The sequence below is a fragment of the Streptomyces sp. ISL-36 genome (genome assembly GCF_018614205.1).
In the GTDB taxonomy this organism is placed as follows: domain Bacteria; phylum Actinomycetota; class Actinomycetes; order Streptomycetales; family Streptomycetaceae; genus Streptomyces.
Genome location: NZ_JAGGOS010000081.1, coordinates 1 through 57,671, shown reverse-complemented (window position 1 = coordinate 57,671; position 57,671 = coordinate 1). Strand labels below are relative to the sequence as shown.

Below are 57,671 nucleotides of genomic sequence, written 5' to 3'. Positions count from 1 at the left end.
TGGGGCCGAAGGAGACCAGTGAGGCGATCTTCCCCTCACCGGCGCGGGCGCTGGCGTTGGCCTTGAGCGCGGGGTCGGAGACGCGCGGCCGCAGGGGGACGCGGGAGCGGTTGAACCGCGCGTCGGGATCCGTGGCCGGGTCCCAGGTCAGGAGGGTGTTCGGGTGCCAGTACGAGGCGTAGGGCTGGTCGCCCGCGGCCTGGGGACCGGCATGGGGGAGGGTTCGGGGGCCGTCATGGGGCCCGACTTGGGGGTGGCTTCGGGGGCCGTCATGGGGGCCGACTTGGCGGTGGGCGGCCTGGGCGGGGGCGATGCCGAGGAGGGCGGCGACCAGCGCCGCCATCGGCAGAAGGGCAAGGTGTCGTCTCATCCGATGCTCCGGTCCAGCAGGAAGGGTGGGGGTGCTGGGCGTACGGGAGGTGCGGCGGTACGGGAACGGCGGCGGCGCGGGAAGTGCCGGGGCGGCCGGAAGGAGCTGCGGCCGGCTCGCGGCACGGAGGAAAGGCGTGGTGCCCGTCTCGCCCCGGGAGGCTAAACGGCTTTAGTTGGCCGGGTCAAGACCGGGTGGCGCGGTGGACTCGCGGACCGTCAGGCGGGGCGTGGGGTTCTTGACGTCGCGCGCCGCCGCCGGGTCGTCGACGACCGCGAGCAGTTCCCGCCCGACCTGCTCACCGAGGGCGAAGGTGTCGCGGGAGAGCGCGGTGAGCGAGGGGTGGACGATCCGGGCGAGCGCGGAGTCGTCGAAGGAGACGATGGACAGCTCGCCGGGGACGGCCACCCCCATCTCGGTGGCCACGCCGAGACCGGCCACCGCCATCACGTCGCTGTCGTAGATGATCGCGGTCGGCCGCTGCGGCCGGGCGAGCAGCGTCCGGGTGGTGGCCGCGCCCTCGGCGTCGCTGAAGTCGGTCGGCAGCGAGACCGCCTCGGTGAGGCCGAGGCGCTTGGCGCTGTCGCGCACGGCGCGGATCCGGCGCTGGGTGTGCTGGAAGGCAGGAAGTCCGGCCAGGTGGGCGATCCGGCGGTGGCCGAGGGCCGCGAGGTAGTCGACGATCGACACCATCGCCTCCCGGTCGTCCGCCCAGACGCTGGGCAGGCCACCGTGCCGGCCGGGCCCGCCGATCACCGTCGTGGGCACGCCGAGCTCTTCGAGTACCGGGATCCGCGGGTCGCGCACCTGCAGATCGACCAGGACGAAGCCGTCGACCCGGTGCTCGGAGGTCCAGCGCCGGTAGACCTCGATCTCGGCCGCCGTGTCCTCGACGACGAGCAGGTGGAGCGCGGTGCCGCGGACGGAGAGACCGGCCTGCAGACCGCTCAGAAGCTGACTGAAGAAGGGTTCGAGGCCGATGGTCCGCGCCGGGCGGGCCAGGACGAGGCCGACCGCACCCGCCCGGGCCCCGCCGAGGGCGCGCGCGGCGCTGTGCGGGCGCCAGTTCATCTCCTCCGCGACCCGCAGGATGCGCTCGCGGGTCGCCTCGCTGACGCCGGGCCGCCCGTTGAGCGCGAAGGAGACCGCGCCCTTGGACACCCCCGCCCGTCGGGCGATGTCGGCGATCGTCGGTCTGCCCACGGAGCGCCCCTTCCGTCCTCCTGGAGTCCTTGCGCACTCCCTTGACAGCGGAGTCTAGCCGGAGCATAGTCCCCCATCGCTAGACCGGTTTAGTAGCCCTGCTCGCCTCCGTCGGACCCCTCCGTCAGAACAGACCGGGAGACCTCTCACATGCGTACAAGCCACTGGATGCGGCTGGCCGTGGCCGCGGTCGCCGCGGCGACGCTCGCCGGCTGCGGCCTCGGCGACCCGAACGGCTCCGACGGCGAGAACGCCGACAACGCTGCCGCCGCCGGCGAGGTGAAGGGCAGGGTCTCCCTGCAGACCTGGGCCCTGAAGCCGAAGTTCACCGCGTACATGGAGGGCGTGATCGACGCCTTCGAGAAGAAGCACCCCGGCGTCCAGGTGGAGTGGCTCGACCAGCCCGGCGAGGGCTACTCGGAGAAGGTGCTCAGCCAGGCGGCCGGCGGCAGCCTTCCCGATGTGGTCAACCTCCCGCCCGACTTCGCCCTCCCGCTGGTGAAGCAGGGCATGCTGCTCGATGTGGCGAAGGCGGACCCGAAGCTGGAATCCGACTACGTCGAGGGCGGCACCGCCGCCTACCGCTTCGCCGGCCAGGACGGTACGTACGGCTACCCGTGGTACCTCAACACCGATGTGAACTACTGGAACTCGACGCTTCTGACCCGGTACGGCCTGGACCCGAAGAAGCCCCCGGCCACCCTGGACGAGCTGATCTCGGCGGCCAGGACCGTCAAGGAGAAGTCCAACGGTTCCGTCTATCTGATGAGCCGCAAGCCGGGCCTCATGGACTTCGCCAACGCCGGCGTGAAGCTCATGTCCGACGACGGCACGACGTTCACCTTCAACACCCCCGAGGCCGCCGCCCTCCTCGACACCTACCGGGGCGCCTTCAAGGAGGGCCTGCTGCCCAAGGACGTGCTGACCGAGAAGTACGCCGGCAACACCCAGCTCTTCACCTCCGGTACGGCAGCCTGGACCACCGCCGGCGGCAACTACATCACCTCGCTCGCCACCGACAACCCGAGCCTGGCGCCCCAGGTGGTCGCCTCCCCCGCCATGGGCACCCCGCCGCTCTACGTCCAGGGGCTGTCCGTCTCCAAGGGGACGAAGAACCGGGCCACCGCCCTAGCGCTCGCACGGTGGGTGACCAACGCCGAGAACCAGGCCGCCTTCGCCCATCTCACCAGCATCTTCCCCTCGACCAAGGCCTCGGCCTCGGACGCCTTCTTCAGCAAGAGCGACGGCACGAACGCGGGCGACGCCAAGGTCATGGCGTTCACCTCGCTCGGCAAGGCCAAGATGCTGGAGCCGGTCCAGGCCAACGACGCGATCAAGACGGTGATCAACCAGCAGATCGCCCTCGCCCTCAACGGACAGACCGGTTCCAAGGAGGCGCTGGACACGGCGGTCGCCCGCGGCAACCAGATGCTCAAGGACTGAACGCCCGGGGCGGCGCCGCCCTCCCCGGCGCCGCTCCCCCTCCCGGAAGGCTCCCATGACATACCGGCTGACGCACCGGCGCTGGTTCACCCCGTGGCTGCTCACCGGGCCGGCCGTGGTCTGGCTCGCCGTCTTCAACCTGTGGCCCGCCGTCAACACGGTGATCCTGTCGTTCACCAACGCCAAACCCCTGGGCGGCGGACACTTCACCGGCCTCGCCAACTACGAACGGGCCCTGACCGACGAGCAGTTGATCGACGCTCTCGTCAACAGCATCGTCTATCTGCTCGTCTGTCTGCCGCTGCTCACCCTGCTGCCGCTGCTGCTCGCGCTCCTCGTGGAGAAGAAGCTGCCCGGCATCACGTTCTTCCGTACCGCGTTCTACACCCCGGTGGTCGCCTCCGCCGTCGTCGTCGCGCTGATCTGGGGCTGGGTGCTCGACGACCGCGGCCTGGTCAACGGTCTGCTCGGGCAGCTCGGTCTCGCCGAGCAGCCGGTCTCCTTCCTCACCGACCGCTGGCTGCTGCTGTTCAGCGCCATCGGACTGACGGTGTGGAAGGGCCTCGGCTACTACATGGTCATCTACCTGTCCGCGCTCGGGAACGTCGGCCGAGAGCTCCACGAGGCCGCCGCCGTCGACGGGGCCTCGGCCGCCCGCCGGTTCTGGCACGTCACCCTGCCCGGTGTCCGGACCGCGATGATGCTGATCTCCGTACTGATATCGGTCTCCGCCCTACGGGTCTTCTCGGAGCTGTACGTCCTGTCCAACGGCACCGGCGGCCCGGGCGGCCGGGACATGTCGGTGGTCATGCTCATCCAGATGTACAGCCGCGGCTTCACCGGGCACATCGGCTACGCCTCCGCCCTGAGCCTGCTCCTCTTCGTGATCACCGTCGGCCCGATGCTGCTGCTCGCCCGGCTCAACCGGAAGGCGGCCTGACCCATGCCCGCACGGGGATTCGGCACACCCACGCCCGCCGGGAAGACCGCGCGCTATCTGCTTCTGGCCCTGGTGCTGCTGCTCACGATCGGCCCGTTCCTGTGGCAGCTGTCCACCTCGCTCAAGGGCCCCGGCGAGGACGTGTACTCCCGTACACCGGACTTCCTGCCCGACGACCCGACCTTCTCCAACTACACCCAGGTCGCCGACACGATCCCGGTGTGGACCTACGCGCTCAACTCGCTCACGGTGGCGGCGATCGCCGTGGCCGGCAACGTCGTGGGCGCCACCCTCGCCGGATTCGCGCTCTCCCGGCTGCGGTTCCGCGGCGTACGGCTGGTCCTCGGCCTGTTCCTGGCCACGCTGGTGCTGCCCGGCGAGGTCACGATCGTCTCGCAGTACGTGACGGTCCGCAGCCTGGGACTGACGGACACCCTCCTCGGGGTGGCCCTGCCCGGGGCGATCGCCATGCTGAACGTGCTGCTGATGTACACGGCCTTCCAGGCCGTGCCGCCCGAGCTCGACGCGGCCGCGCTCGTCGACGGCGCCAACGTCTGGCAGCGCCTGGTGCATGTCGGCCTGCCGAACGTACGGGGCATGCTGAGCGTGGTCGTGATCTTCACCTTCATCGGCGCCTGGGACGACTTCCTGTGGCCGCTGATCGTCCTCAACGACCCCGGGCAGTACACCCTGACCGTCGGGCTCCAGTACCTGAACGGCACCTTCACCGCCAACCCGCGGCTGATCGCCGCGGGCACGATGATCGCCTTCCTGCCGATCGTCGCCGTCTTCGCCGCCCTTCAGCGGTTCTTCTTCAGGGGCGTCGAGGAAGGCGCCATCAAGGGATGACTGACGCAAAGGACTCGATGCCGCGCATGACCCCTTCCCAGGCCTCCCCCACCGAGCCCGGCCGCGCCCCTCGCTTCGGCGTCAACTACACACCCACCCGGGGCTGGTTCCACCACTGGCTCGACTTCGATCTCGACGCCGTCCGCGCCGATCTCGACTCGGTCGCCGCGCTGGGGCTCGACCACGTCCGGGTGTTCCCGCTGTGGCCCGTCTTCCAGCCGAACCGCACCCTGATCCGGCCACGCGCCGTCGAGCAGCTGGTCCAGCTCGTCGACGCCGCGGCCGAACGCGGTCTGGATGTCGCCGTCGACGGACTGCAGGGCCATCTGTCCAGCTTCGACTTCCGGCCGTCCTGGACGCTCACCTGGCACCGGCGCAACATGTTCACCGACCCGGAGGTGGTCGAGGGCCAGGCCGCCTATCTGCGCACCCTCGCCGCCGCCCTCGCGGACCGGCCGGGCTTCCTGGGCATGACGCTCGGCAACGAGATCAACCAGTTCTCCGGTGATCCGCACCCCGACCCGGACCGGATCACCCCCGGCCAGGCCGAGGCGTGGCTCCGCCGCATGCTGGACGCCTGCGAGCGGGGCGCGCCCGGGAGGCTGCACCTGCACGCGGAGTACGACGCCGCCTGGTACCTGGACGACCACCCGTTCACTCCCGCCCACGCGGCCCGGCTCGGCGCGGCGACGGCCGTGCACTCCTGGGTCTTCAACGGCACCGCGCAGCGGTACGGCGCCCAGGCGCCGGCGACCGGTCAGCACGCGGCGTACATGATCGAGCTGTCGAAGGCCTGGGCCGAGGATCCGGGGCGGCCGGTGTGGCTGCAGGAGGTCGGGGCGCCCGCCCCGCACATCGCCGCCGAGCGGGCCGCGGAGTTCACCCGTACGACGGTCGCCGCCGCGCTCGACTGCCCGGATCTGTGGGGTATCACCTGGTGGTGTTCCCACGACGTCGACCGCTCGCTCGCGGACTTCCCGGAGCTGGAGTACAGCCTGGGCCTGCTGACCAACGACCGGGAGGTGAAGCCGGCCGGGCGGGCGCTCGCGCGGATCGTGGCGGGGGCCCGCGACCGCGGCCACCGGGCGCGGCCGCGGACCACCGCCCTGGTCCTGGACCTGCCGGACGACGCGCCGAAGCGGTCGGCCTGCGCCCCCGGCGGGGCGTTCTTCGAGGCGTTCATGCGCCTGGCCGCGGACGGCGCCAGGCCCACGACCGTGCTGGCCGGGCGGGTCTCGGACCAGCAGCATCTCGCCGCGCGCGGGATCACCGAGACCGTCACCGTCGACGACGTCGGCCGGGCCTGACCCACCCAAGTCCCTTCACGCGATGGAGCGAGTGCCATGCATGACGACCGCAAGCTGATCGAGTCCCGCCTCAAGCGCGTCCTCGACGAACGGATCCGGCCGGCGATCCATCCGGAGTCGGTGCCCCTGGAGGTCGGGATCTGGACGGCGCCCGACGAACCGGTGCCGGTGGCCGAGGGCCTGGCCGCCCCGCGTACCCCGATCGCCGTCGGCGACGCCTGGGGAGCGCCGTGGGGTACGAGCTGGCTCACCGTCTCCGGAACGGTGCCGGCGGCCTGGGCGGGCCGGACGGTCGAGGCGCTGATCGACCTCGGCTTCGACGCGAACATGCCGGGGTTCCAGTGCGAGGGCCTGGTGTACCGGCCCGACGGTTCGCCGGTGAAGGGGCTCAATCCGCGCAACCAGTGGGTGCGGATCGCCTCCCCGGCGGTCGGCGGGGAGGAGGTGCTGCTCCATGTGGAGGCCGCCTCCAACCCGGTGATCCTGGACTACCACCCCTTCCTGCCGACCGATCTGGGCGAGAAGGAGACCGCGGGCGACACGCCGCAGTACCGGCTGGAGCGGATGGAGCTGGCCGTCTTCGACGAGACGGTGTGGCAGCTCGTGATCGACCTGGAGGTCCTCGGCGAGCTGATGGCGGAGCTTCCCGTCGAGGGCGCCCGCCGCTGGGACATCCTGCGGGCGGTCGAGCGGGCGCTGGACGCGGTCGACCTGCAGGACGTGAACGGAACGGCCGCCGCCGCGCGCGAGCGGCTGGCCGGGGTCCTCGCCTCGCCCGCCGAGCCGTCGGCGCACCGGATCAGCGCGGTCGGTCACGCCCACATCGACTCGGCGTGGCTGTGGCCGCTGCGCGAGACGGTCCGCAAGGTGGCGCGGACCACCGCGAACATGACCGCGCTCCTGGAGGACGAGCCGGACTTCGTCTACACGATGTCGCAGGCTCAGCAGTACGCGTGGATCAAAGAGCACCGTCCGGAGGTGTACGCGCGGGTCAAGAAGGCGGTCGCGGAGGGCCGGTTCGTCCCGGCGGGCGGCATGTGGGTGGAGTCGGACACGAACATGCCGGGCTCGGAGGCGATGGCCCGGCAGTTCGTGCACGGCAAGCGGTTCTTCCTGGAGGAGTTCGGCGTCGAGAACGAGGAGGCGTGGCTGCCGGACACCTTCGGCTTCGCGGGCGGGCTGCCGCAGATCATCAAGGCGGCCGGCTCCAAGTGGCTGCTGACGCAGAAGATCTCGTGGAGTCAGGTCAACTCGTTCCCGCACCACACGTTCCGGTGGGAGGGCATCGACGGGACCCGGATCTTCACGCACTTCCCGCCGGTCGACACGTACAACTGCTCGATGCAGGGCAAGGAGATCGCGCACGCGGTCCGCAACTTCAAGGACAAGGGGCGGGCGAGCCACTCGATCGCGCCGACCGGCTGGGGAGACGGGGGCGGCGGCACCACGCGCGAGATGATCGCGAAGGCGGCCCGGCTGCGGGATCTGGAGGGGTCGGCCCGGGTGCGCTGGGAGCGGCCCGCCGAGTTCTTCGCCAAGGCGGAGGCGGAGTATCCCGATCCGCCGGTCTGGGTGGGCGAGTTGTATCTGGAGCTGCACCGGGCGACGCTGACCAGCCAGGCGAGGACCAAGCAGGGCAACCGGACGAGCGAGAACCTGCTGCGCGAGGCCGAGCTGTGGGCCGCGACGGCGGCGGTCCGGGCCGGACTCCCCTATCCGTACGAGGAGTTGGACCGGATCTGGAAGACGGTGCTGCTGCACCAGTTCCACGACATCCTGCCGGGCTCCTCGATCGCGTGGGTGCACCGGGAGGCGGAGCGGACGTACGCACAGGTCGCCGAGGAGCTGAACGGCATCGTCGACCGTGCCCAGCGGGCGCTCGCCGGGGACGCGTCGGCGGGCGGAGAGGTGGTCTTCAACGCGGCCCCGCACGAGCGGGCGGGCGTTGCGGCGGGCGGAGCCCGCGCTGTCGCCGCCTCGCCCGGCGGCTGCGCCGTGGAGCCGCGGGCGGGCGGCGGGTTCGTGCTCTCCAACGGGCTGCTGCGGGTGACCGTGGACGAGCGCGGTCTGGTGGTGTCGGTGGTCGACCTCGCGGCGGGGCGGGAGACGGTGGCGCCGGGCGCGGTCGCCAATCTGCTGCAGATCCACCCCGACTTCCCGAACATGTGGGACGCCTGGGACGTCGACCAGTTCTACCGCAACACGGTCACCGACCTGACGGAGGCGGACGAGGTGGTCCTCGTGTCCGACTCCCCGCAGGCGGTGTCCGTACGCGTGGCCCGATCCTTCGGCGCGTCCCGGGCGGTCCAGACGCTCACCCTCACCGCCGGGTCGGCCCGTCTGGACCTGGACACCGAGGTCGACTGGCACGAGACGGAGAAGTTCCTCAAGGCGGCCTTCCCCCTCGACATCCACACCGACCGCTACGCCGCCGAGACCCAGTTCGGTCATCTGCACCGCCCCACCCACACCAACACCAGCTGGGAGGCGGCCAAGTTCGAGGCGTGCAACCACCGTTTCGTCCACCTGGAGGAGCCCGGCTGGGGCGTCGCCCTCGTCACGGCCTCCACCTACGGGCACGACGTCACCCGCACCGTGCGGCCCGACGGCGGTACGACCACGACCGTACGGGTGTCACTGCTGCGTGCCCCGCGCTTCCCCGATCCGCACACCGACCAGGGTGTGCACCGCTTCCGCCACGCCCTGGTGCCGGGGGCCGCGGTGGGGGACGCGGTCCGTGAGGGGTACCACCTCAACCTGCCGGAGCGCCGGGTTCCCGGGGACGCCGACGTCGCCCCGCTGGTCGTGCTGGACGACGACGCCGTCGTCGTCAGCGCGGTGAAGCTCGCCGACGACCGCAGCGGTGACGTCGTCGTCCGCCTCTACGAGTCCCGGGGCGGCCGCGGCCGCGCCCGGCTGACCGCCGCACTGGACCATGCGGGGGTTCAGGTCTGCGACCTTCTGGAGCGCCCGCTCGCCGACGCCCCGGCCGGGACCGTGCGGGAGACGGAGGGCGCGGTGGAGCTGCGGCTGCGTCCCTTCCAGCTCGTCACGCTGCGTTTCGCCCGCTTCGGGGGCGCGCGGTGAGGTCGGGGCCGGGCCACCGGGGGTGGAGGGAGTCGATCCGGAAGTCGTGAGCGTGGCGCCGGTCCGCGCCGTGCAGGTGCGGATGGTCCGGTGCCAGCTCGGGATGGACGTGTTCCAGCTCGTCGGGGTCGGTGCGCGGCCAGAGCCGGACGGCGGCGACGGCCGCGAGGAGGGCGACGCCGCTCAGCGCGCCGGCCGAGGCCGTGAGGCCGGCGCGCGCCGCCGTCCAGCCGGCCAGGGGGTAGGTGTGCAGCCAGCAGGCGTGGGCGAGGGAGAAGCGGGCCGCGAAGGCGGCCGGCAGGTCGGCGCTCGCCGCCGAGCGCCGCAGGAGACGCCCGCCGGGCGTCAGGACGGCCGCGGACGCGGCGCCGGCGGCGCACCAGGCGGCGAGCAGGGCGGGCCAGGACCACGGGCCCGGTCCGGCCTCCAGACCGACGAGGAGGAGGGCGAGGACGCCGGTCGCCAGGAACGCGGCGGGGAGCATCGACGCGCGGTCGCCGGCCCGGTCGAGGATCCGCGGGAGTGAGAGCGCCACGGCCATCGAGCCGGCGCCGTACGCGCCGAAGGCGAGCGGGACGTCGCCCGCCGGGCGGCCGAGAACGTCCCGTACCAGGACGACGGTGTTGACCAGCACCATGGCGCCGGCGGCCGCGACGACGAGTTCGAGCGCGAGGAGGGCGCGCAGGCGCGGGGTGGCGAGGAAGAGCCGGGTGCCGAAGGAGGCCTTGGTGAGGAGGCCGCCGGTCCGCGCGGCCGGCGCGGGGCTGGGGAGCAGGACGGAGGCGACCAGGGCCGCGGAGGCGAGGAAGCCGGCGGCGGTGCCGGCGAAGAGCGAGCCGGCCGGGACGAAGGCCAGCAGGGCGGCCGCCAGGGCCGGGCTGAGGAGGTTCTCCAGGTCGTGGGCGAGCCGGGAGAGCGAGAGGGCCCGGGTGTAGTCCCGCTCGTCGGGCAGGACGTCGGGGATGGTGGCCTGGAAGGTCGGTGTGAAGGCGGCCGAGGCGGTCTGGAGCAGCAGGATCAGGACGTAGATCTGCCACACCTCGCCGACGAACGGCAGTGCGAGGGCGGCCGTCGCGCGGAGCAGGTCGGCGGAGACGAGGAGCGCGCGCCGGGGCAGGCGGTCGGCGAGGGCCCCGATCAGGGGGGCGACGGCCACGTACGCGATCATCTTGATCGCGAGGGCGGTCCCGAGGACGGCGGAGGCGTCGGCCGCCGCGAGGTCGTAGGCGAGGAGGCTCAGCGCGACCGTCGCGAGCCCGGTGCCTGCCAGGGCGAGGATCTGGGCCGTGAAGAGACGGCGATAGGTGCGGTGGCGCAGCACGGACAGCATGAGGTCCGCCCTCGTTCGGCTACGGGGACCTCACCACCGTAACCGACGCGTGCATGATTGCGCACATGTTGAATTCTCGTCGGCGTCCGCGGCCGGGCTCGTCAGTCGTGCCAGGGCTCGCCGGTCACCTGGTGGTCCGCGTGGCTGATCGCCTCGACGACAAGACGCCGCATATGCCCGTCCGGCAGCGTGTACACCACCCGGCGCCCGTCCTTGCGGTGCTGCACGAGACCGCCGAGCCGCAGCTTGGCCAGATGCTGACTGACGGCGGGCCTGGCGGCCCCGCACGCCTCGGCGAGGGCGGTGACATCCGCCTCCCCTCGCGTCAGGAGCCATACGAGATGCAGCCGGGTCGGGTCCGCGAGCAGCGCGAAGACCCCCGCCGCGGCGGTGAGCTCCCGGGCACCGGGGGTGCGCTGATGCGCATCGCTCGCCGTTGAGGTTCCCTCGCGTTCGGACATGGGGCCATCGTAGGCGCGGGAACGAGGACCGCCCCGGCGCGTGGACCGGGGCGGATCAGAGAGTGACGTCAGAGCTTGTGCAGGCCCTTGTAGGGGCTCAGGACGCGGATCTGGCTGGCTCCGAAGTCGACGAGCAGCGCACCCGTCGGCTCCGTGCCAATGATCTTCCCGAGGCCGTGACGGTCGTGGGAGACGCGGTCACCGACGGCGAACTCCTTGATCACGGGATCGACGGGAGCCGCGAAGGGGCTGGTGGACAGGTGGCGCCGGGGCGCGGATCGGTTCGTCATCGTGTAGCCAGTATGCCCCGCGGGACAGCCTCAGCACAGACTCGAACGCGCGCCCGATGTCCGACCCGGCGATCCGGATCGGGCACCCCTCCGCCCCCTTCTGCCCAAGTGAGCGGATTTTCCCGGGAATTAGGGAGCGCCGGGGGCCGTAGGCCGCGCCCTACCGGCCGCCGAGGCTCCCGAGCAGTTCGTCGCAGGCCTGCGCGCAGGAGCGGCAGGCTTCGGCGCAGATACGGCAGTGGTCGTGCATGTCGGCATGGGACGCGCACTCGTCCGCGCACGCCTTGCACACCGTGGCGCAGGCGGTGAGGATCGCGGCCGTGATGCCGGCGTCGTAGCCGGTGTGCCGCGAGAGCACGGCCCCGGTGGCGGTGCAGATGTCGGCGCAGTCCATGTCGGTACGGATGCACTTGGTCAGATCGCCGACCATGCCCTCGGACAGACAGGCGTCCGCGCAGGCGGTACACGCCTGGGCGCACGCGACGCATTCCTCGATGCAGCGGGTCAGCTTGCCGGGATCGATCCCGCCGAGGTCGGCGGGGTAGGTGGCGAGCATGTCCCTCACAGTGGTACCGGACATCGTCGGTGACCTCCTCGTACGGACGACGCGATATCAGGCGCGCCCCGCGGCCTTCTGACTCCTGCGGGACAGCGAGTCGACGACCACCGCGGCGAGCAGGACCGATCCGGTGATCATGAACTGGACGGCGTTGCTGACACCCATGATGTTCATCCCCGACTGGATGGACCCGATCACCAGGGCGCCGAGCAGCGCGGACCACACGCTGCCGCGGCCGCCGAACAGGCTCGTACCGCCGATGACGGCCGCGGCGATGACGTTCATCAGCAGGTTGCCGCCACCGGAGGTCTGGCTCGCGGACTGGATCTGACCGGCCAGGAAGATGCCGCCGATGGCGGCCATCGTGCCCGCGATCGAGAAGACCGTCATCCGGACGAACGGCACGCTGATACCGGCCCGGCGCGCGCCCTCGATGTTGCCGCCGACGGCGAAGATCCGGCGCCCGTAGGTGGTGCGGCGCAGCACGAAGTCCAGCACCACCAGCAGGATCAGGAAGATCAGGAGGGCCAGCGGAAGGCCCTGGTACCGGTTGAGGATGACCGCGGCGGCGAAGGCGATCGCGGCGATGACGACCGTACGCAGCACGATTTCGGCCACCGGGCGGAACGGCACCCTGGCCTTCTGCCGGCGTCTGGCGTCCAGGAGTGAGGCCGCCAGGAAGAGGCCGACCCCCACGGCCGCCGTCACATAGGCGGCGGCAGGGCTGTGGAAGATCGTCGAGTAGAGCTTGGCGACGATGGTCTCGCTCGGGATGTTGACCGTGCCGCTGGTGCCGAGCACCTGCAGCATCAGACCGTTCCAGGCGAGGTTGCCGGCCAGTGTGACGACGAACGCGGGCACGCCGACCTTGGCGAAGAAGAAGCCGTGGATGAGCCCGACGGCCGCACCGCCCGCCACGGCGACCAGGAGCGCCAGCCACTCGTTCATGCCGTTGAGGACGTTGAGCACGGCGAAGAGGGCGGCGCAGAGCCCGCTGACGGAGCCGACGGAGAGGTCGATCTCGCCGAGCAGCAGCACGAAGACGATCCCGACGGCGATCATGCCGGTGCCGACGATCTGCTGGCTGAGGTCGGAGAGGTTCTGGGCCGAGAGGAACGCGCTGTTCAGGCTGCCGAACACCGTCCAGATGATGATCACGGCGACGACGACCGGCAGGGAGCCCAGCTCCCCGCTGCGCAGCTTGCGCCGGAACTCGCCGAGGTATCCCCGGATGCCCTCCTCACGGACGAGCAGACGGGTGTCGACGGCGGGCATGGCGTCGCGTGCCGGTTCCTGGGTGGAGGCGTCGTCGGGGCCCCTGTCGCGGCTCATCGCTCTCCCTCCTCCCGTTTGCGGGCCTGGCGGCGGGTGACGGCGCTGTCGGTGGCCCCGGTGATGGCGGAGATGATCTCCTCGGTGGTGGTGGAGCGCTTGTCGAAGAAGCCGTTGTTCCGGCCGAGGCGCATGACCGCGATCCGGTCGGCGACCGCCATCACGTCCACCATGTTGTGGCTGATGAGGATGGTGCCGAGGCCGCGGTCGCGGAGCCGTTCGACCAGGTCGAGGACTTCGGCGGTCTGCTCCACGCCGAGGGCGGCGGTCGGCTCGTCCAGGATGACGACCCTCGGTTCGCCGATGAGCGAGCGGGCGATCGCCACCGTCTGGCGCTGGCCGCCGGAGAGGGAGGCGACGGGGATGCGGACGCTGGGGATGCGGATGGACAGGGTGTCGAGCAGCTCGCGGGAGCGCTGGTCCATGCGGACCTCGTCGAGGACGCCGAAACGGCGCAGTTCGCGGCCGAGGAAGAGGTTGCCGACGACGTCGAGGTTGTCGCACAGCGCCAAGTCCTGGTAGACGGTGGCGATGCCGAGGTTCTGGGCGTCGTGCGGCCGGTTGATGGTGACCCGGCGGCCCTCCCACTCGATGACGCCCTCGTCCGGAGGGTTCACCCCGGCGATCGCCTTGACGGCGGTGGACTTGCCGGCGCCGTTGTCGCCGACGAGCGCGACGACCTCGCCGGCGTGGACCTCCAGGTCGAAGCCCGACAGGGCCTGGACCGCGCCGAACCGCTTGGAGATCCCCCGCAGTGTGAGCACAGGTGCTTCCGGCAACGGAACCGCCTCCTCCGCTCGCCCGCTCGTCCGGGCGTCTTGCCTGGCGTCCCGGTATCTCGTCCGCTCGTCCGGGCATCTCGTCCGGACGTCCCGGATCTCAACCGCTCGTCCGGGCGCCTCGCCCGGCGGCGTCGCCTCACCGCCGGGCCGCCCGGAGCGCGGCTACCGCAGACCGGCCTCCTCGCAGGCCCGGGCGTAGGTCGGGGTGCAGATCTCCTTGACGGTGTAGAGACCGTCCTTGACGACCGTGTCCTTGATGTTGTCCTTGGTGACCACGACCGGTGTCAGCAGCGTGGCGGGGACCTTCTGGCCGCTGCCGCTGGTGACGGTGGTGGGCGTCAGGGATTCGGGCAGTTGCTTGCCCTCCGCCAGATCGACCGCCATCGTCGCGGCGGCTTCGGCCTCCGGCTTGTAGGGCTTCTCGACCGTGATCGTCTGGGTACCGAGGAGGATCCGCTGGATCGCGTCGAGCTGGGCGTCCTGGCCGGTCAGCGGCACGTTGATGCCGGCCGCCTTGAGGGCGGTGGCGATGCCGGCGGCCAGCCCGTCGTTGGCCGAGTAGACACCGACGATGTTCTCCTTGCCGAGCGCGCTGATGGCGCCGGACATCTGCTGGTTGGCGTTGTTCGGGTCCCAGTTCGGGGTGTCGTACTCCTTGCCGATCTTCACCTTGCCGTCGAGGACGGAGTGGGCGCCGGCCTTGAACTCGGCGGCGTTCGGGTCGGTCGGCGAACCGTTGTGCATCACGATCTGGCCGCTCTTGGCCTTGTCACCGAGCGCGTCGAGCAGCGCCTTGCCCTGCAACTCGCCGACCTTGCGGTTGTCGTACGAGACGTAGGCGTCGACGGGGCCCTGGGCGAGCCGGTCGTACGCGACGACCTTCACGCCCGCGTCATGGGCCTTCTGCACGGAGGACTGGATCGACTTGGCGTCGACGGCGTCCAGGATGAGCACCTTGTCGCCCTTGGTGAGAGCGGTGTTCACCTGCTGTTGCTGGGTGGTCGCGCTCTCGGCGGCGTTGTAGTAGTCGATCTGCGCCCCGGGCGCCAGTTGCTTGATCTTGGCCTCGATGTAGGGCCGGTCGAACTTCTCGTACCGCGTGGTCTTGCTCTCCGGCAGCAGCAGACCGATCTTCACCTCGCCCTGTGCCGCGCTGTCCGCGCCCGGGTCCGCAGCGCCGCTGGTCGCCACCGCTCCCAGGGAGAGGGCTACGGCTCCGGCGAGGGCGATCGCGCCCCGCAATGTACGGGTCATCGGAGGCTCCTTCCGTGCGGCCCCTTTCCTTCACCGGGAGGGCGCGGGAGCGAGGGTGCACATGTGGCCTATATATCGACATTAGCTGCAACCGGAGGAGCGGCAAGCGGGTGACGGCACCCCCCGTGGCGCCGGGCGGCGGGACACGGGCACGCCGCCCGCACGGCCACGCGCACGAGCCAGCCCGCCACCCGCACGGGCTGAACGGTGCGAGGGGCGTTTCCGCCCGAGGGGGCGCCCACGCGTGGTCGACTGACCTCCGTACGCGACTCCTTCACCGAATCGAGCCGAGGCAGATGAGCGAGCTGAGCCGGATGTACGTGGACGAGTGCCTGCGCGGGGACGGCGGGCCGGGCGACGCGGTCGCGCGGGCCGAGTTCCCTCCGGCCTTCGCCGAGGCCTGGCGCTCCCATCTGCTGCCCCGCCCCTGGTTCGCGTACGGCCCGGAACTCGACGCCTTGGCCCAGGACTTGGAGGGGTTCTTCGATCTCCTCGTCTCCCTTCCGCAGCGACTCTTCGACGGTGACATGGAGCGGTACGCGGCGGAGATCGGGCTCGATCCGCGCCACGCGGCCCTGCTCCGCCGAGCCGGCTCGGGCCGCCCGGACAAGCTGGGCCGCGCGGACGTCTACCACGACGACACGTCGTACAAGCTCCTGGAGTTCAACCTCGGCAGCGAGGTGGGCGGCACCAAGATGGCCGTCTTCAACCGGACACTGCTCCGGACGCCGGCCTTCGCCGACTTCGCCGGGAAGCACGGCCTCGCCCACGTCGACATCGCGGCCCGGATGGCGGCCGTCCTGCGCGACAGGGCCCGGCCGGTCCTGTCCGGCGGCGCGGAGCCGGTAATCGGCCTCATCGAGGGGAACGGCGCCGTCGCCGCGTACGGACGACTCATGCGCGCCGTCCAGGAGGCGATGGCCGAGCAGGGGCTCGACCTGAGGATCGGCGAGGTGGGCCAGGTACGCGCCCGGTCCGATGGCAAGCTGACCCTGGACGGAACCCCGCTGGACGTCGTGCTGCGAAACTTCGCCGCCGGCCAACTGCTCCCCGCTTGTGCGCGCGGCCTACGACGGTCGGGTCGCGGACAGGACGCCTATCTTGTCGATGCGGTGCTCGGGGTTGCCCTGGGCGTCGCGCCAGAAGTTCCCCGCGGCGTCGTCCTCGGGCGTCGCGCAGGTGGAGAGGGTGATCATGGCCCGGGTGGGCTTCTCGCCCGGTTCGCCCGGAACCGCGGCCCGCTGCTCCGCGAGGGAGCGGGCGGAGCGGAAGGAGGTCGTCCGCGTCTCGACGATCTTGTACTCGTAAACGGTGTCCCCCGCCGTGACGAAGACGGAGTCGCCCACGTCCACGGAGGGGAGGTCGCGCAGGGGGCCGCCGGCGGAGAGCCGGTGGGCGGTCACCAGGTAGTTGCCGATCTCGCCCGGGCCGACTCCGCCCCGCTCTCCGTAGGGGCTGGCGGCCACGCCCCGGTCCTGTATCCGGGTGCCTGCCCGGTCGTCGGTCGTTCCCTCGTACGGCACGACCCGCAGGTCGGTGAGGTCGATCGACGGTATGGCCACCTCCGCGGTCAGGCGCCGCTTGCTCGGTTCCGGATCCGGGGCCGGGGCGGCGGCCGGGGGTGCGGCCGAGGGTGGGAGCGGCGTCGGCGAGGACGGGAGCGGCGTCGGCGAGGGCGCCTCGGACAGGGACGCGGAGGCCGAGCCGACGACGGCGGTGGACACTTCGGCGGTACCGGGGCCGCCGGTCACGGCGGAACAGCCGACGAGCACGGTCAGCACGCCGAGGGCGGCTAGCGCGCTGCGAACGCTTCGGGCACTGGGCATGGCTTTCCGGAGGGCTGCTCGGAGCTCTCGGTCACCGGCATGGGGGCATCGACGGTGACCGCTTCAGCAGCGAGAACGACGGGTGCCGGGGGCCTATTCCCCTGCGCTTCAGCTGGCGCTGATACGTGGGCCGGTGTATACGTCGTCGCCGACCTCCTCGAGCCAGGTGGTCTCCGGGATGCCCTCGCCGATGCCCTCCCACAACGCGAGGTGCGCCATGAACCGGTCCGGGGTGGCGCCGTGCCAGTGCTCCTCGCCCGGCGGCGTGTGGATCGTGTCGCCGGGGAAGGCCTCGATGATCCTGCCGTCCCGGGTGCCGATGAGGGCGGTGCCGGAGACGATGTGCAGCGTCTGCCCGAGAGCGTGCGAGTGCCAGTGGGTGCGGGCGCAGGGTGCGAAGCGGACCATGTTGGCGCGCATGCGGGACGGCTCACGGCCGGCGTAGATGACGTCGAACCAGACATCGCCGGTGAACCAGTCGGCGGGAGCCTTCGTGGTCGGCTGCGGTTCCAGGATCTCCATGGCGTATCTCCGTGTCTCGGGGAGGTCGTGTCTCGGGGAGGAGGTCGCGTCTCGGGGAGGAGGTCGCGTCTCGGGGAGGTCGCGTCTCGATCGTCTTGGGTGTCTCGATTGTCGTGTCCGCCGGCCCGGCGGACCTTCGACGCCCCCGTCCCGGGCGAGTCGTCCGGGACGCTCGCGTCCTCGGCCGGAGCAGTCGTCGCTACGCCGTGCCGACCCCGCTGCGCGCCAGCGCGAACACCCCGAGGACGATCAGGACGACCCCCACCAGCTGCGGCAGCAGCCACCACCCCGCCCGCACGTGTTCCTCGTACAGCAGGATGCCCAGCAGGAGACTCACCGCCGCGTCCCCCAGGGTCAGCGCCGGCTGCGAGGCGACCAGCGGTCCGCCCTGCATGGCGTGTTCGAGCAGAAGGAGAGCCGCGATCCCCGTCGCGCCGAAGGCGTACGTCTGCCAGGTCGTCAGAAAGGCGACCAGGCCGCCCACGTCCAGGATGTGCATGGACACCTTCATCAGCGCCGCGGTGAGCGCGTAACAGATGGCCGTCGCGGCCCCGAGACAGCCGGCGCGGGCACGTCCGGGTGGTTTCCCCAGTCCGGCCGCCGCCAGCGCCACGACGCCCACGCCGCAGGCCACGAGCGCCGGAACCCAACGGTCGAGCGGCACCTGTGTACGGTTCCCGGCCGGCGAGGCGGCCACAAGAGCCACCCCGATCCCCGCGACCACCCCGGCTACAGCGAGCCAGAGACGGGCGGGCAGCCGTTCCCGCGCCCACAGCGAGGCGATCAGCAGGGCGAGCGGCAGTTCGAGCACGAACAGCGGCTGGACGAGCGTCAGCGGCCCGGTCGCCAGGGCCGCTGCCTGCCCGGCCCCCGCGGCGACCACCGCGAGGATGCCGGCCAGCCAGAGCGGGCGCCGCAGCAGATCGAGGATCAGGCCGGGGCGGAACGAGTCCGACCGACGGACGGTCAGCGCGGCGCGGCGTTGCAGCACGGTGGCCAGCGCGTTGCTGAACGCGGCGAAGAACGAGAACAGGACCGGCAGGACGACACTCATCCCCCGATACTCACGGGCACCGGCGGAGGGCCTCGTGACGACACCGCCCCCCGCCCGGCGGTTCGGCCCCCATTCGCCCGTCCGGGCCCCGTTAGGCGAACGTACGGCTCCCGGCGTGCCTCGCTCCCCGGGGGTAGCAATCGCTTTCTGTCCGGGGCATGCTGTCCGCCACAGCGCCCGCCGCCAGGCGCTCATCCCCCAGGAGGTCTGCTCCGCCATGCACTCCCCCCTGCTCTCCTCCGTCCCCGCTTCCCTGCTGTCCCGACGCGCCCTGCTGCGCGCGGCGCTGGGCGCCGCCGCCCTCGTGCCCGTCGTGCTGCCCGCCGCCGCGACACCCGCCCACGCCGCCGACGCCTACGACGCGCTGCGCCTGAAGTGGCGGGACCTGCTCCTCGGGACAGGCTTCGCTCCGGCCGCCGAGCCCTTCGCCTCGAAACTCGCCTCGCTCGGTGCCACCGCCCGCGATCTGCGCTCCTCCATGGCCCCGGCCGGCGGCTCCCTCTGGCCGGACCTGCCCTACGCCGACCCCGAGCCGGACACGGATGCCGAGTCGTACACGTACTCCGGCAACCTCAACACCAGCTACAACCGGCTGCGCACCCTCGCCGAGGCGTACTCCCAGCCCGGCACCGGTCTCACCGGAGACACCGGTCTGCGCGCGGACATCCTCGCCGGTCTCGACCATCTCCACGATCAGGCCTACCACGCCGGCCAGGCCCGCTACGGCAACTGGTACAGCTGGCAGATCGGCATCCCGCAGGCCCTGCTCGACATCGACGTGCTGCTCTACGACCACCTCGGCTCGGCCCGCATCGACGAACACTGCGCCGCCGTGGACCAGTTCGTGCCGGACAGCGCGGTCGCGAACTACTCCGGCACCTCGACCGGAGCCAACCGGGTCGACCTGTGCCGGGTGCTCGCGCTGCGCGGTGTCATCGGCAAGTCCGCCGCGAAGCTGGCCCTCGCCCGCGACGCGCTCTCGCCGGTCTTCCCGTACGTCACGTCCGGCGACGGGCTCTACGCCGACGGAAGCTTCATCCAGCACACCTACGTCCCCTACGCCGGTTCGTACGGCGCCGTCATGCTCGGCGGTCTCTCCCTCCTCTTCGCACTGCTCAAGGGTTCGGCGTGGGAGGTCACGGACGGCGGCCGGCAGGTCGTGTTCGACTCCGTCGAGAAGGCGTACGCGCCCTTCCTCTTCAACGGCCTCGCCATGGACGCCGTCTCGGGGCGCGCGATCAGCCGCGGGGTGCAGAAGACGGACACCAGAGGTGTCCGTCAGGACGACCACCTGCGCGGCCACGCGATCATCGCCTGCGTCGCGCTGCTCGCGCAGAGCGCGTCGACCGCGGAGAAGGCCCGCTGGGACGGCATGGTCAAGGGCTGGATCGCCCGCGACTACTACAGCCCGCTGCTCGCCAGTCCCGCGCTCGGCGTCTCCGCGCTCGCCCGCCTCAAGGCCGTCGACGACGGTACGACCGCGGCGAGTCCCGAGCCGTCCGGTCACCGTCTCTTCCCCGGCATGGACCGGGCCGTGCACCGCCGCGCCGGCTGGGCGGCCTCGCTCTCCATGGCGTCGAACCGGATCACGTACTACGAGAACGGCAACGGCGAGAACCTGCGCGCCTGGCACAGCGGCTCCGGCATGCTCTCCTGGTGGGGCGACGACTTCGCCAACGGGCAGTACAGCGACAACTTCTGGCCGACGGTCGACCCCTACCGGCTGCCCGGCACCACCGCCTCCCGCAAGCCGCTCGCCGACGGTGAAGGCGGCACCTGGGGCGCGGCCCGGCCCGACGTGCGCTGGGTCGGCGGGACGACGGACGGCACGTACGCGGCCGTGGGGCAGTACCTCAAGGGACTGTCCTCCACGCTCCTGGCCAAGAAGTCCTGGTTCTTCCTGGACGACGCGGTCGTCTGCCTCGGCGCCGGAATCCACGGCCGCGACGGCACCGGTGTCGAATCGGTCGTGGAGAACCGCAACCTCGGTGAGACCGGCAGCCACGCCTTCACCGTCGACGGCACGGTCCAGCCCGCCACGCTCGGCTGGAGCGCCACCCTCGCCGGGGCGCGGTGGGCCCATCTCGCCGGACACGCGGGTTACGTCTTCCCCGGTGGCGGTGCCTCCCTGAAGGCCCTGCGCCAGGCCCGCACCGGCGCATGGTCGGACATCAACAAGGGCGCGGTGACCGATCCGGTCACCCGCCGCTACCTCACCCTCTGGTTCGACCACGGCACCGATCCGACCTGGGCCGCGTACTCCTACGTCCTGATGCCGGGCGCGAGCCAGGCGCAGACGGCCGCACGCGCCGCCGACACCGGCTGGCTCACCGTCCTCGCCAACGCCAACGAGCAGCAGGGCGTCCGTGTGCCCACGCTCGGCTTCACGGGGATCAACTTCTGGCTCGGCGGCACGGTCGGCGAGGTCACCGTCGGCGCCCCCGCCTGCGTACTGATCCGCGAGTCCGGCACCACGGCGACGATCTGCGTCTCCGGTCCCCTGCGCGACGGGGCGGTGATCGACCTGACGTGGAACCGGCCTGTCTCGGCGGTGCTGTCCCAGGACCCGACGGTCCAGGTGCTGGCGACGGGCGCCGCGCTCCAGCTGCGGATCACTCCGGGAACACTCGCCGCCACGCACAAGGCGGTGGTCAGGCTCGCCTGACGGCTCGGGGTCACGGCCAGCCCGGGAGGTCCTCGCGGAGACTGCGTTCGAGGGCGGTCAGGGGTGCGCCGGGCGGGCCGAGGCGTTCCGGGTGGCCGGGGGGCGGCTCCGCGAGGCAGGGCGGGGCGGGTAGGGGCGGGGGAAGCCACATCAGGCCTGCGGCGGTGATCCACTCCCCCAGGGCTCTCAGCGAGCGCAAGAGGTACGGCGGCATCCCCTGAGCTTCCGCGATGCCGCCAAAGCCCCGCCAAATCCGCTGGCAGAGGGCAGGATGCCGGCACGGACGGCGGCTTGGGATCACGCCGCCAAAGAGCGCGTGAATTCAGCCAAACACCATACGTACGTACTTTCCCCGATGCGTGGACAGGCCAAGTCCTCGGAGAGTGAGGCCGGAGGGGACACGAAAGCGTGTTCCCCCTATCTACGGGGTGTCCGATGCGCTATGAACTGCTCGGGCCGCTTCTCGTCTCGAACGGAGCGGCCACCCACTCCCTCAGCGCTCCCAAGATGGAGATGACGCTGGCCACGCTCCTCATCGCGGCCGGACGCGTCACCACCAAGGAGCAACTGGTCTGCGAGCTGTGGAGCACAGCGCCGCCCCGCCGGGCATCGGCCGCCGTCCACGTCTACCTGTCCCAGCTGCGCAAGTTCCTCGTCACCGCCGGCGATCACCGGGGAGACGCCATCGTGACCAAGCCGTCCGGCTACATGCTCCGCCTGGACGGCGCCGGCTATGACGTCGACGACTTCCAGGACTTGATGCGTACGGGTCGCGCACGGCAGCACGCGGGGCAGTACGAGGCGGCTCTGGAGGCCTTCGAGCGCGCCCTGTTGCTCGTGCGGGGACCGGTGCTGGACGGGACCGCCGAGGGGCCCGCGCTGTCCGCGTTCGCCACCTGGCTGGAGGAGGAACGGCTCGACTGCCTGGAGCTGTCCGTCGAGGCGCGGACCGCCCTGGGGCGGCACCGTGAGGTCATCAGCCTGCTGCACGGGCTGATCGCGCAGTATCCGCTGCGCGAGTCGTTCTACCGCCAGTTGATGCTGGTCCTCTACCGCTCGGACCGGCAGGCCGAGGCCCTGCGGGTCTACCGCTCGGCCCAGCAGGTACTGCGTGCCGAACTCGGTCTCGAGCCCTGCCGTTCGCTGCGCCGGCTCCACCAGGCGATCCTCACCTCGGACCGGCTCCTCGACCTTCCGCTGGCGGGCTGACCATGCGCCAGGAGACGCGAGAGACACAGGAGACGGAGGAGACGTGGCTGCGGCGGTTCCACCCGTCCGCCGACGCCGCCGCCGAGCTGGTCTGCTTCCCGCACGCCGGTGGCTCGGCCGCCTACTGGTTCGCGCTGTCCCGCCTGCTGACACCGGCCGTCGAGGTACGGGCGGTCCAGTACCCGGGCCGGCAGGAACGTCACCGCGAGGAACCGGCCGAGGACCTCCATGCCCTCGCCGACCGCATCACCTCGGCGCTCCTCCCCCGGGAGGACGGGCCGCGCCCGAGGCCACGGCTGTTCCTGGGGCACAGCATGGGCGCGTCGCTCGCCTACGAGGTGGCGGTACGCCTCGCGGGCGCCCCCGGCGGCGGGCCGGCCGTGCTGCTGCTCTCCGGCCGCCGGGCGCCGTCCCGGCCCCGGACGGCGGCCGACCGGCTGAGCGACGACCGGGCCCTGATCGCCAAGGTGCGCTCACTGGGCGGCACCGGTGCCGCACTCCTCGACGACGAGGAGATGCTGGGCCTCGTGCTGCCGGTGCTGCGCGCCGACTACCGGGCGCTGGCCTCGTACGAGCCCACCATGGGGACCCCGCTGGCCTGCCCGGTCGTGGGGCTGGCGGGCGATCGCGACCCGGAGGCCTCGCCGGAGGAGGTGCGGGCCTGGCGCGAGCACACCAGCGGCCCGTTCGACCTCCGGGTCTTCTCCGGCGGGCACTTCTTCCCGACCGAGCACGCGGCAGCCGTCGCGGAGCTGGTCCGCGGCCTGCTGCCGCCGGGCGCATGAGCGGCGGCAGTCTCCTCGCCATCAGCGATCTGCACGTGGCGTACGAGGAGAACGACGCGGCCCTGGAAGCGCTGCGGCCCCGGCACGCGGACGACTGGCTGATTCTCGCCGGGGACGTGGGGGAGATCGTCTCCGACATCGAGCGGGCCCTGCGGCTCCTGAGCGAACGGTTCGCCAAGGTCGTCTGGGTGCCTGGCAACCATGAACTCTGGACGCATCCCCGCGACCCGGTCACGCTGCGGGGCGTCGCCCGGTACGAGCACCTGGTGGGCCTGTGCAGGGCGATGGGGGTCGTCACGCCCGAGGACCCCTTCCCGGTGTGGCAGGGGCCTCGGGGGCCGGTGACCGTGGCGCCGCTGTTCCTGCTGTACGACTACTCCTTCCGGCAGCCCGGGGTGCACGACGAGCGGGAGGCGCTGGAGCTGGCCGCCGCCCACGGGGTGGTCTGCGCCGACGAGGCCCTGATCCACCCGGAGCCGTACGCGGGCGCGGGCGACTGGTGCCGGGCCCGGCTGGAGTCGACCGAGCGCCGTCTCGACGCGCTCGGGCCGGACGTACGCACGATTCTGGTGAACCACTTCCCGCTGGTCCGCGAGCCCACCCGGGTGCTGCGCCACCCCGACTTCGCCCTGTGGTGCGGGACCGGGGCGACGGCCGACTGGCATGTGCGGTTCCGCGCCACGGCCGTCGTCTACGGCCATCTGCACATCCCGAGGACGACCTGGCACGACGGCGTCCGCTTCGAGGAGGTGTCGATGGGCTATCCCCGTGAGTGGCGTCGCCGCGGCGGCGGCCGGCCCGCCGGGCCCCGGCTGATCCTGGCGGCCCACCACGACCCCGTGAAGGAGACCACGTGATACGGGAACTGCTGCCGGCCTGGGCCGTGTCGGCCGAGGCGTACGGAGATCCGCCCCATGCCCGGCTGCTCCCTGCCGAGGAGGCGGTGATCGCGCGGGCCGTGGAATCGCGGCGCCGCGAGTTCACGACCGTACGCCACTGCGCCTCGCTCGCCCTCGGCCAACTGGGCGTCCCGTACCGCCCGTTGGTGCCGGGCGAGCGGGGGGCGCCGACCTGGCCGACCGGTGTGGTGGGCAGTATGACGCACTGCCGGGGCTACCGGGCGGCGGTCGTGGCCAGGCAGCAGGACGGCGCGGCGCTCGGCGTGGACGCCGAGACCGACGAACCGCTGCCGTCCGGTCTGCTGGAGGCGGTTTCGCTGCCCAGGGAGCGGGACCGGATCCGGGCCCTGCTCGCCGACCGTCCCCGACTGCGCTGGGACCGGCTGCTGTTCAGCGCGAAGGAGGCCGTGTACAAGGCGTGGTTCCCGCTGACCGGGCGCCTGCTCGACTTCCACGAGGCGGACATCGTGTTCGACCCCGAGCGCGGTGTCTTCCGGGCCGCGCTGCTGGTGCCCGGGCCTCGGATCGGCGGCCGTGAGGTGGCCGCGTTCGAGGGCCGGTGGGCGGCGGGAGGCGGCCTGCTGGCGACCGCGGTCGCCCTCCCTCAGCCGGCCAGCGCGACGAGCCGGGCCAGTTCGGCCCGCGAGTTCACCCCCAACTTGCTGTAGATACGGGTGAGATGGGCGTCCACGGTGCGGGGGCTGACGGTCAGCCGCAGGGCGATCTCCTTGGTCTTGCAGCCCTCCCCGGCGAGCGCCGCCACCTCCTTCTCCCGTACGGTGAGCTCCGCCAACGCGCCCACGAGTCGCCGGGCCGGGTCCCCGGCCAGCTCCCTCGCCCGTTCGCGGGCGAGCTCCCGGGCCCGTGCGCCGGCCGGGCTGTCCACGCCGAGCAGCTCGACGGCCTCCTCGTAGCACTGGGCCGCCTCGGCCGTCTGCCGCCTGCTGAGCAGGGCGTGGCCGCGGGCCAGGAGCGCGTGGCCGCTCTGCTCGGCGATCCCGACGGCCGCGGCCGCGTCCGCCGAGTGGGCCGCCCACTCGGCCACGTCCGCCGCCTCCACGCCGACCGTCTCCAGGTCTGCCGTGACGGCCGCCGCCGCGAGCAGTTCGTAGCCGCGGGCGGCGAGCACGGCGACCGGCTCCGAGACCCGCCAGGCCTCGCGGCGGGGCAGCAGCAGGGCGAACGCGGCCTCGCCGTCTCCGGCCGCGAGATACGCCTCGGCCTGGAGGAGGGCGTTGAGCGGGGTACGCGGCGAGACCATCGGATCGCCCGCGGGCGGGCGGGCGGCGCGGGCCGAGGCGTTGCGGCGGCCCAACTGGGCCCAGGCCGCCGCCGTGATGGCGTCCGACAGTCCGACATGGTCGCTGCGGCCCGCCGCCTTCGCCACGTCCCTGCACTCCTGGGCCGCCGTCAGCGCGTCCGGCATCCGGCCGGACTGGTAGTGGACATAGCCCAGGGTGTCCAGGAGCGGAGCGAGCAGATGCGCGTCGCCTCTGGCGCGTACGGCGGCCAGCGCCCGCTCGGCGTGGCCGTGTGCCGGGCCGTACCAGCTCATCAGCGCCTCGGCCCAGCTCAGCAGGAGCAGCAGGGTGCTCTCCTGCTCTCCGGCCGGGCGGCCGTCGTCCAGTTCGTCGAGGGTCTGGGCGGCGGAGATGAGTGCCCATTCGGCGGAGCACGTGTCACCTGCCACGACGGCGCACATGCCGCGCAGGGCGAGCGCCCCGGCGCGGGTGACGGGAGCGGCGTCGGCCGTGCGCCGCACCAGCGCCTCGACGTCGGCGCGGGCCGGGACCTGGCCGGCGAGGACCTTGGCGACCTGCTGGGAGACGTGGAGGAGGGCGACCGCGTCCGGAGACCGGTCGACGGCCTCGACGGAGAGTTCGGCGGCGATCAGCGTCTGTGCCTCCTCGTCCCTGCCCAGAGCCGCCAGGACGCCGGAGAGGTACGCCACCGTCTCGGGCCGGCCGGGGCCGAGCTCGCCCGCCCGGCCGGTCAGGATCTCCCGTACGAGCAGACTGACCCGCTCGGCGTCGCCCGCCGCCGCGAGATGCTGGACCACCGACTGCCACAGCTCCTCGGCCACCGGCGCGGTGTCCGGCGGCGCCGCGCGGTCGGCCCGCGCGGCGCGGTCGAGTCGCAGCGCCAGGGTGAGCCAGCGCGCGGCGACATCGGGCCGGCCCAGGTGCAGGGCCGTGCGGGCGGCGGTGGCGAGGTCGCGCCGGTCGGCGGAGTCCGCGCCGGAGCCGAGACGTTCGATGTGCGGGGCCAGTTCGGTGGCGGGGGTGCCCTGGGCCCGCAGGCAGGTCAGGGCCCGCTGGTGGGTGACCGCCTTCCAGCAGGCGTCCATTCCGTCGTACAGGGCCTGGCGCAGCAGGAAGTGACGGAAGGTCAGCAGTCCCGGTCCGGCGGCGGGCCGGACGAGGTCACGGCGGCGCAGGTCGCCGAGGATCGCGCAGCACCGGGTCCGGTTGATGCCGGCCACCTGGGACACGGCGTCGACGGTGAAGGTGTCGCCGAGCACCGCCGCCGCCTGCAGGACCGTCCGGGTGAGCGCGTCGAGCGGGGTGATCTCGGCGTGCAGGCGTACCGCGAGCCCGCCGGCCGACCAGGTCGCCGCCGACCAGGTCCCGGCCGACAAGGAGGCGGCCGACAAGGAGGCGGCCTCCCGGACACCGCTGTCGTGGGTGGTGGCGGAGGCCGCGTCGAGGGCTCCGGCGGCGCCCTCCTCGGAGGCGGCCGCTCCGGCCGCGGCGAGGGCCAGCAGGTAGAGGGGGTTTCCGGCGGCGCGTTCGTGCCGGTCGCCGAGGCTCGGGTCGTCCGGGGCGACACCCAGGACGGCGGCGCTCTGCGCGAGGTCGAGGGCGGGCAGCTCGACGAGATCGACGATTCCCTGCTCGACCCCGTCGTGCAGGGGCGCCCGTACACCGGCGGGGATCTGCCGGGGCCGGTGGGCCACCACCACGGCCAGTCCCCCGGTCACCGGCCAGTGGATCAGCGTCTCGAGGAGTTCGGCGGTGCCGGCGTCCGCCCAGTGGTAGTCGTCCAGGACAAGCAGCACCGGGCCGTGTTCGGTGGCGAGGCAGGCGCCGATCAGGCGGCGCAGCTCGGCGTAGTAGCGACAGCGGCTGCCGACGTCGTCGGGGGCCTCGTCCGGTCCGTCGGCCAGGGCCCGGATCAGCGCGTCCGCCTGGGGCAGTGCCCCACCGGGCATCTCCGCGACCTGCCAGGTGGAGAAGGCCTGGATGAACGGGCGGTACGGCACGGCCGATTCGACCTCGGAGCAGCGGCCGCGCAGCACCCGGGCGCCGCGGCCCTCGGCTCTGCGCGTCAGGGCGGTCAGCAGCCGGGTCTTGCCGGTGCCGGGGTCTCCGGCGACCTCCGACGTCGTGGAGCGGCCCTTCCGCGCCGTCTCCAGGGTGCGCTCCAGACGGTCCAGTTCTGCCGTACGGACGGTGGTGGGTAACGGCCCTGCGTCAGCGATGCGGGCGGCCATGACGCGTCTCCTTCCCAACGGGGGCCCGGAAGCGAACTCGGCCCGCCGCCAGCCTAGGAGAAAGGTTCCGTCCTCCAGGCATGTGTAACAGAAGTTTCATGCCGGCGATCCGAGCCCCCTGCGGTTCGGCCTTAGGCGTGCTTTAGAGCGCGGAGTGAGCCTGGCGTCCCGCCGGACGGCTTCCTGCCGGGCCGGCTCGACCGCCCATCCCGCTCCTGAGGAGTCGCCCGTGCCCACGCTTCCGGACAGCCAAGTCCGCCGCGCCGTGCGGCGCCTGCCGCTCGGGGACCGGACGGAACTGCTCGTCGATCTGGCGTCCGGAGAACCGGTGCTGCGCCGGCTCGACCTGGTGGTGGCCGGTGCCGGCGGCCATCTGCGGCTGCTGCGTGAGCACCGGGGGCACGCGCGTCTCGACGAGGGTTTCGGCCCGGGCTGGGCCCTGTCCGTGGGCGAGGGCGCCACGATCGACCGGAGCCGTGAGCCGGTCACGGTCACCGGGCCGCACGGCCGGGTCACGACGCTGCACAGGGACGGCGAGGGCCGGTTCACCAAGGTCCTCGACCCCTCGGGCGCCCAGGCGGCCGCGTTCGTGTACGACGCCGCGGGCCGGATCGTACGGCAGTGGGACGCCGCCGGGGCCGTCACCGACCTCGGCTGGGACGAACAGAACCGTCTGGTGCTGATCACCCCGCCGGACGGCGAGCCGGTGCGCCTGGCCTACGACGAGCGGTCCGCCGTCGCGTCGGTGAGCTGGCCCGGGCCGGACGGACCGGTCGTCATCGGTTTCGCCTACGAGCAGGGCCGTACGACCGTCACCGGACCGACCGGGCACCGCACGGTGCACGTGTTCGACGCCGCCGGGCGGCGGATCTCGGTGACCGACGCCCTGGGCCACACGGCGCACCAAGAATGGGACGCGGACGGACGGCCCACCCGGTCGACCGACGCGGCGGGCGGCACGCTGGTGCGTGGCTACGACGAGGAGGGGAGGCCGGTCTCGCTGCGGCTGCCCACCCATGGGGTCTTCTCGGCCGCCTACAACGACCCGTCCCACCCCCGGCTGCCCAGCTCTCTGCGGGACCCCGCGGGCAACGAACTCGTGCTGCACCGCGACGAGACGGGCCGCGTCGTCACCACGCGGGCGGCGGGCCGGCGGACTCCGCTCGACACCCGCGCGTACGACCCCGGCCACGGCCGGCTCACCCGGCTCACCGACGGCAACGGTGCCACCACCGCCTTCCGCTACGACCCCTCGGGCCGGCTCACGCGGGTGGTTCCGCCCGCCCCGCTGGGCACCACCGCGTTCCGGTACGACGCGCTGAACCGGATCACGGGCGTGACCGACGGCGACGGCCGCACCAGCGGGTACCGCTACGACGCGGCCGGCAGGCCGGTCGAGGTGACGGACGAGGACACCGGCGAGACCCTGATCGCGCTGACCCACGACGGGCTCGGCCGGACCGTCCGCAAGTCGGGGCCCGGCTGGTCCTACGCCTTCGACTGGGTCCGTACGGCGGCCGGCGACCGGCTGACGGCCGCGGTGCGCACGGACGACGCCGGGTCGGAGGAGATCCGTGCCGGTCATGACGCGGACGGCCTGCTCACCACACTGACCACGCCCGGCGGTACGGCCCGCTACACGCACGACGCGGCGGGCCGTCCGGCGTCCGTCACCACTCCGGTGGGCGCCACGGCGCTGCTCTCGCACGACGCGGCGGGCCGGCTGACCTCCGTGGACTTCGGCCCGGCCGTGCAGGACGTCACCTACGACGCCTCCGGCCGCAGGACCGCGCTGACGGTGCGGAACAGGTCCGGGGAGGTGCTGCTCACCCTCGAGTACGGCTACTGCGCGGGCGGCGGGGCGGACAGCGACGTGCTCCGGCACACCGTCGTGGACGGCGAGTTCACCGGTTACGCGTACGACGAGTTGAAGCGGCTGGTACGAGCGGGCGAGGTGGAGTACGCCTACGACGAGGCGAACCATCTCGTGCGGCTGGGAGACGTCCGGTTCACCCTCAACGAGGCGGGACAGGTGACGCTGTTCGGCCGGACCACGTTCGCCTACGACGGGGCCGGGAACTTCGTCGAGGAGGAGAACCCGACCGGTTCGTTCGCGTACAGCATCACCCGGCAGACGCTCACCGGGGTGTTCGGCGGACAGCGGGTGGTGGACATCGCCTACGACGGACTCGGCCACGAGACGCCTCGCCGGATCACCGAGACCACGGTCGACGGTCGCACGGTCACCCATGTCCTGACCCACAGCCAGGTGGGCGTGGTCCGCGTCCGGGACGACGGCACGCCCACGGACTTCGTCCGCACTCCGGACGGCACCCTGCTCGCGGTCCTGACGGCCGACGGACGGCAGTACTGGGCCGTGACGGACCAGCAGGGCTCGGTGCTCGCGCTCCTGGACGAGCAGGGGGCTCTGGCCGCGCGGTACCGCTACACGCCGCACGGCGCGGTGACGGCGACGGGTCCGGCGGCCGCCGTCAACCCCTTCCGGTACCGGGGCGCGTACCAGCTGCTGCGCAGCGCGCACGTGCTCGACCACCACCTCTACAACGGGTTCTGGGGGCGGTTCACCCAGCCCGACCCGACCGGACGGCAGTACGCCCCGTACACCTTCGCCGACAACGACCCGCTGAACACGGGGACGTGGACGCGCGGCAGCTTCTGGGCGGTGCTGACCCGGACGGACGAGTCCGCCACTGAGGTGTTCTTCCCTTCGTCCGACACGCCCGGTGGCGCGCACGGGGACGGCCCCGCGTACGGAGGCGACACCGACCCCTTCACCGGTCCGGGGACCAGTCCCGACCGGCCACCCCTGATCGCCGGGGCGCTTCCGCCCCGGACCGTATGACATCGCAGCGCATGAAGTCGCGGCGCATGACGTCGCGGTGAACCGAGCGACCGAGAGGAATCGAGCCCATGGCAGACCAGATCGTGATCCGCGTGCCCAAGGAGATCGTCGTCAAGGTGGTCGACGACGTGGAGGTGTCGGATCCCCGGATCGGACAGACCGGCACCTTCGACGACGAGCTGTTCGACGAGTCGGGCAAGCTCATCGGCACCTCGCACGGCTCGTTCCGGATCGAGTACGTGCGCCCGGGCGACGGTGGCCTGCTCACGTACTACACCGAGGACATCACCCTGGACGACGGCACGATCCACGCCGAGGGGTGGGCCGACTTCAACGATGTGCGCACCAGTGAGTGGGTGTACTACCCCGCCACCGGCACGAGCGGCCGCTACGAGGGCCTGACCGGCTTCCGGAAGTGGCGGATGACCGGCGTACGGGCGTCCGCCGAGGCACGGATCCTGCTGTCCGACTGACACCCGGATTCGGCACCCGGAAATTCGGCGACGCTACGAGGAGAAGGCACTCATGACCGGTCGGGACGTACACATCCTGTCGGCGGCCTCCGCGCTGCCGGGACCAGCCGTGGACAACGCCGCGCTGGCCCGGCGGTTCGGCATGGATCCGCTGTGGGAGCAGTGGGTCGAGGCGTTCATCGGTACCCGGTCGCGCCATCTGGCGCTGGATCTGGAATCGGGGAGGATCACGAGTTCGCTGGCGGACCTGGCCGAGGAGGCGGGGCGGCGGGCGCTGGAGGCCGCCGGCCTCACCGCGGCCGACGTGGACGCCGTCGTGCTCGGCACGGCGACCCCGGACCGGCTGATGCCGGCCACCGTCAACATCGTCGCGGACCGCCTCGGCATCGACCAGGTGCGCACCTTCCAGCTCCAGTCGGGCTGTTCGGGCGCGGTGCAGGCGCTCGACGTCGCCCGGCAGATCCTGCTGAGCGGCAGCGGCCGCCGGGTGCTCGTGCTCGGTGGTGACGTGATCGCCCGCTTCTACGACGTCACCACCGACCTGAAGAAGGCCGCCCCAGCCGAGCTGGTCAACTACGTGCTGTTCGGGGACGCGGCCGGGGCGGCGGTCCTCGCCACCGAGCCGGGACCCGGTTCGGCCCGGGTGCGGGCGCTGTTCACCCGTCTTGTCGGGCTCGGCCGGGAGCCCGGCGCGGTCCTGGAGTGGTTCGGTCCCGGCGAGCGGGAGGCGGACCCCGACCGGCCCGCCGCGAGCGAGGACTACAAGGCCATCGAGGAGCATGTGCCCGTCATGGCCGAGGAGGTGCTGGCCGAGCTGCTCGACGAGGCCGGTTGGAAGCCGGGGGACGTCGATCTGCTGCTGCCGCCGCAGCTGTCCGGCCGGATGACCCGGCTGATCTCCCGGCGGCTGGCGCTGCCGGCCGCCGAGGACGTCTCCGTGGTGGACGACGCCGGGAACAGCGGCAACGCGATCGTCTTCCTCCAGCTGGAGCGGGCGCTCGCCGGTCCGCTCGGGCCGGGGCGCCGGGCGGTCGGGATCTCCATCGAGTCCAGCAAGTGGATCAAGTCCGGCTTCGCGCTGGAGGGGAACTGAGATGGTCGCGGACTCGTCGACACAAGGCGCAGCGGCAGAGCCGGCAGCAGACGCGACAGCGGATGCCGCGGCGGCCTCCTTGACGGCTCTGCACCGCGCGGGGCAGCTGGCGGCGCGGTATCCGGAGGTTCGGGGGCTGCTGGCCCGGGCCCGGGAGGAGGAACTGGTCCGGTACGGGCGGCTGCTCGCGCGCCTGGACCCGGACGAGGTCCTCGCCGCGCATCCGGCGGTACCGGCGCCGCTCGTCGCGGTCACCGGGCACGGCATCCTCTCGGCCCTCGTCCCGGCGCTCACCGCCGAGTTCGCCCGACACGGTCTCCTCGCCCGCGTCCGGCTCTCGGACTTCGACAGCTGGGTCTTCGACCTCGTCGATCCCTCCGGCCCGCTGTACGCGGCCCGGCCCTCGCTCGTGCTCTGCGTGCTCGACCCTGCCGTCGTCGCCGACGAACTTCCGGTTCCCTGGCAGGTGTCGGACGTGGAACGGGTCCTTGCGGAGAAGCTGGCCCTGGTCGAGCGGGCCGCCGCCGTCTTCGCCACAGCCGCGCAGGGCGGCACTCTCGTCCTCAACACCCTTGCGCTCCCCCGCGAGTTGACCGCGCAGTTGATCGACCTGCGGGCCAGGGCCCGGTTCGGAGCCGTGTGGCGGGAGGCGAACGTCCGGCTGCTGCGGCTGGCCGAGGAGCGGGCCGAGGTGGTGACCGTGGACCTCGATCCGCTGCTCGCCGAGGGCGTGCCGGCCCGTGACGTCCGGCAGAGCGTGTACGCCAAGGCGCATCTGTCGGACGCGCTGCTCGCCGGGTACGCCCGTGAAGTGGGGCACCTGGCCCGGCAGTCGGCCGGCGGCGGCAAGAAGGTGCTGGCCCTGGACCTGGACAACACGGTGTGGGGCGGGGTGCTCGGCGAGGTCGGACAGGAGGGCATCGCGACGGGCGGCGGCTACCGGGGCGAGGCCTTCCAGCGCTTCCAGCGGGTGGCGAAGCAGCTCGGCTCCCAGGGGGTCCTGCTCGCGGCGGTCAGCAAGAACGACCAGGAGCCGGTGGTCAAGACCTTGCGGGAGCACCCCGAGCTGGCGCTCCGCGAGGAGGACTTCGTCCAGATCCGGGCCAACTGGCTGCCCAAGCACGACAACCTGAGGGAGCTGGCGCGCGAACTCAATGTGGGCGTGGACAGTATCGTCTTCGTCGACGACAGCCCCTTCGAGTGCGGTCTGGTGCGCCATGAGCTTCCCGGGGTGGCCGTGATCCAGGTCGACGAGGAGCCCGCCTCGCACGTGCGGCGGCTGCTCGCCGAGGGCTGGTTCGACGTACGGCAGCTCACCTCGGAGGATTTCGCGCGGCCCGAGCGGTACCGGCAGGAGCAGGCCCGGCAGGACTTCCTGGACACGTTCGAGTCGCTGGAGGGCTATCTGCGCGAGCTGGACGTCTCGGTGACCCTGGCCGCCGCGGAGCCCGCCCAGTACGCCCGCGTGTCCCAGATGACGCTGCGGACCAACCAGTTCAACCTCACCACCGGGCGATTGCAACCCGCGGAGGTACGGGCACGGGCCGAGGACCCGGCGGGCGCGGTGCTCACGATCTCCGCGGCCGACCGGTTCGGGGAGAACGGTCTCGTGGGCGCGGTGCTGCTGCGCCGCGAGGACGACACCCTGCACATCGACAACTTCCTGCTCAGCTGCCGGGTGTTCTCGCGGGGCATCGAGACGGCGGTGCTCGCCGCCGTGCTGCGCCATGCCCGGGAGAGCGGCGCCGGGCAGGTGCGCGCCGCATACCGGCGTACCGCGAAGAACACCAAGGTCGCGGACTTCTATCCGCGTTCCGGCTTCGTCACCGTGGCCTCCGACGCGGAGTCGGCGGTGTACCGGCACACGCTGGACACGCTGCCGGGGCCGGTGGACCACATCCGTCTGACGGCGCGGTTCGAGACCGCGCATCCGACCGCCCCTCCGGAAGGGAACGCCTCGTGAAGACCGTGGAGGACTTCGTCCTGCTCCTGCAGGACGAACTGGCCCTGTCCGTAGAGGTCGAGGATCTCGGCCGCAGTCTGGACACCGTCGATTCCTGGGACTCCGTGCACCTGCTGGCGCTGTGCACGGTGCTGGAGCGGGAGACGGGACGGCCGTTGTCCCTGGCCGACGTCCTGGAGGCGCCGAGCCTGGAGGCGCTCTACCGGCTGGCGGTGACACCGTGACGAGCCCGGGCGCGGGCACGGGCACGGGCACGGGCACGGGCACGGACCCCAAGGGCGGGCCGATGCCGCGCCAGCGGCATCACACGCTGTTCTTCCTGGAGGAGATCCGCGCGTTCTCGCCCGTCTTCCTGGACACCGAGGTGGACATGGGCCGGGTGCTCGCCCATCGCGCCGAGGCCGTGGCCAGAGAAGGGGTTCGGTACGGGACGACCTCGTACGTCCTGCGAGCCGCGGGCCGGGTGCTCGCCAAGCATCCGGACGCCAACGCGGCCATCCAGGGCGGTCCCCGCCGGCCGCGGATCGCGCACTATCCGTTCGTCAACGGAAAGCTGGCGCTCGACCGGACGCTGGACGGCCGGCGGGTGGTCCTCGGGACCGTCGTACCGAGTCTGCACGACGCCGAACTGCCCGCGATCCAGGCGCATCTGGAACGGATACGGGACGGGGACGCCGAGCGCCTGGAGGACTTCGAGGGCATCCGGAAGCTGCACCGGCTGCCGTGGGCGGAGGGGCGCCGCGCCTTCCGTCAGGCCGCCGCCTCGCTGGCGCTGCGGCCGCATCTGACGGGGACGTTCTCGGTGACCTCGCTGGGCCACCGCGCGGTGGACTCGTTCCACTCGGTGGGCGGGACGACGACCACGTTCGGGGTCGGCCGGATCCTGGACCGGCCGGTCGTCCGGGACGGGGAGATCACCGTCGCGCCCGTGCTGCGGCTGAGTCTCGCGTTCGACCACCGCGCGATCGACGGCGCGGAGGCCGCCGACGTGCTGACCGAGGTGAAGGAGGCACTGGAGAGCGTATGAACGACGACAGGGACGAGGACACGAACGACCGCGGGGACGACCGCGAGAACGACATCGGGAACGACCGCGGGGACGCTGTCGGGAACGACATCGGCGAGCTCAAGAACTTCGTGGTGGCGCACACCCGGTCGCAGGGGCTGCCGCCCGAGCACTACGACCCGCTGCTCGACCGGATCCACCACGACGAGAACGGCACGCCCGGTTCCTGGGTGTACGAGTGGAGCGCGGACGCCTCCCGGCTCGCCGCCGAGGGCCGGCTGCTCGAAGCGTCCGTGCACTACAACATGGCGCGCTTCCCGTTCGTGGACGGCACGGCCAGGGCCACGGCCCTGGAGCGCTGTACGGCCGCCTTCGAGCGCTGGGCGGACGACTTTCCCGCCGTGCGGCGGCTGGACGTCGAACTGCCCGAGGGCCGGGTCCGCTGCTGGACCACCGGCCTCGACGCGCGGGACCCCAAGCCGCTCCTGGTGATGACGGGCGGGATCGTGTCCGTCAAGGAGCAGTGGGCGCCGGTGCTGCTCCAGCTCGGACAGCTCGGCTTCGCCGGTGTGGTGACCGAGATGCCGGGGGTCGGCGAGAACACACTGCCGTACGACGCGCAGGCACACCGGATGTTCTCCGCCGTCCTGGACGCGGTCGCGGACCGGGCGGACACGTCCCGCACCTTCGCCCTGGCACTGAGTTTCAGCGGCCATCTGGCGCTGCGGGCCGCGCTGTCCGACGACCGGATCAAGGGAGTGGTGGGGGCGGGAGCGCCGCTGCACGACTTCTTCACCGATACGGAGTGGCAGCGTTCGGTGCCCCGGATCACGACCGACACGCTGGCCCATCTGGCCCGTACGACGCCCGAGGAGGTCTACGGGCTGGTCAAGGACTGGGCACTGGCGCCGGAGGAGTTGTCGGCGCTGCGCATCCCGGTCGCCCATGTCACCAGTCTGCGCGACGAGATCATCCCGCCCGGGGACGCGCGGCTGCTGCGCGAACGGGTCCGGTCGGCGCGCTTCCTGAACCACGACGACGTGCACGGATCGCCCACGTTCTTCGCGCAGACCCGGCTGTGGACGTTGCTCTCGGTGCTGCGGATGCGCGGCGGGTACGAGGAGCAGCGGATCGCGCTGACCCGGGAGTTCGCCCGGCTGCGGTACGGGGCGGGGCGTCCGGACGCGCCGCGGGACGCGCGGTCGGGCACCCGGTCGGGGGTGCGGTCGTGAGCGGGGCGTCCATGGGCGGGACGGCGGCCGAGCTGGGCGGTTCCCGGTGTCTGCGCAGCGTGCTCGGCCGGTTCGCGACCGGGGTGGTCGCGGTCGCGTCGGCGGATCCGCGGACGGGCGAGCGGGCGGGGCTGGCCGCGAACTCCTTCTGTTCGGTCTCCCTCGACCCGCCGTTGGTCTCCTTCTGTGTCGCCCACACGAGTTCCAGCTGGCCGCGGATCCGGGCGGCCGATCTCCTGGGGATCACGATCCTGGGGGCGGATCAGCGGGAGGCGGCGACGCGGCTCGCGACGCGCGGTTCGGACAAGTTCCGGGGCATGCCGTGGAGCGAGTCACCGGGTGGCACACCGGTGCTCGACGGCGCGCTGGCCTGGTTGGAGTGTGCGATCGAGGCGGAGCACCCGGCCGGCGACCATGTGATCGTGGTCGCCCGGGTGCTCCGCCTCGACGCGTCGCGGGAGGGGGAGCCGCTGCTGTTCTTCCGCGGGGAGTACGAGCGGATCAGCCGCTGACGCCGGCGACGCCCGGCCCGGATGCGCCCGGGCCGGGGGCCGACCGGTCGGCCGGTCCGTCGATCTCATGTCGGGGCGTCGGCCCCGAAGGCGCGCAGGAAGGTGTCGACGCCCGCGGTGACAACGCGCCGGACCTGCTCCGGGTCGAGCGGCCGGGTGCCCAGCGCGCTCAGGCCCGGCAGCTCCTCGTAGACGAGGGCGATGAACTGGTTGGCGGCCCGCTCGGGGTCCTCGATGCGCAGGTGCCCCGCGTTGGCGAGGCGGGCGAGCCGCCCGGCCAGCGCGTCGGTGAACTGGTTGGGGCCGCTGGCGCGGACCTCGTCGAAGAGATCGGGGAACCGCACCGCCTCCGCGTAGAGCAGTCGGCGTACGGACTCCGACTGCTCGTCGCAGTAGCAGTCGACCAGCTTGTGGGCCACGTCCTCCAGGCCCGGCCGCAGCCCGTCCGGGTCGGTCGGGAAGGCCTCCAGGACGTCGAGGGTCTTGGCATTGGACCGGGCCGCCGTCTCGGTCATCACGTGCCGGAAGAGGTTCTCCTTCGACCCGAGGTGGTTGTAGATCGTGGGTTTGGCGACCCCCGCCTCGGTGGCGATCAGGTCGAGGCTCGCCTGGCTGTAGCCGACGCGGGCGAAGACCCGCAGGGCCGCCTCCACGATGGCCCGGCGCTTGTCCATCCGGCCCCGGTCCACCGGGGCCGCTGTCGTTTTCGGGGTCTCGCCAACGCTCATAGGGCCATGCTACCGTCCCAGCCATAAAAATGAACTACCCAGTTCAATCTGATGCGCACAAGAGTTCAAAGGAGTTGCCGTGTCTGTAACGAAGACAGCGGAGAGCGGCCCCGCCCGGCTCGATTCCGGCCTGCTCACGCTGCTCGGCGTGATGGTGCTCGGCGGGATGATGTCCTACCTGGACGCGACGATCGTCAACGTCGGGATCAGCACCCTGGGCGGTGAGTTCAAGGCGACGCTCGCCACCATCGAATGGGTCACCACGGGCTATCTGCTCGCCGTGGCCCTCGCCATCCCGCTGGCCGGCTGGGCACTCGTCCGCTTCGGTGCCAAGCGCATGTGGCTGCTGGGCCTCACGGTCTTCCTCATCGGCTCCACGCTCTGCGCCTTCGCCTGGAACGCCGAGTCGCTGATCGCGTTCCGTGTGCTGCAGGGCCTCGGCGGCGGCATGATCGACCCGATCATGATGACCGTGGTCGCGGGGGCCGCGGGCCCGGAGCGGATCGGCCGGGTGATGGGCCTGATCTCCGTCCCGATCACCCTCGGTCCGGTGGTCGGCCCCATCGTCGGCGGCCTGCTCCTGGACAACCTGTCCTGGGAGTGGCTGTTCCTGGTCAACATTCCCTTCGCGCTCGCCGCGATCGTCCTCGCCATCAAGGTGCTCCCCGCCGACCCGCCGCCGAGCGGAGACCCGGTACCGCTCGACGCCGTCGGCGTGTTCCTGCTCTCCCCCGGCTTCGCCGCGCTCGTGTACGCCCTCTCCCAGGCCGGTGCACACGGCTTCGGCAGCACCCGGGTGCTCGTCGGCCTCGCCGTGGGCCTCGCGCTCTTCGCCGCCTACACCGTGCACGCCCTGCGGACCGACAAGACCCCGCTGCTCGACCTGCGACTGTTCTCCAGCAAGGGCTTCACCGCCAGCGTCACCACCATGTTCCTGCTCGGCGGCGGCCTGTTCTCGCTGCTCTTCCTGCTTCCGCTGTACTACCAGCAGGTCCACGGTCACAGCGTGCTCGAGTCCGGGCTGCTGCTCGCGCCGCTCGGCCTCGGGACGCTGATCGGCATGCCGCTGGCCGGCAACCTGGCCGACCGCTTCGGGGCACGCGTCCTGGTCCCGACCGGCGCGCTGCTGATCGGCGGGGGCGCGCTGGTGTTCACCCAGTCCGGGCCGGACACCTCCCAGGTGCTGCTGACCGTCGCCCAGCTCGCCACCGGATTCGGCATGGGTCTGGTCGGCGCGCCGACCATGGGCTCCGTGTACAAGACCGTGCCGGGCGAGGCGGTCGCGGGCGCGACCGGTGCGGTGTTCATCCTGAACCAGATCGGCGCCTCGCTGGGCATCGCCGTGGTCGCGCTGATCCTGCAGGGCGGCGGCGAGCACGCCACCCCCACGGTCGAGACCTTCGGCGACGCCTTCTGGTGGGCCGTGGCCGCCGCCGTGGTCGTCTTCCTCGCCGGTCTGCTCCTGCCGGGCCGTACGCGCCCGGCTCCCGAGGCCCCGGGGGACGCCGCGACCGAGCCGGTGGCCGACCCCGCCTGACGCCCTCTCAGCTCCGGCCGGGCGCCGTGAACCCCGTCGCGGCGCCCGGCCGGTCCCTCCCTCACCCGCGCCACACACCAAGCACCACACAACACACACCGAGCACCGAGCACCAAGCACCAAGCACCAAGCACCAAGCACCGCAAAGCCACCACAAGGCCACCGCACAGAGAACCCGCAAGGCCACCGCACCAGGAACCGCAAGGAGTCCTCCGATGACCAGCCCCGGCCGTATCCCGCTCTCCGTCCTCGACGTGGTGCCCGTCTTCGAGGACGGCTCCGCCACCGCCGCGCTGCGCGACACCGTGGCCCTCGCCCCGCGCGTCGAGGCCCTCGGCTACCACCGCTACTGGGTCGCGGAGCACCACAACACCCGCAGCCTCGCCACCTCCGCGCCCGGCATCCTCATCGGCCGGCTCGCCGCCGCCACGAGCACCCTGCGGGTCGGCTCGGGCGGTGTCCTGCTGCCCAACCACGCGCCGCTGGTGGTCGCCGAGCAGTTCGGCACCCTGGAGGCCCTGCATCCGGGCCGGATCGACCTCGGCCTGGGCCGCGCGCCGGGCACCGACCCGGTCACCGCCCGCGCCCTGCGCCGGTCGCCGGACCGCGGCGAGGACGACTTCCCGCGCCAGATCGCCGAGCTCGGCGGCTACTTCGCCCCCGGCGACCCCGACTCCGGCATCGTCGCCGTCCCCGCCGCCGACGGGCGGCCCGACCTGTGGATGCTCGGCTCCAGCCCCGCCAGCGCGGAGGCCGCCGGAGCGCTGGGCCTGCCGTACGCCTTCGCGCACCAGATCAATCCGCACGCCTCGGCCTTCGCACTGGACCGCTACCGCGCTTCGTTCCGGCCCTCGGCGCACCTGGACCGGCCCCGTACGCTCGTCTCCGTCCTGGTCACGGTCGCCGAGACCGACGAGGCGGCGCGCGCGGTCGCCTCGCCGTACCTGCTGGGCAAGATACGGATGCGTACGGTCCGCCGCTTCGACGCCTTCCCCTCCACCCGTACGGCGGCGGCACACGCGTACAGCGCGGCCGAACGGAGCTTCCTGGACGAGCTGGTGGCACCGCAGCTGATCGGCGCACCGGACACGGTCCGCGACAAGCTGGCCGCGCTCCTCGCACGGACCGGCGCCGACGAGGTCATGGCCCTCACGGTGGTGCACGACCAGGAGGACCGGCTGCGCTCCTTCGAACTGCTCGCCGAGGCCGCCCGGGGAACCGGACCGGCGGACGGCGCGGGGCCCGAGGCCGCGGACGGCACCGTCGTCCACGCGCAGGGCGCGGACGACGGTTCAGTCCGGCTTTAGTCCCGCTCGCGACAGTGGACACGGTCCCCGCACCCGTCAACCGTCCCGGAGTACGTATGCACTCGCCTCGCCAGGCGCGCAGAGCCGTCCTGCTGTCCGCGCTCGCTCTCGTCACCGTGGCCGTCCCCGCCTGCTCGGCCGGCGGCGGTCCGGCGCCGGCCGGCGGCGCCCGGCCGGTGACCGGCGGCTCCCTCGTCTACGCCACGGACCATGAACCGGACTGCTGGGACCCGCACACCAGCGCCCAGGACGTCACCGCCTTCGTCCAGCGGCCGGTCTTCGACTCGCTCGTCTACCAGACGCCGGACGGCGACCTGAAGCCCTGGCTCGCGAAGTCCTGGCGGACCGGCGCGGACGGGAAGACGTACACCTTCACACTCCGCGACGACGTCACCTTCCACGACGGGACCCGCCTGGACGCGGCCGCCGTCAAGGCCAACTTCGACCATGTCACCGCCGCGAAGACGCAGTCCCAGTACGCGGCCGGCCTCCTCGGCCCCTACGTGGGCACGACGGTGAAGAGCCCGACGGAGGTGGAGGTGCGCTTCAGCCGGCCCTACGCCCCCTTCCTCCAGGCGGCCAGCACCACCTACCTGGCCATCGCCGCCCCGGCGTCGCTGAAGGCCGGCGCCGACCGGCTGTGCGCCGGCAAGGACGCGGTGGGCAGCGGTCCGTTCAAGGCCGGTGCCTACACCCGGGGTCAGCAGCGCGCCTACACCAGGAACCCCGACTACGCCTGGGCCCCCGAAGGCGCGGGGCACACCGGCCCGGCCCGGCTGAACTCCTTCACAGTCCGCTTCATCTCCGAGGACGCCACCCGCGTCGGCGCGCTCACCTCGGGCCAGGTCGACGCCGCCGGAGCCGTACCTGCCCAGCAGACGGCCCTCGTCAAGCGCGACTCCCGACTCACGCTCGACACCCGGGCCGTGCCCGGCGCCGTCGACGCCTTCTATCTGAACACCAAGAGCCCGCTGTTCTCCGACGTCCGGGTCCGCAGGGCCTTCCAGCGGGCCGTCGACCTCGACGCCGTCGTCCGCTCCGTCTTCCAGGGCACCGGCGTCCGCGCGTGGAGCACCCTCTCCCCCACCACCCCGCACAGTTACGACCCGACGCTGGAGAAGAGCTGGCCGCACGATCCGAAGCGAGCCGCCGAACTGCTCGACGAGGCAGGCTGGACCGGGCGGGACGGCGAGGGCTACCGCACGAAGAACGGCAGGACCCTCACGGTCGAGGCACCCGTCTACGGCAAGCCGAGCACCTTCTCCCAGGCCGTGCAGGGTGAGCTGAAGAAGGCCGGCATCAAGCTGGACCTGGCGGCCTCCACGGACGCCGTCGAGGTTTCCGGACGGCTGGACGCCGGCCGTTACGACGTGGTCGAGACCTCATGGGCACGGGCCGACGGGGACATCCTCAGCCACTTCTTCCTCTCCACCGAGACCTCCGAGGGCGGCGGCCACAACTTCGCCCGGGTCGCGGATCCGCGGGTCGACACCTGGCTCAAGGACGCCCAGGCAGCCCCGGAGAGCGCGGCGCGCGCCGCCTCCTACGCGAAGGTGCAGCGCTGGTCGCTGGACCAGGCCGCGGTCGTTCCCCTGTACGTCGAGCAGTCGACGGTCGGCGTCAACAGGCGGGTGCACGGTCTACGGCAGTCGATCTCGGCGTGGCCCGAGTTCTACGGCGCCTGGGTCGAGGCCCGCTGATGCCGGCGGCCGTCCGGTACCTCGCCGCCCGGCTCGGCGCGGCGGTCCTGGTCGTCTGGGGGGCGGCGACCTGCGCCTTCGTCGTGCTGCAACTGGTGCCGGGGGACCCGGTGGACGCGGTGGTCGGCTCACAGGCCCTGGTCGACGCGGAGCAGCGGGCGGAGATCCGGCAGCGCTACGGGCTCGACGACCCGCTCGCCGTGCAGTACCTGGCGTATCTGGGCCGCCTCGCCAGGGGCGATCTGGGTGACTCGTACCAGCTCCAGCAGCCGGTGTCCCGGGTGCTCGCGGAGCAGCTGGCGCCGACCCTCCAACTCGCTTTCCTGGCCACACTGGTGGCCCTGGTCCTCGCGGTCGCGGTGACGGTGCTGACCACCGGCCGGGCCCGCTGGCCGCGCCGGGTGTCGGCTCTGCTGGAGCTCGTGGTGGTGTCCACCCCGTCGTTCTGGTTCGGGATCATGCTCCTCACGGTGTTCTCCTTCCGGCTCGGCTGGTTCCCCGTCTCCGACAGCGGGGACGCGCGCTCCCTGGTGCTTCCGGTGCTCACGCTGGCGCTGCCGATCGCGGCCGTCCTGGCACAGGTGATGCGGGAGGGACTCCTGGACGCGCTGGAGCAGCCGTTCGCGCTCACCGCCCGGGCCCGTGGGCTGCGCGAGCCGACCGTACGGTCCCGGCACGCCCTGCGGCACGCGGCGCTGCCCGCGCTGACGCTGGCGGGCTGGTTCACCGGCACGCTCCTCGGTGGCGCCGTGGTGGTCGAGAACGTCTTCGCCCGCGCCGGGATCGGCCGGATCACCCTGCAGGCGGTCGGCGGCCGGGATCTGCCGGTGGTACAGGGCGTGGTGACGCTGTCGGCCATCGCCTTCGTCGTGGTCGGCGCGCTGGTGGAGGTGCTGTACGTCGTGGTGGATCCCCGGCTGCGCAAGGGAACGGGGGTGGCCGCCGCATGAGTTCACGACCACCGACGGCACGAGAGCGACACCGGCGACGCCGGCGACATGAGGTACCGGAGATGCGCGAGCCGCGAGAGACACGACGAAGAGGGGGGATACGGGGGATGCGCATCCGGCCGGGGGTGGCGGTGGCCGGGGCCGTGCTCCTGCTGATCCTGCTCGCGGCGCTGGCGCCCGGGCTGTTCACGGGCGTCGGCGCCACCGACACCGATCCGCTCAACGCGCTGCGGCCGCCGGACGGCGCGCACTGGTTCGGCACCGACCAGCTGGGCCGGGACGTGTTCGCCCGGGTAGTGCACGGCACCCGCTACTCCCTGGCGATCGGAGCGGCCGCCACGGGCGCGGGCGTCGCCGTCTCCGTGGTGTGGGGGCTGGCCGCGGCGCTGTCCGGGCGGTTCGGCGACACCCTGCTGATGCGCGGGGCGGATGTGCTCCTCGCCCTGCCCGGACTGCTGCTCGCCCTGCTCGTGGTGCTGGTGGCCGGCAAGGGCGTCACCGGGACCACGATCGCGGTGGCCGTCGGGACCGCGCCGGGATTCGCCCGGGTGGTCCGGGCGCAGGCGCTGGTGGTGCGCCGCTCCGGGTACGTGGAGTCCGCCGTCGCCCTCGGTGTGCGGCGGCCGCTGATCGTCGTACGTCATGTGCTGCCGAACACGCTGGGGCCGCTGGTCGTCCTGGCCACGGTGACGCTCGGAGCGTCCATCTCGACCGGGGCGGCGCTGAGTTATCTGGGGCTCGGGGCGCAGCCGCCGACCCCGGAGTGGGGGGCGATGCTCACCGAGGGCCAGGGCTTCCTGGACCAGGCGTGGTGGATCGCCCTTTTCCCGGGACTGCTGCTGCTCGGCACGGTCCTCGCGGTGACGGTGGTGGGCCGCCACGCGCAGACACGAGCCGAAGGGCGGGCCTTCTCATGACCGGTACGCGGCTGACCCGTACCCGTACCCGGACCGCGGCGGTCGGGACCACGAAGGGAGCCAGGGCCAAGGCCGGGGACGGCACCGGGGCCGAAGCCACGGAGAAAGGCACGGACAGAGCCACGGACGAAGCCACGGACGGAGGCACGGTGGGAGTCACGAGCGGCGGCGGTACGGAGGACCGGCCGCTGATCGAAGTGGCCGACCTGGACATCCGGTTCGGCACCGGACCCGGCCAGGTGCACGCCGTCCGCGGCGCCTCCCTGGCGCTGGCCGCCGGGCGCTGCCTGGCGCTCGTCGGCGAGTCCGGTTCCGGCAAGAGCGCGCTCGCGCGCAGCCTCCTGGGCCTGGCCGGCCCCACCGCCTCCGTGAGCGCGGCGCACCTGCGGCTCTTCGGGCAGGACGCGCGCCGCTTCGGCGACCGCGACTGGCGGACCGTCCGGGGGCGGCGGATCGGCCTGGTGGCGCAGGACGCGCTGGTGGCGCTCGACCCCCTGCGTCCGGTGGGCAAGGAGATCGCCGAACCACTGCTGACCCACCGGATCGTGCCCCGGTCGCAAGCCGGTGAGAGGGTGGTGGAGCTCCTGGAGCGGGTCGGCGTGCCCGAACCGGCCGAGCGGGCGGCGAGTCATGTGCACCAGCTGTCCGGGGGGTTGCGCCAGCGGGCGCTGATCGCCTCGGCGCTCGCCGCCGAACCGGGCGTGCTCATCGCGGACGAGCCGACGACCGCGCTGGACGCCTCCGTGCAGGCCCGGATCCTCGCCCTGCTGGGCGAGTTGAAGGCGGGCGGCACGGGGCTGCTGCTGATCAGCCATGACCTGGCGGTGGTCGAGGCGCTGGCCGACCGGGTGGCGGTGATGAAGGACGGCCGGATCGTGGAGTCCGGTCCGGTGGCCGACGTGCTCGAACGGCCGCGCCACGCGTACACGCGGGCGCTGCTCGCGGCCGTACCCGGGAGCGGCAGGCGGGAACGGGCCGAGCCGACCGGGCCCGCCGGCCGGGCGTCGACGGCGAGGGTTCTCGCGGGCGAGCCCCTGCTCGTCGCCCGGGATCTGGCCAAGGAGTTCAAGGGGCCTGGTGGCCGTCGGCGTACCGCCGTGTCCGGGGTCTCGTTCACGCTGCGGCCCGGCGAGTCCCTCGGCCTGGTCGGTGAGTCGGGGTCGGGGAAATCCACGCTGGCCCGGATGGTGCTGGGCCTCGTGGCGCCCGACGCCGGGGAGATCCATCTGGCGGGACGGGCGTGGAGCACGGCTCGCGAGCGGGACCGGCGTCCGCTGCGCGGCACGCTGCAACTGGTGCCGCAGGACCCGCTCAGCGCCTTCGACCCGCGCTGGAGCGTGGAGCGGATCGTCGGCGAGGCGCTGGCCGCCGCGGGGGTCCCGCGTCAGGAGCGGCGCGCGCGCACGCTCGGGCTCCTCACCCAGGTGGGACTGGACGGGGACCATCTGGCGCGCCGCCCCTCGGCGCTGTCCGGCGGGCAGCGCCAGCGAGTGGCGATCGCCCGGGCCCTCGCGCCGGGGCCACGGCTGCTGGTCTGCGACGAGCCGGTGTCGGCGCTGGACGTCTCCGTACAGGCACAGGTCCTCGACCTGCTGCGGGAGCTCCAGGAATCGCTGGGCCTGGCGACGCTGTTCATCTCGCACGACCTGGCCGTGGTACGGGAGGTCTGTGCCCGGGTGATGGTGATGAAGGACGGCCGGATCGTGGAGTCGGGCCCGGTGGACGAGGTGTTCGCGGCGCCCTCCCATCCGTACACGCGGACCCTGCTGGAGGCGGTGCCGAAGCGGGCCCGGGCCGCGGTACGGACGGAGGGAACGGCCGACCCGGGGGTGGGGCACGCGCCGACGGCGCAAGAGCGGCTTTAGATCCGGCCAACTGGCGGCTGTCAGCCTGAGCGCGCCCGTTCCCGCCATCAGCCGGAGGTCACCGTCCATGCCCAGCCCACCACCCCCCTCCGCCCCCTCCCACGCATCCAGACTCCCGTCCCTGACGGGACTCCGGTTCATCGCGGCGCTGCTCGTCTTCGCCTTCCACACCACCTGGCAGACCCGGTTCGTGGGAGGGTCCGGGGGCGAGGCGCTCGGTGACGTGTTCGCCAACGCCGGTTTCTACGGCGTCAGTTTCTTCTTCGTGCTCAGCGGCTTCGTGCTGACCTGGTCGGCCCGGACGGGCGACACCGCGCCCCGGGTCTGGCGCCGCCGGCTGGCGAAGATCTACCCCAACCATCTCGTCACCTTCGCCCTCGCGGCCGTGGTGATGCTGATCGCCGCCGACCCCTTCACCACGAAGGGGACCATGGCCAACCTCTTCCTGCTCCAGGCCTGGTTCCCCGACATCACCGTGCCGAACACGATGAACGCGGTCAGCTGGTCCCTGTCGGTCGAGCTCTTCTTCTACCTGAGCTTCCCGTTCCTGCTGCGGCTGCTCAACCGCGTACCGGTGGCCCGGCTGTGGCCGCTGGCCCTCACGCTCGGCGCGTTCACCGTCGTCGCGCCGGTGATCGGCCAGTATGTCGTCACCGGGACCCCGCTGCCGTTCATCGACGACGGCACGCTGTCGTTCGAACAGATCTGGTTCGTCTACTTCTTCCCGCCCGTGCGCGCCCTGGAGTTCCTCCTCGGCATGGTCGCCGCCCGGCTGGTGCTGGCGGGCGTCTGGCCCCGGCTCGGGCTGCTGCCCGCCGCACTGATCGCCGTCGGCGGGTACGCCGTCAACTCGCTGGTGCCGTACCTGTACGGGGTCGCCGGCACGGCCGCCCTGTGGCTGACCCCGCTGGTGGCCGCGGCGGCGCTCTCCGACGTCCGGGCGAGCCGTTCGCCGTTGCGCGGGCGGGTCCTGGTCCGGCTGGGCGAGCTGTCGTTCGCGTTCTACATGGTGCACGGGCTGGTCGTGACGTACGGGCACCGCTGGCTGCTCGCCGACCAGGACGTGCCGGTGGCGGCCGGAGCCGGGCTGCTGGTCGCCGCGTTCCTGGTCAGCTTCTCCCTGGCGCACGCGCTCTTCAGCTGGGTGGAGACCCCGCTGGTCCGCAGGCTCGGCGCGCCCCGCCCCGTACCGCCCGCTCCCGTGCCGGCGGCCGTGCCGCGCACCGCCACCCTGGAGGCGAAGGAATGACAGAGACGACCGGAACGACCGGAACGACCGGGACGGCTGGGACGACCGGGACGGCTGGGACGACCGGAACCACGGGGACGGCGGGGGCGGGTGAGGGCGGCCTGCCCACGTATCCGCAGGCCCGAAGCTGCCCCTTCCAGCCGCCCGCCGGATACGACCGCTACCGCGCGGAGGGGCCCGTATCGCTCGTGGAGCTGTACGACGGCCGGCGGGTGTGGGCGATCAGCGGGCACGCGGAGGCCCGCAAGGTGCTGCTCGACGCGGCCACCTTCTCCTCCGACCGGGTGCACCCGCACTATCCGGCCACCGCGCCCCGCTTCGAGGCGGCCCGCAAGGTGCGCAACTTCATCGGGATGGACCCGCCGGAGCACACCGTCCAGCGCCGCATGCTGCTGTCCACGTTCACCGTCAAGAAGGTGGCGGCGCTGCGACCGGGCATCCAGCGCCTGGTCGACGAGCTGATCGACGCCGTCGAGGCCAAGGGGCCGGTGGCCGACCTGGTGCCGGACTTCGCCCTGCCCGTACCGTCCATCGTCATCTGCGAGCTGCTCGGCGTCCCGTACACCGACCACGCCTTCTTCGAACAGCAGTCGCGCCGGGTGGTCACCGGCACCACCACGCTGGAGGACAGCGCGGACGCGTTCGCCCAGCTGAGCGCCTATCTGGACGGTCTGATCCGGCGCAAGGAGCAGGAGCCCGGCGACGGCCTCCTCGACACGCTCATCGCCGAACAGCTGACGCCGGGCCACCTCTCCCACCGCGACCTGGTCGACATCGCTCTGCTGCTGCTCGTCGCCGGGCACGAGACCACCGCCAGCGCGATCGCGCTCGGGGTGTTCACGCTGCTGCGGAACCCGGACCAGCTGGCCGCGCTGCGGGCCGACCCCACCCTGCTGCCGGGGGCGGTGGAGGAGCTGCTGCGCTACATGGCCATCGCCGACGGGGTGGCCCGGTTCGCGACCACCGACACCGAGTTGGCCGGGCACGAGATCAAGGCCGGTGACGGGGTGATCGTCGTCATCTCGACGGCCAACCGGGACGAGGACGCGTTCCCGGGCGCCGACGCCTTCGACGTGGCACGCGGCGCGCGGCACCACATCTCCTTCGGCCACGGAGTGCACCAGTGCATCGGGCAGAACCTCGCCCGGGCCGAGATGGAGATCGCCCTGTCCACCCTGTTCCGCCGGCTGCCGGGGCTGCGCCTCGCGGTGCCGGCAGCGGCGCTCCCGCTCAAGGAACCGGGTGGCGTCCAGGGCATCTGGGAACTGCCCGTCACCTGGTGAACGGAGCGCGGGCCACCGTCAGCACAGCAGCGTGAGCCCACCCACGCCGACACAGCAGCACCCGTACACCAGCACCCGTACAGCAGAACCCGTACAGCAGCGTTAGCACAGCAGAAGGGACCTGAGAACATGCGCATCACGGCCGACACCCACCGGTGTCTGGGCGCGGGACAGTGCGTCCTGTCCGACCCCGACCGTTTCGACCAGTCGGAGGAAGGAACGGTACTCGTCCTGCGGGCATCGGTGACCGGCCCCGAGGAGGAGTCGCACGCCCGCGAGACCGTGGCGCTGTGTCCCTCGCAGGCCCTCGCGCTGGAGGCCTGAGCATGCCGGTCGAAGGGCGTCTGGCCGACGCGGTCGCGGATCACCGGGGCAGGCTGCTGAGCCTCGCCGAACTGCCGCCGGTACCCGGCGTCGACGTACGGGAGCGCATGATTCCGGGGCCGGCCGGCGGTCCGGACGTACGGGTGCGGATCTACCGGCCCCGTGCCGAGCCCGCCGCACTGCCCGCGGTGTTGTGGATCCACGGCGGCGGGTTCTGTCTGGGCAATGTGGACTCCGTGCATGTGGGGGCCGCGCAGGCCGCGCTGCACGCGTCGGCGGTGGTCGTCGCGGTCTCCTATCGGCTGGCCCCTGAACATCCGTACCCGGCGGGTCTCGACGACTGCTGGGCGGCGCTGGAGTGGACGGCGGGCCACCCGGGCGAGCTGGGCGCCGATCCGGCCAGGGTCGCGGTGGCCGGGGCGAGTTCCGGTGGCGCCCTGGCCGCCGGGCTCACCCTGCTCGCCCGCGAGCGCGGCGGGCCCGCGCTGTGTTTCCAGCACCTGAGCACCCCGGTCCTCGACGACCGGCTGGCGACCGCGTCGATGGCGGCGTTCACGGACACCCCCGTCTGGAACCGGCGGCTGGCGGAGGAGAGCTGGCAGCTGTACCTGGGTGAAACCGCGGGCGGAGCCGGGGACGGGGCCGGGGCCGGTGGCGCGGGCGGCCGGGGCGGGGGTCCCCGGGGCGCGGTCCACGACCGGGACCGGCTTCCTGTCTCCGCGGCGCCGGCGCGGGCGGCGGATCTGAGCGGGCTGCCGGCCGCCTACCTGTCGACGGCGGGCCTGGACCCGCTGCGCGACGAGGGCCTGCTCTACGGGACGCGGCTGGCCCAGGCCGGCGTACCGGTGGAGCTGCACAACTTCCCCGGCGCGTACCACGCGTTCGTGGGCGGTGTGTCGCCCGAGCAGCTGCAGCACATCGGGGCGGAGCACCTGCGGGCCCTCCGGGCGGGGCTGCACGGCGGTGGTCCGGCGGCCGGGTTTTAGAACGCCCAAAGAGCCCCGTTAGGGCAGGTGGTGAGCCTGGTACCGCATTCGTCCTCGACGAGGGAGTACGTGACAGACCATGGCCAACCCCCACTCCGCACCCATCGCCGTCGTCGGTCTCTCCTGCCGCCTCCCGGGAGCCGCCGACCCCGCCGCCTTCTGGCGGCTGCTCAGCCGGGGCGAGCACGCGGTGGGGGAGCCGCCGACGGGCCGCTGGTCCGCCTCGGCTCCCGCGCGGGGCGCCTTCCTCGACGAGGTCGACCGGTTCGACGCCGCGTTCTTCGGGATCGCGCCGCGTGAGGCGGCCGCCATGGATCCCCAGCAGCGGCTGATGCTCGAACTGGGCTGGGAGGCCCTGGAGGAGGCCGGGATCGTGCCCGGGTCGCTCGCGGGGAGCCGTACCGCGGTCTACGCGAGCGCCATCTGGGACGACTACGCGGCGCTCCACCACCGGCGCGGCGAGGCGGCGGCCGGCCGGCACTCGCTCACCGGTCTCGGCCGTGGGCTGCTCGCCAACCGTCTCTCGTACGTCCTCGGGCTGACCGGCCCCAGTCTCACGGTCGACGCCGCGCAGTCCTCCTCCCTGGTCGCGGTGCATCTCGCCTGCGAGAGCCTGCGGCACGGGGACGCCGACCTGGCGGTGGTCGGCGGGGTGAACCTGATCCTGTCCCCCGGCAGCAGCGCGGACAGCGCGAAGTTCGGTGCCCTGTCCCCCGACGGCCGGTGCTTCACCTTCGACTCCCGCGCGAACGGCTACGTCCGGGGCGAGGGTGGCGTCGCCGTCGTCCTGAAGCCGCTCGACCGGGCCGTCGCCGACGGCGACCGGGTGCACTGCGTGATCCTGGGCAGCGCCGTCAACAACGACGGGGCCTCGGACGGACTCACCGTGCCGGACCGCGCCGCACAGGAGGCCGTCCTGCGGGCGGCGCACGCGCGTGCCGGCACGGACGCGGACCCCGCCGCGGTCCAATACGTCGAACTGCACGGCACGGGTACGCCGGTGGGCGACCCCGTCGAGGCAGCGGCCCTGGGCGCCGCACTGGGCGCGGGCCGCCCCGCCGGCCGCCCGCTGCTCGTGGGCTCGGCGAAGACGAACGTGGGGCATCTGGAGGGCGCGGCCGGCCTGGTGGGTCTGCTGAAGACGGCCCTCGCGGTGTCCCGGGGGCGCATCCCCGCGAGTCTGAACTTCCGTGAGGCGAACCCCGCCATCCCGCTGGAGGAGCTGGGGCTGCGGGTCCAGACCGCGGACAGCCCCTGGCCGGCGCCCGAGCGGCCGCTGATCGCCGGTGTGAGCTCGTTCGGCATGGGCGGCACCAACTGCCATGTGGTGGTGGGCGAGGCCGCTCCCGTGTCGGCCGGTGACGGCGCCGGCGATGCCGGTGACGCCGGTGACGCCGGAGACGGCGGTGACGTGGCCCGCGGTGGTGCGACCGGCGCGGGTACGGGTGCGGGCGGCGCGCCGGTGGCGTGGCTGCTGTCGGGGCGCGACGCGGGGGCGTTGCGCGCGCAGGCCGGACGCCTCCATCGGGATCAGGAGGACACCGCGCACTCGGCGGTGGACACGGCCTTCTCCTTGGCGGCGACCCGGACGCTCTTCGACGAGCGGGCCGTGGTGGTGGCGCTGGACCGGGCCGGTCTGCTCGACGCGACGGCCGCGCTTGCGGCGGGGCATGAGCATCCGTCGGTGGTACGGGGGACGGCGACCGGCAGGGCACGGACCGCGTTCCTGTTCACCGGACAGGGCAGCCAACGCCCCGGCATGGGACGCGAACTCTACGACACGTACGAGGAGTACGCGAACGCCTTCGACCAGGTCTGCGCGGCCCTCGACCCCCACCTCGACCGACCCCTTAAGAACATCGTCTTCGCCGAGGACGGGGACGGGGGCGGGGACGAGAACAATGACGGGGCCCTTCTCCACCTCACGCAGTACACCCAGCCCGCCCTCTTCGCCCTCGAAACCGCGCTCTACCGCCTCCTCACCGCCTGGGGCATCACCCCGGACGTGGTGGCCGGTCATTCCATCGGCGAGCTGACGGCCGCGCATGTGGCGGGGGTCCTCTCCCTGGACGACGCGGCCCAGCTCGTGGCGGCGCGCGGCCGGCTGATGGGTGAACTCCCCACCGGCGGCGCCATGACGGCCGTCGAGGCGACCGAGAACGAGGTGCTGCCGCTGCTCGGCGAGCGGGTGACGCTCGCCGCCGTCAACGGACCCACCTCCGTGGTCGTCTCGGGAGACGAGAACGAAGTCCAACGCGTCGCCGACCACTTCGCGGCCCAGGGCCGGCGCACCCGAGGGCTCACCGTCAGCCACGCCTTCCACTCCCCCCACATGGACCCGATCCTCGACACCTTCCGCACCATCGCAGACGGACTCACCTTCCACCCCCCGAAGATCCCGGTTGTGTCCGATGTGACGGGTGAATTCGCGACCGTCGAGGAGCTGACCTCCCCCGACTACTGGACCCGGCACATCCGCGAGGCCGTCCGCTTCCATGATGTCGTGCGGACGCTCGACGGCGCCGGTACGACGGTCTTCCTGGAACTCGGGCCGGACGCCGTGCTGACCGGGATGGCGCGCGGGACGCTCCAGGAGACGCCGGACGGCCACGGCCGGGCGCTGCTCGCGGGTCTGCGGCGGGGGAGGCCGGAGGCGCCGGCCCTGCTCACCGCCGTGGCGGGAGCCCATGTGAACGGTGCCGCCGTGGACTGGGCCGGCATGTTCGCGGCCCGGGGCGGCCGGGCGGTGCCGCTGCCCACCTACGCCTTCCAGCGTGAACGCCACTGGCTGGAGGACGGCCCGCACAGGGACGTGGAGACGGCGCCCCCTGCTCCCGCGGTCGTTCCGGCTGCCGAGGAATCCGGTGTCGTACCGGCGCTCGCGGGCCCCGATCCGATCGAGCTGGTGCGGACGCAGATCGCGTTCGTGCTCGGTCACGTCACGGCCGAGGCCGTCGACACCTCCCGGAGTTTCAAGGATCTCGGTTTCGACTCGCTCTCGGGGGTCGAGCTGCGCGACCGCCTCCAGAGCGCGACCGGGCACTCCCTGCCGTCGGCGCTGATCTACCACCACCCGACGCCCGAGGCCGTGGTCCGGCTGCTGGAGGAGCGGAACGCCGGTACGCGGCCCGGCGGCGACCCCGCGTCCGCTGCCGGGGCCCGTCCCACGGTGGCCGAGGCCGACCCGGTCGTCATCGTGGGGATGGCCTGCCGCTATCCGGGCGGGGTGGGCTCGCCCGAGGAGCTGTGGGAGCTCGTCGCCTCCGGCGGGGACGCCATCGGACCGTTCCCCGGGGACCGGGGCTGGGATCTGGCGGCGCTCTACGACCCCGACCCGGACCGGTCGGGGACCACGTACGCCCGCGAAGGCGGGTTCCTGGCGGGGGCCGGGGACTTCGACGCCGAGTTCTTCGGGATCAGCCCGCGTGAGGCCGCCGCTATGGACCCGCAGCAGCGGCTCCTTCTGGAGACCGCGTGGGAGGCGTTCGAGCGGGCCGGCATCGCCCCGGACCGTCTGCGCGGGGCACGGGCCGGGGTCTTCGTCGGTGCGACGAACATGGACTACGGGCCGCGCCTGCACGAGGCGGCCGAGGGCTACGACGGTTATCTCCTGACCGGCAGCACGGCCAGCGTCGCGTCGGGCCGTCTGGCCTACACCTTCGGCCTGGAGGGACCGGCGGTGACCGTGGACACCGCGTGCTCGTCCTCGCTGGTCGCCCTGCATCTGGCCGTGCAGGCACTGCGCCAGGGCGAGTGCGACCTGGCGCTGGCCGGCGGGGTCAGCATCATGCCCACGCCGGGGATGTTCCTGGAGTTCAGCCGGCAGCGAGGCCTTGCTCCGGACGGCAGGTGCAAGCCCTTCTCGGCGGCGGCCGACGGCACCGCCTGGGCCGAGGGCGTCGGGCTGCTGCTCGTGGAGCGGCTGTCGGACGCCGAGCGCAACGGGCACCAGGTCCTCGCCGTCGTACGCGGCTCCGCCATCAATCAGGACGGCGCCAGCAACGGCCTGACCGCCCCGAACGGCCCCTCCCAGGAGCGGGTCGTCCGGCAGGCCCTGGCCACCGCCGGGCTGACGAGCGCCGATGTGGACGCCGTCGAGGCACACGGCACGGGCACCCGGCTCGGCGATCCCATCGAAGCGGACGCGCTGCTCGCCACGTACGGGCAGGACCGTCCCGTGGACCGGCCGCTGTGGCTGGGCTCGCTCAAGTCGAACATCGGGCACACACAGGCCGCGGCCGGGGTCGGCGGCGTCATCAAGATGGTCGAGGCGATGCGCCACGGCGTCCTGCCTCGCACGCTGCACGTCGACGAGCCGTCCCCGCATGTGGACTGGTCGGTGGGCGCGGTCGAGCTGCTCACCGAGGCCCGGGAGTGGGCCGAGGACGGGCGACCCCGGCGGGCGGCGGTGTCGTCCTTCGGTATCAGCGGCACCAACGCCCACGTGATCCTGGAACAGGGACCGAAGCCGGTCGCGGCCGCGACGGTCGCGGGTCCGCTGCTGCTGCCGCTCTCCGCGCGCACGGCGGAGGCCCTGCCGGCGCAGGCCGAGCGACTGCACACCTACCTGACGGAACATCAGACCCTTGATGTGACACAGGTGATGGGTGCGCTGGCTCGGGGGCGGGCCGCCCTTGCCCACCGTGCGGTGCTGTTCGCGGACGATCGGGAAGATCTTCTGGCGGGGCTCGCCGCGCTTGCGGCGGGGCATGAGCATCCGTCGGTGGTACGGGGGACGGCGACCGGCAGGGCCCGTACCGCGTTCCTCTTCACCGGACAGGGCAGCCAACGACCCGGCATGGGACGCGAACTCTACGACACGTACGAGGAGTACGCGGACGCCTTCGACCAGGTCTGCGCGGCCCTCGACCCCCACCTCGACCGATCGCTCAAGGACATCGTCTTCGCCGAGGACGGGGACGGGGGCGGGGACGAGAACAATGACGGGGCCCTTCTCCACCTCACGCAGTACACCCAGCCCGCCCTCTTCGCCCTCGAAACCGCGCTCTACCGACTCCTCACGGCGTGGGGCATCACCCCCGACCAGCTCATCGGGCACTCCATCGGCGAATTCACCGCCGCGCACATCGCCGGAGTCCTCTCCCTCGACGACGCGGCCCAGCTGGTGGCGGCGCGCGGCCGGCTGATGGGTGAACTCCCCACCGGCGGCGCCATGACGGCCGTCGAGGCGACCGAGGACGAGGTGCTGCCGCTGCTCGGCGAGCGGGTGGCACTCGCCGCCGTCAACGGACCCACCTCCGTGGTCGTCTCGGGAGACGAGGACGAAGTCCAACGCGTCGCCGACCACTTCGCGGCCCAGGGCCGGCGCACCCGAGGGCTCACCGTCAGCCACGCCTTCCACTCCCCCCACATGGACCCGATCCTCGACACCTTCCGGACCATCGCAGACGGACTCACCTTCCACCCACCCAAGATCCCGATCATCTCCACCCTCACCGGCACCCTCGCGACCACCGAGGAACTCACCTCACCCGACTACTGGACCCGCCACATCCGCGAAACCGTCCGCTACCACCAGGCCGTCGAGACCCTGCGGGGTCTGTCCACGGCCCTCACCGTCGAGGTGGGCCCCGACGCCGCCCTCAGCGCGGCCACCCCGGGAGCCGTTCCGCTCCTTCGCCGCAACCGTCCGGAGCGGCACACCCTGCTCACCGCGCTCGCCACCGCCCACGCGAAGGGTGCGGACCTCGACTGGTCCGCGCCCCACCCGGGCCCGCAGGCGCACCTGGACAACCTGCCCACGTACCCCTTCCAGCACCGGCGCCACTGGCTCAGCGCGCCCCTCGGGCCCGCCCGGCTTCAGGGGCTGCCGACCGTCACCCACGCCTTCCTGGGCTCCCGGATCGAACTGGCGGCGGACGGCTCCCTCGTCCTGTCGGGGGAGCTGTCGGCCGCCGCCCAGCCCTGGCTCGCGGATCACCGGATCGCGGGCCAGGTCCTCGTACCCGGCACCGCGTTCCTGGACCTGGCACTGGTGGCCGGTGAGCAGGCGGGCACTCCGCGCGTCGCGGAACTGACCCTTGAGGCCCCGCTCGTCCTCACCGGTGACCGGCCCGTACAGCTCCAACTCGCGGTCGCTGCACCCGACGACCGGGGAGCGCGCGCCCTGTCCGTACACGCGCGGCCGGCGGAGGGAACGGGCCCCGACGCGGGCACCGACGGCGAGTGGACCCGGCACGCCGGCGGGATGCTGACGCCGGCCGCCGCCGGTCGTACCGACGAGCCGGCGGGGGCCTGGCCGCCGCCCGGTGCCGAGCCGGTGGATCCGGACGCGCTGTACGAGGGCCTCGACGCCCTCGGGTACGGCTACGGGCCGGCCTTCCGGGGCGTACGGGCCGCCTGGCGGCTGGGCGAGGAGCTCTACGCCGAGCTGGAGCTGCGGGAGGAGGAGTCGGCGCGGGAACCGGAGGGCTTCGCCCTGCACCCGGCGCTGCTCGACGCGGCGCTGCACCTTCCGGTGGCCCGCGCGGCCGAGACCGGCGACGGCGGCCTGTCGCTGCCGTTCTCCTGGTCGGGCGTGGAGCTGCACGCGACCGGTGCGTCCGCACTGCGGGTGCGCTGGGCGGACGGCCGGCTGACGGGTGTGGATCCGCAGGGGCGGACCGTCGTCTCGGCGGAGGCGCTGGCCCTGCTGCCCGTGGACGCGGCACGGCTCGCCGAGGCCGCCGGACGGCGGCGCGATCTGCACCGGGTCGTCTGGCAGGCGGTCACGCCGCCCGCCGAGTCCGCGGTCGAGTCGGCGGTCGAGTCGGCGGGCAATGTGCCCCTTGTCGACACTGTGGACGAGGTCGGCGCGGACGTTCCGCCGCTGGTCGCCGTCCGCGTACCGGCGGGTCGTGGGGCGGCCGCCCATGCCCTCGGGCAGGTGCGGGCGTGGCTGGCCGAGGACCGGTTCCGCGCGTCCCGACTGCTCTTCCTCACGCGGGGCGCGGTCGCCGCGGCCGCCGGGGACGAGGTCTCCGACCCGTGGGCGGCCTCGGCGTGGGGGCTGGTGCGTTCGGCGCAGTCGGAGCATCCGGACCGGTTCGTCCTGGCCGACATCGACTCCGGCCCGGGCTCGGCGCGCGCTGGGCAGTCGGAGGAACCGGAGGAGCTGGAGGAGCTTGGCGCGCTCGCGGCCGCCGCACGCACGGAGCCCCAACTCGTGCTTCGTCGGGACGGTGTGGTGCGCTCCCCCCGGCTCGTACGCGCGGACGCCACCGAAAAGAGCACCGAGGGCACCGAGGACACCGCCGACGACACCATCGAGGGTGGCGCCGAGCCGTCCCTTCTCGACGGGCTCGCGGACCGCACGGTCCTGGTCACCGGTGGGACTGGCTCGCTGGGCCGACTGCTCGTACGGCACCTCGTGGAGCGGCACGGCGTACGGCACCTGCTGCTGCTCAGCCGGTCCGGTGCTTCGGCCGACGGGGCCGAGGAGCTGCGGGCGGAGCTGCGCGCGGCCGGTGCGACGGCCGAGTTCGCGGCCGTGGACGCCGCCGACCGCGAGGCGCTGGCCCAGGTGCTGGACTCCGTGTCCGCCCGGCATCCGCTCGGCGCCGTGTTCCATCTGGCCGGCGCGCTGGACGACGGTACGGTCGAGAGTCTGACACCGGAGCGACTGGACGGGGTGCTGCGGCCGAAGGCGGACGCGGCGTTCCATCTGCACGAGCTGACCCGGGAACGGGACCTCGACCTGACCGCCTTCGTCCTGTTCTCCTCGGTCAGCGCACTCGCCGGTACGGCCGGTCAGGCCAACTACGCGGCCGCCAACGCCGTTCTGGACGCCCTCGCCGAGCACCGGCGGGCCCTGGGCCTGCCCGGCGTCTCGCTGGCCTGGGGCCTGTGGGACACCGAGGACGGGATGGCGGGCGGTCTCGGCGCGGCGGAACGGGCGGGCTGGGCGCGGTCCGGGTTCACCCCGCTGACCGGCGCCGAAGGCCTCGCCCTGCTCGATGCCGCTCCGGCGGCCGGGGCGGGCGCGCTGGTTCCCGTACGGCTCGACCCGTCGGCCCTGCGCGAG

Annotated in this window: 45 protein-coding genes (1 of these 45 running past the window's edge); 29 read left to right on the top strand and 16 right to left on the bottom strand. The window is 72.7% G+C overall.

What is annotated here, in order from left to right; all coding sequences use genetic code 11:
• Together J7E93_RS21265 and J7E93_RS21260 are read right to left on the bottom strand one after the other, a co-directional pair.
• Positions 1 to 370: the 5' portion of a discoidin domain-containing protein gene (locus J7E93_RS21265; protein ID WP_215071508.1), read on the bottom strand. The gene continues 2,123 nt to the left of window position 1, outside the view; only the first 370 of its 2,493 coding nucleotides appear in the window; it begins with the start codon at positions 368 to 370; its stop codon lies beyond the left edge, outside the window.
• Positions 371 to 541: 171 nt separating this feature from the next.
• Complete coding sequence (locus tag J7E93_RS21260) at positions 542 to 1,573, bottom strand: LacI family DNA-binding transcriptional regulator (RefSeq protein ID WP_215071507.1); 1,032 nt, start codon at positions 1,571 to 1,573, stop codon at positions 542 to 544.
• 150 nt (positions 1,574 to 1,723) lie between these two features.
• Between J7E93_RS21260 and J7E93_RS21255 the strand changes: the two genes are divergently transcribed.
• From J7E93_RS21255 to J7E93_RS21235, 5 genes are read left to right on the top strand one after another with little or no spacing between them, the layout of a single operon-like run.
• A complete protein-coding gene (locus J7E93_RS21255) occupies positions 1,724 to 3,016 on the top strand; it encodes an ABC transporter substrate-binding protein (protein ID WP_215071506.1) in 1,293 nt (430 codons plus the stop codon).
• Positions 3,017 to 3,071: 55 nt separating this feature from the next.
• On the top strand, positions 3,072 to 3,956 hold the full coding sequence (locus J7E93_RS21250; RefSeq protein WP_251066866.1) for a carbohydrate ABC transporter permease: 885 nt from the start codon (positions 3,072 to 3,074) through the stop codon (positions 3,954 to 3,956).
• A 3-nt stretch (positions 3,957 to 3,959) separates the two neighbouring features.
• On the top strand, positions 3,960 to 4,805 hold the full coding sequence (locus J7E93_RS21245; RefSeq protein WP_215071505.1) for a carbohydrate ABC transporter permease: 846 nt from the start codon (positions 3,960 to 3,962) through the stop codon (positions 4,803 to 4,805).
• A 26-nt stretch (positions 4,806 to 4,831) separates the two neighbouring features.
• The gene (locus J7E93_RS21240) at positions 4,832 to 6,112 is read left to right on the top strand and encodes a glycosyl hydrolase (protein ID WP_215071535.1); all 1,281 of its coding nucleotides are present in this window, start codon (positions 4,832 to 4,834) and stop codon (positions 6,110 to 6,112) included.
• 36 nt (positions 6,113 to 6,148) lie between these two features.
• Positions 6,149 to 9,199 (top strand): glycoside hydrolase family 38 C-terminal domain-containing protein, encoded by a 3,051-nt coding sequence (locus J7E93_RS21235; protein ID WP_215071504.1) that lies wholly within the window; start codon positions 6,149 to 6,151, stop codon positions 9,197 to 9,199.
• Here the strand turns inward: J7E93_RS21235 and J7E93_RS21230 are convergent.
• The 11 genes from J7E93_RS21230 to J7E93_RS21180 form a co-directional block, all read right to left on the bottom strand.
• Complete coding sequence (locus tag J7E93_RS21230) at positions 9,162 to 10,529, bottom strand: MFS transporter (protein WP_215071503.1); 1,368 nt, start codon at positions 10,527 to 10,529, stop codon at positions 9,162 to 9,164. The genes J7E93_RS21235 and J7E93_RS21230 overlap by 38 nt on opposite strands.
• A 101-nt stretch (positions 10,530 to 10,630) precedes the next feature.
• On the bottom strand, positions 10,631 to 10,990 hold the full coding sequence (locus J7E93_RS21225; protein WP_215071502.1) for a metalloregulator ArsR/SmtB family transcription factor: 360 nt from the start codon (positions 10,988 to 10,990) through the stop codon (positions 10,631 to 10,633).
• A 68-nt stretch (positions 10,991 to 11,058) separates the two neighbouring features.
• Positions 11,059 to 11,280, bottom strand: coding sequence for a hypothetical protein (locus J7E93_RS21220; protein WP_215071501.1), 222 nt, complete (start codon positions 11,278 to 11,280; stop codon positions 11,059 to 11,061).
• 160 nt (positions 11,281 to 11,440) lie between these two features.
• Positions 11,441 to 11,860: a four-helix bundle copper-binding protein gene (locus J7E93_RS21215; protein WP_215071500.1), complete on the bottom strand. Its 420-nt coding sequence runs from the start codon at positions 11,858 to 11,860 to the stop codon at positions 11,441 to 11,443.
• Positions 11,861 to 11,893: 33 nt separating this feature from the next.
• Positions 11,894 to 13,171: a sugar ABC transporter permease gene (locus tag J7E93_RS21210; protein WP_215071499.1), complete on the bottom strand. Its 1,278-nt coding sequence runs from the start codon at positions 13,169 to 13,171 to the stop codon at positions 11,894 to 11,896.
• Positions 13,168 to 13,950, bottom strand: coding sequence for an ATP-binding cassette domain-containing protein (locus J7E93_RS21205; protein ID WP_215071498.1), 783 nt, complete (start codon positions 13,948 to 13,950; stop codon positions 13,168 to 13,170). The genes J7E93_RS21210 and J7E93_RS21205 overlap by 4 nt, the downstream gene beginning before the upstream one ends.
• A gap of 165 nt (positions 13,951 to 14,115) precedes the next feature.
• Positions 14,116 to 15,207 (bottom strand): sugar ABC transporter substrate-binding protein, encoded by a 1,092-nt coding sequence (locus tag J7E93_RS21200; RefSeq protein WP_215071497.1) that lies wholly within the window; start codon positions 15,205 to 15,207, stop codon positions 14,116 to 14,118.
• 68 nt (positions 15,208 to 15,275) lie between these two features.
• Positions 15,276 to 16,250, bottom strand: coding sequence for a hypothetical protein (locus tag J7E93_RS21195; protein ID WP_215071496.1), 975 nt, complete (start codon positions 16,248 to 16,250; stop codon positions 15,276 to 15,278).
• Between the two features lie 24 nt (positions 16,251 to 16,274).
• Complete coding sequence (locus J7E93_RS21190) at positions 16,275 to 17,033, bottom strand: class E sortase (protein WP_215071495.1); 759 nt, start codon at positions 17,031 to 17,033, stop codon at positions 16,275 to 16,277.
• A 108-nt stretch (positions 17,034 to 17,141) separates the two neighbouring features.
• Positions 17,142 to 17,555, bottom strand: coding sequence for a cupin domain-containing protein (locus J7E93_RS21185; RefSeq protein WP_215071494.1), 414 nt, complete (start codon positions 17,553 to 17,555; stop codon positions 17,142 to 17,144).
• Between the two features lie 199 nt (positions 17,556 to 17,754).
• Positions 17,755 to 18,609 carry a DMT family transporter gene (locus tag J7E93_RS21180; RefSeq protein ID WP_215071493.1) on the bottom strand — a complete coding sequence of 285 codons (855 nt, stop codon included), beginning with the start codon at positions 18,607 to 18,609 and terminating at the stop codon, positions 17,755 to 17,757.
• Positions 18,610 to 18,826: 217 nt separating this feature from the next.
• Between J7E93_RS21180 and J7E93_RS21175 the strand changes: the two genes are divergently transcribed.
• Complete coding sequence (locus J7E93_RS21175) at positions 18,827 to 21,274, top strand: polysaccharide lyase 8 family protein (protein WP_215071492.1); 2,448 nt, start codon at positions 18,827 to 18,829, stop codon at positions 21,272 to 21,274.
• Positions 21,275 to 21,284: 10 nt separating this feature from the next.
• Here J7E93_RS21175 and J7E93_RS37250 read toward each other — a convergent pair whose 3' ends face one another.
• Entirely contained in the window at positions 21,285 to 21,488 is a 204-nt protein-coding gene (locus tag J7E93_RS37250; protein WP_285440937.1) for a DUF6059 family protein, read from the bottom strand.
• A gap of 221 nt (positions 21,489 to 21,709) precedes the next feature.
• On the opposite strand from J7E93_RS37250, the gene J7E93_RS21170 reads away from it, so the two are divergent.
• From J7E93_RS21170 to J7E93_RS21155, 4 genes are read left to right on the top strand one after another with little or no spacing between them, the layout of a single operon-like run.
• Positions 21,710 to 22,483: an AfsR/SARP family transcriptional regulator gene (locus J7E93_RS21170; protein WP_215071491.1), complete on the top strand. Its 774-nt coding sequence runs from the start codon at positions 21,710 to 21,712 to the stop codon at positions 22,481 to 22,483.
• 2 nt (positions 22,484 to 22,485) lie between these two features.
• Entirely contained in the window at positions 22,486 to 23,268 is a 783-nt protein-coding gene (locus J7E93_RS21165; RefSeq protein WP_215071490.1) for a thioesterase II family protein, read from the top strand.
• Positions 23,265 to 24,125, top strand: coding sequence for a metallophosphoesterase (locus J7E93_RS21160; protein ID WP_215071489.1), 861 nt, complete (start codon positions 23,265 to 23,267; stop codon positions 24,123 to 24,125). The genes J7E93_RS21165 and J7E93_RS21160 overlap by 4 nt, the downstream gene beginning before the upstream one ends.
• Complete coding sequence (locus tag J7E93_RS21155; protein WP_215071488.1) at positions 24,122 to 24,835, top strand: 4'-phosphopantetheinyl transferase superfamily protein; 714 nt, start codon at positions 24,122 to 24,124, stop codon at positions 24,833 to 24,835. The genes J7E93_RS21160 and J7E93_RS21155 overlap by 4 nt, the downstream gene beginning before the upstream one ends.
• On the opposite strand, the gene J7E93_RS21150 is transcribed toward J7E93_RS21155, so the two are convergent.
• Positions 24,772 to 27,660: an AAA family ATPase gene (locus J7E93_RS21150; RefSeq protein ID WP_215071487.1), complete on the bottom strand. Its 2,889-nt coding sequence runs from the start codon at positions 27,658 to 27,660 to the stop codon at positions 24,772 to 24,774. The two genes, J7E93_RS21155 and J7E93_RS21150, sit on opposite strands and share 64 nt — an antisense overlap.
• 229 nt (positions 27,661 to 27,889) lie before the next feature.
• On the opposite strand from J7E93_RS21150, the gene J7E93_RS21145 reads away from it, so the two are divergent.
• From J7E93_RS21145 to J7E93_RS21110, 8 genes are all read left to right on the top strand, one after another.
• Entirely contained in the window at positions 27,890 to 30,523 is a 2,634-nt protein-coding gene (locus tag J7E93_RS21145) for a DUF6531 domain-containing protein (RefSeq protein ID WP_215071486.1), read from the top strand.
• A gap of 68 nt (positions 30,524 to 30,591) precedes the next feature.
• On the top strand, positions 30,592 to 30,996 hold the full coding sequence (locus J7E93_RS21140) for a hypothetical protein (RefSeq protein ID WP_215071485.1): 405 nt from the start codon (positions 30,592 to 30,594) through the stop codon (positions 30,994 to 30,996).
• 52 nt (positions 30,997 to 31,048) lie between these two features.
• The gene (locus tag J7E93_RS21135) at positions 31,049 to 32,089 is read left to right on the top strand and encodes a 3-oxoacyl-ACP synthase III family protein (protein ID WP_215071484.1); all 1,041 of its coding nucleotides are present in this window, start codon (positions 31,049 to 31,051) and stop codon (positions 32,087 to 32,089) included.
• A 1-nt stretch (position 32,090) separates the two neighbouring features.
• Positions 32,091 to 34,052, top strand: a complete 1,962-nt coding sequence (locus J7E93_RS21130) for an HAD-IIIC family phosphatase (RefSeq protein ID WP_215071483.1) — start codon at positions 32,091 to 32,093, stop codon at positions 34,050 to 34,052.
• On the top strand, positions 34,049 to 34,276 hold the full coding sequence (locus J7E93_RS21125; RefSeq protein ID WP_215071482.1) for an acyl carrier protein: 228 nt from the start codon (positions 34,049 to 34,051) through the stop codon (positions 34,274 to 34,276). The genes J7E93_RS21130 and J7E93_RS21125 overlap by 4 nt, the downstream gene beginning before the upstream one ends.
• A 62-nt stretch (positions 34,277 to 34,338) precedes the next feature.
• Positions 34,339 to 35,079: a 2-oxo acid dehydrogenase subunit E2 gene (locus J7E93_RS21120; RefSeq protein WP_215071533.1), complete on the top strand. Its 741-nt coding sequence runs from the start codon at positions 34,339 to 34,341 to the stop codon at positions 35,077 to 35,079.
• Complete coding sequence (locus tag J7E93_RS21115) at positions 35,076 to 36,290, top strand: alpha/beta hydrolase (protein WP_215071481.1); 1,215 nt, start codon at positions 35,076 to 35,078, stop codon at positions 36,288 to 36,290. The genes J7E93_RS21120 and J7E93_RS21115 overlap by 4 nt, the downstream gene beginning before the upstream one ends.
• A complete protein-coding gene (locus J7E93_RS21110; protein ID WP_308368733.1) occupies positions 36,287 to 36,802 on the top strand; it encodes a flavin reductase family protein in 516 nt (171 codons plus the stop codon). Before J7E93_RS21115 ends, J7E93_RS21110 begins: the two co-directional genes overlap by 4 nt.
• 65 nt (positions 36,803 to 36,867) lie before the next feature.
• On the opposite strand, the gene J7E93_RS21105 is transcribed toward J7E93_RS21110, so the two are convergent.
• Positions 36,868 to 37,530: a TetR/AcrR family transcriptional regulator gene (locus tag J7E93_RS21105; protein ID WP_215071480.1), complete on the bottom strand. Its 663-nt coding sequence runs from the start codon at positions 37,528 to 37,530 to the stop codon at positions 36,868 to 36,870.
• A gap of 79 nt (positions 37,531 to 37,609) precedes the next feature.
• On the opposite strand from J7E93_RS21105, the gene J7E93_RS21100 reads away from it, so the two are divergent.
• The 11 genes from J7E93_RS21100 to J7E93_RS21050 all read left to right on the top strand — a co-directional run.
• Complete coding sequence (locus tag J7E93_RS21100; protein ID WP_215071479.1) at positions 37,610 to 39,067, top strand: DHA2 family efflux MFS transporter permease subunit; 1,458 nt, start codon at positions 37,610 to 37,612, stop codon at positions 39,065 to 39,067.
• A gap of 215 nt (positions 39,068 to 39,282) precedes the next feature.
• Positions 39,283 to 40,374 carry an LLM class flavin-dependent oxidoreductase gene (locus tag J7E93_RS21095; RefSeq protein ID WP_215071478.1) on the top strand — a complete coding sequence of 364 codons (1,092 nt, stop codon included), beginning with the start codon at positions 39,283 to 39,285 and terminating at the stop codon, positions 40,372 to 40,374.
• A 56-nt stretch (positions 40,375 to 40,430) separates the two neighbouring features.
• Positions 40,431 to 42,074: an ABC transporter substrate-binding protein gene (locus J7E93_RS21090; RefSeq protein ID WP_215071477.1), complete on the top strand. Its 1,644-nt coding sequence runs from the start codon at positions 40,431 to 40,433 to the stop codon at positions 42,072 to 42,074.
• Positions 42,074 to 43,024: an ABC transporter permease gene (locus J7E93_RS21085; RefSeq protein WP_215071476.1), complete on the top strand. Its 951-nt coding sequence runs from the start codon at positions 42,074 to 42,076 to the stop codon at positions 43,022 to 43,024. Before J7E93_RS21090 ends, J7E93_RS21085 begins: the two co-directional genes overlap by 1 nt.
• Before the next feature lie 107 nt (positions 43,025 to 43,131).
• The gene (locus J7E93_RS21080; protein WP_251066864.1) at positions 43,132 to 43,941 is read left to right on the top strand and encodes an ABC transporter permease; all 810 of its coding nucleotides are present in this window, start codon (positions 43,132 to 43,134) and stop codon (positions 43,939 to 43,941) included.
• Positions 43,938 to 45,806, top strand: a complete 1,869-nt coding sequence (locus tag J7E93_RS21075; protein ID WP_215071474.1) for an ABC transporter ATP-binding protein — start codon at positions 43,938 to 43,940, stop codon at positions 45,804 to 45,806. Before J7E93_RS21080 ends, J7E93_RS21075 begins: the two co-directional genes overlap by 4 nt.
• 67 nt (positions 45,807 to 45,873) lie before the next feature.
• Positions 45,874 to 47,055 carry an acyltransferase gene (locus J7E93_RS21070; RefSeq protein WP_215071473.1) on the top strand — a complete coding sequence of 394 codons (1,182 nt, stop codon included), beginning with the start codon at positions 45,874 to 45,876 and terminating at the stop codon, positions 47,053 to 47,055.
• Complete coding sequence (locus tag J7E93_RS21065; protein ID WP_215071472.1) at positions 47,052 to 48,338, top strand: cytochrome P450; 1,287 nt, start codon at positions 47,052 to 47,054, stop codon at positions 48,336 to 48,338. Before J7E93_RS21070 ends, J7E93_RS21065 begins: the two co-directional genes overlap by 4 nt.
• A 129-nt stretch (positions 48,339 to 48,467) precedes the next feature.
• Positions 48,468 to 48,662, top strand: a complete 195-nt coding sequence (locus J7E93_RS21060) for a ferredoxin (RefSeq protein WP_215071471.1) — start codon at positions 48,468 to 48,470, stop codon at positions 48,660 to 48,662.
• A gap of 2 nt (positions 48,663 to 48,664) precedes the next feature.
• Positions 48,665 to 49,648 carry an alpha/beta hydrolase gene (locus J7E93_RS21055; protein ID WP_215071470.1) on the top strand — a complete coding sequence of 328 codons (984 nt, stop codon included), beginning with the start codon at positions 48,665 to 48,667 and terminating at the stop codon, positions 49,646 to 49,648.
• Between the two features lie 79 nt (positions 49,649 to 49,727).
• A partial coding sequence (locus J7E93_RS21050) for a type I polyketide synthase (RefSeq protein ID WP_215071469.1) occupies positions 49,728 to 57,671 on the top strand: 7,944 nt, incomplete at its 3' end.

What these genes read in the sequence shown, in the direction of transcription:
- J7E93_RS21255 (WP_215071506.1), top strand. Translation starts at nt 1,724, where the DNA reads ATGCGTACAAGCCACTGGATGCGGCTGGCCGTGGCCGCGGTCGCCGCG.
- J7E93_RS21250 (WP_251066866.1), top strand. Translation starts at nt 3,072, where the DNA reads ATGACATACCGGCTGACGCACCGGCGCTGGTTCACCCCGTGGCTGCTC.
- J7E93_RS21245 (WP_215071505.1), top strand. Translation starts at nt 3,960, where the DNA reads ATGCCCGCACGGGGATTCGGCACACCCACGCCCGCCGGGAAGACCGCG.
- J7E93_RS21240 (WP_215071535.1), top strand. Translation starts at nt 4,832, where the DNA reads ATGACCCCTTCCCAGGCCTCCCCCACCGAGCCCGGCCGCGCCCCTCGC.
- J7E93_RS21235 (WP_215071504.1), top strand. Translation starts at nt 6,149, where the DNA reads ATGCATGACGACCGCAAGCTGATCGAGTCCCGCCTCAAGCGCGTCCTC.
- J7E93_RS21230 (WP_215071503.1), bottom strand. Translation starts at nt 10,529, where the DNA reads ATGCTGTCCGTGCTGCGCCACCGCACCTATCGCCGTCTCTTCACGGCC.
- J7E93_RS21225 (WP_215071502.1), bottom strand. Translation starts at nt 10,990, where the DNA reads ATGTCCGAACGCGAGGGAACCTCAACGGCGAGCGATGCGCATCAGCGC.
- J7E93_RS21220 (WP_215071501.1), bottom strand. Translation starts at nt 11,280, where the DNA reads ATGACGAACCGATCCGCGCCCCGGCGCCACCTGTCCACCAGCCCCTTC.
- J7E93_RS21215 (WP_215071500.1), bottom strand. Translation starts at nt 11,860, where the DNA reads ATGTCCGGTACCACTGTGAGGGACATGCTCGCCACCTACCCCGCCGAC.
- J7E93_RS21210 (WP_215071499.1), bottom strand. Translation starts at nt 13,171, where the DNA reads ATGAGCCGCGACAGGGGCCCCGACGACGCCTCCACCCAGGAACCGGCA.
- J7E93_RS21200 (WP_215071497.1), bottom strand. Translation starts at nt 15,207, where the DNA reads ATGACCCGTACATTGCGGGGCGCGATCGCCCTCGCCGGAGCCGTAGCC.
- J7E93_RS21190 (WP_215071495.1), bottom strand. Translation starts at nt 17,033, where the DNA reads ATGCCCAGTGCCCGAAGCGTTCGCAGCGCGCTAGCCGCCCTCGGCGTG.
- J7E93_RS21185 (WP_215071494.1), bottom strand. Translation starts at nt 17,555, where the DNA reads ATGGAGATCCTGGAACCGCAGCCGACCACGAAGGCTCCCGCCGACTGG.
- J7E93_RS21180 (WP_215071493.1), bottom strand. Translation starts at nt 18,609, where the DNA reads ATGAGTGTCGTCCTGCCGGTCCTGTTCTCGTTCTTCGCCGCGTTCAGC.
- J7E93_RS21175 (WP_215071492.1), top strand. Translation starts at nt 18,827, where the DNA reads ATGCACTCCCCCCTGCTCTCCTCCGTCCCCGCTTCCCTGCTGTCCCGA.
- J7E93_RS37250 (WP_285440937.1), bottom strand. Translation starts at nt 21,488, where the DNA reads ATGCCGCCGTACCTCTTGCGCTCGCTGAGAGCCCTGGGGGAGTGGATC.
- J7E93_RS21170 (WP_215071491.1), top strand. Translation starts at nt 21,710, where the DNA reads ATGCGCTATGAACTGCTCGGGCCGCTTCTCGTCTCGAACGGAGCGGCC.
- J7E93_RS21165 (WP_215071490.1), top strand. Translation starts at nt 22,486, where the DNA reads ATGCGCCAGGAGACGCGAGAGACACAGGAGACGGAGGAGACGTGGCTG.
- J7E93_RS21160 (WP_215071489.1), top strand. Translation starts at nt 23,265, where the DNA reads ATGAGCGGCGGCAGTCTCCTCGCCATCAGCGATCTGCACGTGGCGTAC.
- J7E93_RS21150 (WP_215071487.1), bottom strand. Translation starts at nt 27,660, where the DNA reads ATGGCCGCCCGCATCGCTGACGCAGGGCCGTTACCCACCACCGTCCGT.
- J7E93_RS21140 (WP_215071485.1), top strand. Translation starts at nt 30,592, where the DNA reads ATGGCAGACCAGATCGTGATCCGCGTGCCCAAGGAGATCGTCGTCAAG.
- J7E93_RS21135 (WP_215071484.1), top strand. Translation starts at nt 31,049, where the DNA reads ATGACCGGTCGGGACGTACACATCCTGTCGGCGGCCTCCGCGCTGCCG.
- J7E93_RS21130 (WP_215071483.1), top strand. Translation starts at nt 32,091, where the DNA reads ATGGTCGCGGACTCGTCGACACAAGGCGCAGCGGCAGAGCCGGCAGCA.
- J7E93_RS21120 (WP_215071533.1), top strand. Translation starts at nt 34,339, where the DNA reads ATGCCGCGCCAGCGGCATCACACGCTGTTCTTCCTGGAGGAGATCCGC.
- J7E93_RS21115 (WP_215071481.1), top strand. Translation starts at nt 35,076, where the DNA reads ATGAACGACGACAGGGACGAGGACACGAACGACCGCGGGGACGACCGC.
- J7E93_RS21105 (WP_215071480.1), bottom strand. Translation starts at nt 37,530, where the DNA reads ATGAGCGTTGGCGAGACCCCGAAAACGACAGCGGCCCCGGTGGACCGG.
- J7E93_RS21095 (WP_215071478.1), top strand. Translation starts at nt 39,283, where the DNA reads ATGACCAGCCCCGGCCGTATCCCGCTCTCCGTCCTCGACGTGGTGCCC.
- J7E93_RS21090 (WP_215071477.1), top strand. Translation starts at nt 40,431, where the DNA reads ATGCACTCGCCTCGCCAGGCGCGCAGAGCCGTCCTGCTGTCCGCGCTC.
- J7E93_RS21085 (WP_215071476.1), top strand. Translation starts at nt 42,074, where the DNA reads ATGCCGGCGGCCGTCCGGTACCTCGCCGCCCGGCTCGGCGCGGCGGTC.
- J7E93_RS21080 (WP_251066864.1), top strand. Translation starts at nt 43,132, where the DNA reads ATGCGCATCCGGCCGGGGGTGGCGGTGGCCGGGGCCGTGCTCCTGCTG.
- J7E93_RS21075 (WP_215071474.1), top strand. Translation starts at nt 43,938, where the DNA reads ATGACCGGTACGCGGCTGACCCGTACCCGTACCCGGACCGCGGCGGTC.
- J7E93_RS21070 (WP_215071473.1), top strand. Translation starts at nt 45,874, where the DNA reads ATGCCCAGCCCACCACCCCCCTCCGCCCCCTCCCACGCATCCAGACTC.
- J7E93_RS21065 (WP_215071472.1), top strand. Translation starts at nt 47,052, where the DNA reads ATGACAGAGACGACCGGAACGACCGGAACGACCGGGACGGCTGGGACG.
- J7E93_RS21060 (WP_215071471.1), top strand. Translation starts at nt 48,468, where the DNA reads ATGCGCATCACGGCCGACACCCACCGGTGTCTGGGCGCGGGACAGTGC.
- J7E93_RS21055 (WP_215071470.1), top strand. Translation starts at nt 48,665, where the DNA reads ATGCCGGTCGAAGGGCGTCTGGCCGACGCGGTCGCGGATCACCGGGGC.